We start from the raw sequence: 56,864 nt of genomic DNA, 5'->3' as shown, positions 1-56,864 counted from the left end.
CCTACGCGCACGACACCGCCTCGTACGACCTGCACCTGGCCTACCACCCGGTGAACGCCAGCCTGAACGGGCGGGCCCGGATCAAGGCGGTGGCCAACCGGTCCCTGGACCGGGTCGAACTCGACCTGTCGCGGCTGTCCGTGCACACCGCCCGGATCGACGGGAACCGGGTCCGCACCCGGCAGAGGGACGGGAAGCTGTACCTGGACACCCCGCGCCCGCTCGCCAAGGGGGCGCACTTCATGGTGGACATCGGCTACAGCGGCCGGCCCAAGCCGGTCCGCTCCCCGTTCGGCCCGATCGGCTGGGACCGCACCGGCGACCCGCACGACGGGACCATGGTCGCCTCCCAGCCGCTCGGCGCCCCGTCCTGGTTCCCGTGCAACGACCGCCCGGACGACAAGGCCGCGTTCACCTTCCGGATCAGCGTCCCGCACGGCCACCACGCGCTCGCCAACGGCACCCTGCTCGAACGCCGCCGCACCGGGCACCAGGAGTGCTGGACCTACCACCACCCCGGCCCCATGGCCCCGTACCTCGCCGCGCTCTACACGGGCCGCTTCCGCCACGACAGCGGCACCGTCCACGTCGGCACGGCGGACAAGCCGATCGCGCTGCACAACGCATACCCGGCGTGGATGGCCGACGACGCGGAGCACGATCTGGCACGCCAGCCGGAGATGCTCCGCGCCTTCAGCGGCTACTTCGGGCAGTACCCCTTCGAGGCGTACGGCGCGGTGGTGGTGGACGCCGAACTCGGTGCCCCGGTCGAGAACCAGACGCTGTCCGTCTTCGGCAGCAACCACATCGACGGCCACCGCGGATCGGAAACCCTGGTCGCGCACGAGATCGCCCACCAGTGGTACGGCAACAGCGTCAGCCTCCGCGACTGGCGCGACATCTGGCTCAACGAGGGCTTCGCCACGTACGCGGAGTGGCTGTGGTCCGAGCACATCGGCGAGGACGACGCCGGCGAGATCGCCCAGCAGGCATGGCGCTCGCTCCAGGCCCGCAACCAGGATTTCCGGCTCGCCGACCCCGGCCAGCGACGGATCTTCGACGACCGGGTCTACGTCCGCGGCGCCTGCACCCTGCACGCGCTGCGGACCGCCATGGGCGACGGCCGGTTCTTCGCGATGCTCCGCAGCTGGCACGACAGCCACCGCGGTGCCAGCGCCGACACCCCCGCGTTCGTCGCGCACGCCGAACGCTCCGCGGCGCACTCGGTCCGCCCGCTGCTGCACTCCTGGCTGTACGAGAAGCCGCTGCCGCGCCTCGCGGCCTGACGACACCGCCGACACACAGCCGCGCGTCGGCGGGCGCGCCGCCCGCCGCCGCGCCGGCCGCGGTCAGCCCCGCCGCCGCACCTTCAGCGCATTGTCGGTACGGGTGGTCGGCTGCCCGTCGGGGCCGTTCTGGATGCGCTCGTGCTCCTCGCTGAGCTGCACCTCCCACTCGCCCTCCGCGAGCGCGAGGGCCGCCAGGACCTCGTCGGGCGTGGGGAAGTGCGCCTCCTCGTGGCCGTGCTCCTCCCAGGCGGGGAATCCGGCATGCCCGACGATCAGCAGCACCCCGCCCGGCGCCACCGCACCGGACGCCCGCCGCAGGATCTTCTCCCGGAAGATCTCGCTCGGGTGGTGCAGGAACTGCGCCGAGACCAGGTCGAAGCTGCCCTCGGGGAACGACTCCGCCAGGTCGTGCCACTGCCAGTCGACCCGGTCCGCGACCCCCGCCGCTGCCGCCTGCCCGGCCGCCCGCCCGAGCGCCACCCGGGAGACGTCGACGGCGGTGACCCGCCACCCCTGCCCGGCCAGCCAGACCGTGTCCGCGCCCTCCCCGCAGCCCAGGTCGAGCGCGGTCCCCGGCGTCAGGCCGCGGGTCTCGCGGACCAGCACGACGTTGGGATTCCCGCTCCAGATCTGGTCGTGCTCCGCGTAGAACGTGTCCCAGAACTCGTGGTCCGGGATGGTGGTGCCGTCACTCGTGCCGTTGCCGTGAGCCATGGATGTGTTCCCCTCTTCCTCCGTGTACGGGAGAGGGTCCGGTGCGGACCCGGCATCGCGCCAACTTCGTTGCCGAAACAGCAACAGGCACCTCGGCCCCCGCACCTTCCGGATCAGCTCGCGTCGCGCGCCGTCGCGACCCGGCGTGAAGTGGCGTGAAGTGGTAACCGCGGGCGGGGCCCGGCCCACCGCCCCCCGCCGTTCACCGCAGAGTCCGGAGAGGAGAGCGTCATGCCGGCAGGTTCCAGCGCCAAGCGGGAGCGCCGGTACGAGCACATCGAGGAGAGCGCCAGGCAGCGGGGTGTGCCGGCCAGGCGCGCCGAAGAGATCGCCGCCCGGACGGTGAACACGGAGCGCGCCCGCGCGGGCGAGGCCCGCAAGCCCGGAAAGGTCTCCACCCGCGACCCCGAGTCCGCCGCGCAGCGCGGCGGCGAGCGCTCGCACAAGGGGGCGCAGGGCCCGACCAGGGACCAGCTCTACGGCAGCACATCGAGGGTCGCTCGTCGATGACCAAGGAGCAGCTCCGCGACGCGCTGGGCCGCTGACCAGGGGCCGGCCGGTCAGATCTCGCCCTCGACCACACCGCCGACATCGTGGGCGATGTGCACCGCCGCCTCCTCGGCGGACGCGGCGCCGCCGTCGATCCCGACGTCGCGGGCGACGATGTCGTTGCTGCTGCCGCGCCAGAAGCCGTCGTCGTAGCTGACGATCCGCCCGGCGCGCTCGGCGCCCACCTGGTCGTCGTACGGTTCGCCGGCTCCGTCGCACAGGTCGCCGATGCCGTCGCCCTCCGGTGCGCAGACGTCCGGGAGCTCCACGGACAGCCGGTGGGCGAGGGTTTCCCGGTCGTGCTGCTCCTGCGCCGTGGTGCCCTCGTGGTTCACCACAAACGGGCGCTCGGGCGGCGAATAGCCGCTGTCCAGCGCCTCGTCGAGCCCCGGCTCGTCCAGGGCGTCCTCCATGTCGAGGTCGTTGGGGTTGTCTTGGGGATCGGATCTGGGCGGCTGATAGACCTCGTCGCCCATGGCGTCGTCGGACATTGCCGCCCTCCTCCTCCGCGTCTCCGCGTCCGGTGCGTCTGTGCGCCGGGAGTGTGCCTCGTAGTAATTGTCCGCCACCGGACGCGCCCCGGCCTCAGGAGCGGCGGTCCTCCGTGCCCAGCCCCAGGGACTCGGCGATGCCCTGCACATTGCCGTAGCGGTGGTGCGCGGGCAGCTGCTCGGCCATCGTGACCAGGCGGTCCGGGGCGTGGTTGCGCCGCAGGGTGCGGATGACGTCGTTGCGCTCGGCCGGGTAGAGGCTGCGGCCGAGGTACTGCGCGAGCTCGGAGCGCAGACCGACGTCCTGTTCGGTCATGCCGTGCGGGGTGCCGCCCCGGAAGACGCTCTCCGGCGACGGTGCGGCCACCGGCTGGTCCTCGCCCGCCGGCTCCAGCTCCCGGTTCTCGTCCGCACGCAGCGAACGGTCCAGCGTCATCTGGCCTCGCAGCTGCTTCTTCATCATGTCGTCCCGGGCGGGGCCGGTCTTGTCCATACCGTGTTCCATGACCATTGCTGCCTCCGTTGCCTCCGATTCCAGTCTCCCTGTTCCCCCCGCGGTGACAACACGGAGACCGGCAGGGCCGCGGCGCACCGGGGCCGGATACGCGAGCGCCCGCCGACCGGGGCATCCGGGGCGGCGGGCGGTGCGCACGGGCGTCCGTGTCAGCTCTCGGCTTCGGCGGCCACCGGCTTCGGGATCAGGAACGAGGTCGCCAGCGCGATGGCCAGGATCACCACACCGGCGATCATGCCCGCGGTGTAGCCGCCGGCCGAGGCCGGGTCGGCGGGGGCGACCGCGGTCTTCACCGCGTACAGGACGGCGAAGCTCAGGCCCGCGCCCAGGTTGAACGCGCCGGCGTTCAGCCCCGGCAGGAAGCCCGGGTTGTCGCCGGGGGAGAGGACGATGCCGAGTCCGTTGAGCACGATGTTCGCCACGCCCGCGTAGGTGATGCCGACGAGGATCGACGTCACCAGCAGCAGGACGTGGGACTGGCTGTGCATGGTCAGCAGCATCAGCACGACCGACCCCGCGGAGCCGATGAGGCCGAGCCGCAGGATCCGGCCGTAGCCGAAGGTGGCGGCGAGCCGCCCGGCCACCGGGCCCATGGCCAGTCCGGCGAGGGCGTACGGCGACAGCGTCCACCACGCGGACTGCTCGGCGGACATCCCGAGCCCGGCCTGGGCGTCCTGGGCGAACGCCGGGATCAGGCCGTTCATCACCGCGAACACACCGGTCATGGTGAGCACGGTGGTCAGCAGGGTGGCCCAGGTGCCGCGCTGCTTGAGGTGGTGGGTGGCGACCAGCGGGTGCCCGCTGCGGTTCTCGGTCCGCCAGAACAGCGCGAAGGCAGCCGCGGCCAGGACGACCAGGACGCCGATCAGCGGCCAGTCCGCGGCGGCCAGCTTGCCCGCTTCGTTCAGCGCGATCAGCAGCGCACCGACCGAGACGACCAGCAGTGCCACTCCGGGCCAGTCCATGCGGGACGCGGTGGGCGCCTTGGACTCCGGGGTCAGGGTGGCGACCAGGGCCGTGGCCAGCGCCGCGACGACCGCCATCGCCCAGAACACGGACTGGAAGCCGTGGTGGTCGGCGAGGTAGCCGCCGGCCAGGGAGTCGACACCGGCGATCCCGCCGTTGACGGCGGTGATCACGCCGAGCAGGGTGCCGTACCGCTTGGGCTCCTTGACCTCGACCCGCAGCATGATCAGGCACAGCGGGACGACCGGGCCGCTGACGCCCTGGATGATCCGGCCGGCGAACAGCATCGGGATGCTCGTCGCCAGCGCGGCCACGACACAGCCGATGACCATCAGGCCCAGCATTCCGGCGAGTACCCGGCGGCGGCCGAGGACGTCGCCCAGCCGCGGCAGGAACAGCGAGAACAGTGCCGCCGACGTGAAGAACGCGGTCTGGGTCAGGCCGACCTCGGCGGAGCTGGCACCGAGGGTGTCCTCGATGCTCTTCAGCGCCGGGCTGAGCATGCTGGCGTTCAGCTGGAAGGCGAAGCAGGCCGCGAGCAGCGCGGTGACCAGCACGCCTATGCGTACGCCGGACCCGCCGCCCGCCGTCTCGGCGGGGCGCGGTGTGGTGGAGACGCTCATGCTGCCCGGCCCTCGCCGATCCGCTCCAGGGCGTCCACCACGAGGTTCCAGAAGCGCTCGTGGTCGAGCTCGACCGCGACCTGGGTGTGGCAGTCGGCGGGTGCCGGCGCCCGGAAGTCCGTCACGGTCATGCCCAGGGTCAGCGCGCCGCGCAGCTCGATGTCGACCGGCGCCTTGCGGACGGTCATCACGTCCGGGTCGATGACGTACGCCACCGCGCACGGGTCGTGCACCGGTGGGAACTCGAAGCCCTGGTTCTCCCGGTACGCCGCACGGAAGAAGTCCAGCAGCTCCAGCACGAACCGGGCCGGCCGGGTGCCGACCGCGGCGATCCTCGCCTCGACCTCGGGGGTGGCCAGCGCCTGGTGGGTGAGGTCCAGGCCGACCATGGTGACCGGCCACTTCTCGTTGAAGACGATGTGTGCGGCCTCGGGGTCGATGATGATGTTGAACTCGGCGACCGCGCTCCAGTTGCCCTCGTGGTAGCCGCCGCCCATCAGGACGACCTCGCGCACCCGCTCGGCGATCCGCGGCTCCTTGCGCACGGCCATCGCGATGTTGGTCAGCCCGGCCGTCGGAACGATGGTGATCTCGCCCGGTTCGTGGGACATCACGGTGTCGATGATCAGGTCGACCGCGTGCCGGCGGTCCAGCTCGAAGGCGGGCTCGGGGAGTTCGGGCCCGTCCAGGCCGGTCTCGCCGTGGATGTCCGGGGCGGTCTCGACGGACCGGACCAGCGGACGCGGGTTGCCCGCGGCGAACGGCACCCCGGTGATCCCGGCGACGGCCGCCACCGACAGCGCGTTGCGGGTCACCTTCTCCAGCGTCTGGTTCCCGACCACCGTGGTCACCGCGACCAGCTCGATGTCGGGATTGCCGTGCGCCAGGAGCATGGCGATCGCGTCGTCATGCCCCGGGTCGCAGTCGAGGATGATCTTTCTGGCCAACGGGAGAGCCCCTTTGCTCTGCGGAACGGGGTGGTGCGGGTGAACTCGATCTCCGGTCGCGCCGCAGCAGGCTGCTACCTCGGGAAAACGTTCTCCGGAAATTTCGCTCATTGCGCGCGGCGATGTCAATGAAGTGTCAACGAAGTGTGAGGCAGGTGACCCGGCCACCCCCTGGTATGCGGAGGTGCGCAGCTGATACGGATGTGCACACGCGGTGATAACGATTGCCGTCAAATCCGGGACGGTGCTGCCCGCGCGGCCCGAGCCCCGTAGTGGAAGGCGCGGCGCCGTGGCCGATGTGACCCTGCGAGACGTCGCGCGCGCCTCGGGCTGCTCGGTCGCCACCGTCTCCCGCGTCCTGGCCGGCACCCGCCCGGTCGGTGCCGAGACCGCGCGCACCGTACGGGAGGCCGCCGAGCGCCTGGGCTACCGGCCCAATCACGTCGCCCGCGCGCTGCGCAGCCGCTCCACCGGCATCGTCGGACTCGTCGTGCCGCAGATCGCCAACCCCTTCTTCCCGTCCCTCGTACGGGAGTTGGAGCGTGCCCTGCACGCCGGGGGCCGGGCCGTGCTGCTCGCCGACTGCGACGACGACCCGGAGACCGAGGCGGCCCGGATCGGCGAGCTCCTGGGGCGCCGGGTCGACGCCCTGCTGCTGATACCGGCCGACGAGCGGCGCAGCCGGGAGGTGGTGGTGGACGCCGCCGCGCAGGTGCCGCTGGTGCTGCTGGACCGCGGCTGCGGGCCCGGCGTCGCCGACTCCGTCGCCGTCGACAACGCGGCCGGCATGGCCCTCGTGCTGGACCATCTCGCCGCCACCGGCCGCCGCCGCCCCTGCTTCCTGGGTGCCGCCGGGACCGCGTCCGCGGCGGTCGAACGCCGCACGGCGTACGAGGCGGGGGCCGCCGCGCTGGACCCGACTGCCCCTGAACGCACGGTGCTCGGCGACTTCTCCGTCGAGTGGGGCCGGGCCGCCGTCGACCGGATCTGGCCGTCCCGTCCGGACGCCGTCGTCTGCGCCAACGACCTCATCGCGGTCGGCGCGCTGCAACGGCTGCGCCAACTCGGCGCCGACGTACCGGGCGACGTCGCGGTCACCGGCTTCGACGACATCCCGCTCGCCGGCCTCGCCGATCCGGCGCTGACCACCGTCTGCCAGCCGGTCGCCGAACTCGCCGCGGAGGCGGCCCGGTTGCTCGTCCGCGGCCCGGCCGGTGCGGCCGTTCCCGGACCGCGGCGGCCGGTCCGTGCGGTCCGCCTCGCCCCGGAGCTGATCGTCCGGGCATCGAGCGCGCGGTCCTCGTGAGCGAACTCTTGACCGTACGCGGTCACTGAGTAAAGTCTAGACCAATGGGCACACCCTCGCGTCAACCACCCCCCTACGCGAAAGGGTTGACATGGACAAGAAAAGAAGGCTGGCTCTCGCCATAGGCGCCGGTCTCGCCCCCCTCCTCGTCGTCACCCTGCCGGTCGGCCCGGCCGGCGCCCACGGCTATGTCTCCTCGCCGCCCAGCCGGCAGGCCCAGTGCGCCGCCGGCACCGTCGAATGCGGACCCATCAAGTGGGAGCCGCAGAGCGTGGAAGGGCCCAAGGGGCTGACGAGTTGCAGCGGCGGCAACAGCCGGTTCGCCGACCTCGACGACGACTCCAAGCCCTGGCAGGTCACCCCGATCGGCAGCACCCAGACCTTCACCTGGCGGTTCACGGCACGCCACGCCACCAGCAACTGGCAGTACTTCGCCAACGGGCAGAAGGTCGCCGAGATCGACGGCGGCGGCGCCCAGCCCCCGGAAGAGGTCTCACACACCGTCAACTTCGGTGGTATCACGGGCAAGCAGAAGATCCTCGCGGTCTGGAACATCGCCGACACCGCGAACGCCTTCTACGCCTGCATCGACGTGAACATCGGCGGCTAGGGCCACTCGCCCCGCCCGACCCCGGACGATCCCCTTCCTTCTCCCTTCAACTTTCCTTCTCCCCGCCCGCCGCGCCGCCCTGCGCCGTCCCCGGCAGCAGGGCGGCGCCGGCGTCCTGGGCACCCGTTACGATCGGCCCATTCAAGGGCCGACGCTCATGGCCGCTGCCGGGAGGAAGAGATGGGTCTGTTCCGCCGAGGACCGAAGCGGGATTCCCGCGACCTCGCACGCGATGAGGAGTTCGGCTTCTTCTCGGAGCGGGAAGGCCGTGTCTTCAGATCACAGGTCCGCCAGGCATTCGCCGAGCAGGGCCTGGAGGTCACCGCCTACGCCGCGGTGGTCACCGACTCCGCGGGCCGCCAGTTCGGCCTGGGCAACCTCGCCGCCGTCTGCCACCGCGACCGCCGCGGTGAGCGCAGCTGGCCCGCGCTGATCCGCGACCACGTCGGCAAGGTACTGCGCACGATGGACGGCCCCCAGCCGCTGGAGATCCTCTCCGAGGACGAGATCCGGGCCTGCCTCTACCCCCGTGTCGTCGCCCAGGAGACGCTCCCCGCCTCCGACTCCTTCCGCTACGGGTGCGAGCCCGCGCCGGGCCTGCGGGAAGTGCTCGCCCTGGACCTGCCCGAGGCGGTGCAGATGCTGAGCGAGGACTCGCTGACCGATTTGGGGGACGTGGCCGAGCTGCGGATCCGGGCGATGAACAATCTGCGCGCCCTGCCGGTCGAGGGCCATGAGACGGTCCGGCGCGGTGACGGCTCGGCGTTCGAGGTGCTGCTCGGGGACTCCTTCTTCACCGCCAGCCGGGTGCTCGTCCTGGACGATCTGGTCCGGCGCATCATGGGCACCGAGCTCACCCCGGACGGTGCGCTGGTCGCCATGCCGTTCCGCCACCAGCTGGCCTTCCACCGGATCCACGACGCCCAGGTCATCCCGGCACTCCAGGCCATGGCTCAGTTCGCCGCCGCCGGCCACGAGGACGCGGCGGGCGCGATCAGTCCCAGGGTGTTCTGGTGGCGCCGCGGGGTGATGACACCACTGAGCGAGCCGGACGGCGAGGGCCTGCGCGTGGTGGTCGACACCGAATTCCAGGACATGCTGGAGCGGCTGGTCCAGGACGAGGCATGATCGCCGGCTGCCCGTCGGCAGCCTCGGCACGCGCCGTACGGGGCGCGGCCCGGAGCCCCGGAAAAAAATTCCGCAGAATCCTCACGGCCGGGGAACCCGGGCCGACGTACGCCCGTTCTCCAAGGTGAGGCCCCGCGCCTTCCCCCGTGCGCGGGGCCTCACCAGTGCGCTCCGTCGTGCTCACCCCTCGGGCTCACCGAGCAGCGCCCGCTCCTCCTCGGTGAAGAGCCGCGAGCGGATCAGGAAGCGGACGCCCTCGGGCGCCTCCAGCGAGAAGCCGCTGCCCCGCCCCGGGACGACGTCCACCGTCAGATGCGTATGCCGCCAGCGGGCGAACTGCTCGGCCGACATCCAGAAGCCCACCGGCTCCGGCACCCCCACCACCGCAAGCCGGGCCAGCAGCACGTCCGACGCCCCCGTACGGAACTCCCCGGCCGGATAGCACATCGGCGCGCTCCCGTCGCAGCAGCCGCCGGACTGGTGGAACATCAGCGGCCCGTGCTGCTCGCGCAGCGACCGCAGCAGTTCCGAGGCGGCGGCGGTGAGCCCGATCCGCGCGGGTTGCCGGTCCATGGTCGTTCCTCTCGTCGCCGAATCCGTTGCCCGAGGCGTCGCCGATGCCGTCACGGAAGCCGTCTCCGGAGGCGCCGAGCGATCCCCGGGGCCGTTGCCGCGGCAGGCGGCGGCCCAGTCAACCCGCTGCGACGTTGCACGGTGGTTGCATGCCCGCAGCGCGTGCCATTCGGGGGACGACGGGCGTGGCGGCGGCCCCCGCCCGGAGATCCGCGGCTACGAAGGGAGCCTTCTCGCACCGGGGCGACCCGCCGGTGCACCGCAGGAGACACGTGAAAGGAGCCCCCATGTCCGCGCCGTCCGCGATCGACCACCACGCGACCACCGGGTACAGCCTCCCTCTGGCCTACTGGCTGGCCCAGGCGTCCGATCTCGCCTACAAGGACCAGGCCACCATCGAGTCCCGGGCAGGCGCCTGGGGCTTCGACCGGGTGCGCCACCACCGGACGCGGTTCACCCCGCCGTTCCCGCTGGAGGACACCCAGGCGTACACCGCGGCCAGCGACCACATGATCATCACCGCGTTCCGCGGCACGGAACCGGCGGAGATCCGCGACTGGCTCTCGGACGCCGCCACACCCCCCTGGCCGGGTCCGGCCGAAACGGGCTACACCCACTACGGATTCGCCGAGGCGCTCCAGTCCATCTTCCCGGACGTCAAGGACACCCTGGCCGAACTGCGCACCGGCAACCAGACGGTGTGGTTCACCGGCCACAGCCTCGGCGGCGCGCTCGCCATGCTCGCCGGGGCGCGGATGTACCTGGAGGAGCCGCGGCTCCAGGCGGACGGCGTCTACACCTACGGACAGCCCCGTACCTGCGACCGCGTCCTGGCGGCGGCATACAACAAGGGCTTCAAGAACCGCATGTTCCGCTTCGTCAACAACAACGACATCGTGCCGCAGCTCCCGCCCGAGCCCGTCTACACCCATGTCGAGGCGCTGAAGTACATCGACTCCGGCGGCAGGCTCCACGACTCGATGGGCCTGCTGGGCAACCTGGCGGACCGCGCCAAGGGCCTGACCGCCGACGCCTTCGCGCCCGCCACCGACGGCGTCCGGGACCACTTCATCAAGTGCTACATCGAGGCCATCGAGAAGAACCTGCCCTGATGTAGCGTCAGTTACCGGCGGCATCGGAACCTCACTCGATGCACCCGGGGTCCGGGTCGCGTGGTGCCGCGGCCCGGACCGGGGCCGGGCGACAGCAGTGGCTCGGACGCATGGCCGATCCGGTCCGTACACCCTGCTGACCTGCATCCTTGTGCGGTGCGCCGTAAGACCGTGTCCTATGTGGCGGAGGCTCGTCGGGCTGAACATGGGGCGGGGCACGTGGAGTTGGATTGTTCCAGACGGGTTGTGGGAGATCGCGAAGCCGCTGATTCCTCCGTCGAAGGTGCGGCCGCAGGGTGGCGGCACGCAGGACACACCTGATGAGACGCTGTTCGCGGCGATCGTCTACGTGTTGGTCAGTGGCTGCGCCTGGCGTGCGTTGCCGCCGTGCTTCGGAGTTTCCAAGTCCACGGCTCATCGCCGGTTTCTGATCTGGTCCAGAGCGGGTCTGTGGGGCCGCCTGCACGAGGGGTCCTCCATCGACTGGACGACGCCGGCCTGATCGACGTGACCCGCGTGGTGCTGGATTCCGCCCACGTCAGGGCTGAAAAGGGGGCGAACACACAGGTCCGAGCCCCGTGGACCGAGGTAAGCCGGATTCCACAATGCACGTCCTGTCGGACGCGAACGGACTGCCCATGGTCGTCGGCAACTCCGCCGCCAACGTCCACGACAGCGAAGGGCTGAAGCCGATGGTCGCCGGTCACCAAACGAGACACGATCCCCACCGCGGCCGGTACTTCAAACCCCGACGCCTGCACGTGGACAAGGCAAACGACGTACCTCACCTGCGGAAATGACTCCGTGGCAAGCGGATCGGCGTACGCATCGCACGCAAAGGCATCGAGTCCAGCAAACGATGGGGACGCCGTCGTTGGGTGATCGAGCGCACCGTCTCCTGGCTGACCGGATACCGCAGGCTCAGCCCCCGCTACGCACGCGATCCCCGCAACTACCTGGCCTTTCTCGGACTCGCCGCAGCTCTCTGCCGCTACAAGCGCCTGATCCGCCCCACCACATAGGACACGGTCTTAGATCCGATCGAGCCCAGCCCAACGGGGGCGATCACTATCGCCGGACTGGCCAAGAGCCACGAGCCGGCACCATGGGAGTGGGGCCCTTACCCGGTTCACGAACCCGGCTGCACCACCCGGCTGTTCACGGTGGTGAAGCACCGGGTCAACCGGAACGGGGTGTTCGCCATCCCGCAGCAAGTCCAAGCCGACGACGCAGAAACCGGCCGGCTGCTCGCCCACTGGGCGCAGCGCATGAACTCGCCCTTCGTGGGGCGGACGTCGCTGCATCACACGATCAACATTCTGGAGCGCTCCGAACAGCGGGAGGTCACAACTCCGTGGCCGGAGATGGACGACGTCCTCAACCTGTCCCCTGGCCGTCTGTCCTGTCTCGGAACACGCTCGCGCAGCCGAGAGGCACGAGCTGGATACGACATCGCGGTCCACAACGTGGCATGCGGACTACGGGCAGTCCTGTTCGCCCCCGATCTCACCGCACGCAACCCCGTACGGGGCCTGACGATCGACCGGACCCGACTGCTGACCACCGACCACATGCACGACGTGCTCACGGCGAAGGTTGGCCGGGGCGAGCCGGCGGACCTTGTCGTGATTGACCGGCCGCAGATGATGCACACCGAGCAGGCGGAGCGAGTACGCACGCCTGAGGATGCCGAAATGGTCAGCATGGACCTCAAGCGGATGGCGCTGGGAGACCCGGTGCCTAGGAGAAGCTGTGCAGACGCCGCCCCATCGAAGGTCAGGAACGCGTGAGTCGAGCCGTGCCACCAGCAGTCCGCGAACGGGCCCGCAACCGTACGTGCCGAAATGCTTTGCTGCGCCGAGGGAGAAGTGTGCGCCCGACCGGGCTGGACGCTATCCCGAGGGGTACTTGCTCGGGCAGCAGTGGGGTGCTCCTGCTGAAAGGGCCCTGGCCGATGCTGAGGTAGACGTGATGGTGTGCGCCCTCGGCGGGCTGCGGTACCGAATCCGACGGCCCCGGCGGCACGTATCAGGCGGTCGAGGTAATTGCTCGGGTGACGGCCGTGATCGCCGGGGTGGGGCGGCCGGGGAGTCGCGCCACGAGAACCCGGCGGATCTCGGGAGGTGCGCCTTCGACGTGCAGCAGGCTCACCCCGGGCGGCAGCACCGGCGAGAGCCGGGAGGGCACCGTTGTCACCCCGAAGCCGCCGGCGACCAGCTGGAGCTTCGTCAGCCAGTCGCGCGCGCAGTGGATGATGTGCGGCCGTCCGGGCAGGCCGGGCCAGACGCCGAGCAGTGGCTCGGCGTTCGACGCCGGGGCGGCGATCCACGGGGCGTCGACCAGTTCGTCGACGTGCACCGCGGTGCGGCCGGCGAACTCGCCGGTCGTAGGCGCCGCCACGACCAGTTCGGTGTCCGCGACGGTCTCGACGTGCAGGCGCGGCGACTCGCCGTCCAAAGGCCGGTGCGGCGGGCGGGACGTCAGCACGGCGAGGTCGATCGAGCCCGCGCGCAGTGCCCGGATCAGGGTGGGTGTGGTGCCCTCGGTAGTCGTGACCGTGATCTGCGGGTCGGTCGCCGCGACGCGGGTGAGTGAGAGAGGCAGGATGGCCGCGCCCGCGCTCAGGAACAGCCCGAGCCGCACCAGTTCGGTCCGCGGAGCGGTGCCGGTGAGGTCGCGCTCGGCCGCCGTCAGGCAGTCCAGGATCGTGCGAGCGTGGCGTAGCAGGGTCAGACCCGCGGGGGTGAGCCGCACTCCGTCGGGGCGGCGTTCGAACAGGGCGGTGCCCGCGCTTCGTTCGAGGGAGGCGGCCTGGCGTGAGACCGCCGACTGGGTGTAGCCGAGCCGGGTGGCTGCTGCGGTGAAGCTGCCGGACTCGGCGATCTGCCGCAGTACCCGCAGGCCTGTGCTGGAGATGTCCATGCGGATTACGCATACCACAGATGCGTGATCGTCGCTTCCCGCATGCCCGCCGGGCTCCTAGTGTCGATCGCGACGAACACGGACGAACATGGAGGTCATCACGTGCGAGCAGCCGTTCTGACGCAGTTCGGTGACCCGCTCACGGTGCGGGAGGTCCCCGACCCCGAGGCCGGCGGCGGCGAGGTGGTGGTCGAGGTGCTCGCCACCAGCGTGGCTCCGTACGCGGCCGAGGTCTTCAGCGGCGAGCGAAACTACCCCCTGGTCCCTCCCGTCGTGCCCGGGATCGGCGGCGTGGGACGGGTCGTCCACGTGGGACCGGACGCCACCCGGCTGCGCCCCGGCGACCTGGTGTGGTGCGACTCCACGGTGCGCTCGCGGGACGACGCCCTGACGCCCGACATCACGCTCCAGGGCTGGAGCTCCCGCGGCGAGGGCGGCGCCCGGCTCGCCCGGTACCTGCACGACGGATCGTTCGCCGAGCTCATGCGGGTCCCGACGGAGAACGTCTTCCCGCTGCCGGCAGCGGCGGGGGACGACCCGGCCCGCTGGGCCGCGCTCGGCGTGCACGTCATCCCTTACGGCGGGCTGCTGGCCGGCGGGCTCGCAGCCGGAGAGACGCTGCTCGTCAGCGGGGCCACCGGCAACCTCGGCAGCAGTGCGGTCGCGGTCGCGCTCGCCATGGGGGCGGGCCGCGTGGTCGCCCCAGGCCGCAACCGGGCCGCGCTCGATCTCCTCGCCGACCGGTTCGGTCCGCGGGTGTGCCCGGTCCCGCTCACCGGGGACGAGGCCGGCGACCGCGCGGCGATGTCCGCGGCGGGCGACGGCCCGATCGACATGGTGATCGACCTGCTACCGCCGAGCGCACCCAGCTCGGCGGCGCGCACGGCAGCCATGACCGTGCGCGAGTACGGCCGCGTCGTTCTCATGGGCGGCGTCGGCATGCTCGGTGGCGACGACCTCGCACTCCCGTACCCATGGACCATGCGCAACTCGATCACCGTGCGCGGCCAGTGGATGTACCCGCGTACAGCGAACGTCGGCATCATCCGGCTCCTCGCCTCGGGCACCCTGGACCTCGCCCCCGAACGGGTCCGGTCGTTCGGCCTCAACGCCGTCAACGACGCCGTCACGTACGCCGCCTCACATGGTGGCCCGTTCGACCGCACCGCCCTCACCCCACCGGCTCGCTGACAAGACCGACCGATCCCCACATGTCAGCGCCACGGCCCACCGCCCTCACAAGCGCAGGCCGCCGTACTGCTGCTGTTATTTCTCGTGAACAACCATGAGCCTCCAGATCACCAACTGCTGCCCGAACGGACGAACAAACGCTGCCATTTGAAGTGAACGAAGCCACCCGTGTGACACCAGCCGCGAAAACGCAAAAGAGCGCCCTCCCCGGCCTGAAGGTCGAGGAGGGCGCCATTCCGTCTGAAACTGGTCCCACTTGTGCTCTTGCCGTGCCCAGGAGCAAGCAGGAGAGTGTACGGGGTCGTTGCCCTGCCAGATTTTCCAGCCGCAGTGAGGTATTTCGCTTGCTCAAATGGGAGCGGGCGATGCTGCAACGACCTGACCTGTGCCGGGGGGAGGTGCAGGTTATTCGAAGGGGGAATTCAGTGAAGGTAAGGCGATGGGTTGTGTGCGCGGCGGCAACGGCCGCGCTGATGGGCGGAACCGTTGCGCTGGCCGGGCCGGCGGGAGCGACCGAACACAACAGTCCCGCGATCCGCAGTGCCGCGGTCGCAAACACGGCGGCCCGAACGACTAGCTCCATCACGGAACACGCCCAACTGCTGGATGGCCATTGGGCCGTGTACAAACACTTCTCCGACAAGTCGTGGTGCCTGATAGCCGGAGAGGTGGGGTACAGGCAGGGCAAGTGGGGCGCCTGGTACTGCGACGGCGGAGCCTTCGGCTCGGATCTCAACATCTGGGTGGTTAACTGATTTACCGCGCCTCTCGCTCGGGCTTTCCGGCTTTGTGTGTACGGTGCCCGTGGCCTTGGCTTCTTGTAACGGTCCGTCGGAACAACCGACGGACCGTTACAACTGTTTTGGGGCTGCGGGTCAAGCCAATAATTCATTCACTCACTGGCAAGCCCTCTGCTGTGGTGCCGCGGTGCATAGCCACGGAGATGCACCGATCATCCTCGACCTGGCCGTCGCCAACACCTCCGGCTGCTGCGGAGGGTGGGCCTTCCGGATGATCTTCGTCTGCGGGTCGCCCTGACGCCCGTCTCCGGGCTGTGGGAGCGGCTGAACGGCTGGCAGCAGGACCAGGTCGAGGTGGCGACGAAAATGGAACTGGCCCGACTGGCGGGCCTGCTGGTGCAGCCGGAGACCGCTCCGCGGCTGCCGGCCGACCGGCTCACCGACCGGCGCTGGAGGAGACCGGCGGCGAGGCCCTGGTCAACAGCCCGTACAGCTGGCTGATTCGCCGCGGCGCGGTGCAGCGGCCGGCCTGCTGGGACCGGCGCTGCGACGACGGGATCCGCCTGGACACCGGCGGTGAGCGCGACAGCTGCGGCAACGTGATCCACCTCCGCCGTACCCGGCGGGCCCGGATCGCGGCGGAGGCCGACGCGCAGCTGCCCAGCCTCGGTGAGCGCGAGCGGCGCCAACCCGGCCTCCCGCGGCAGCGTCCTCGCCCGCTACGGCGATGTTCTCGCCGCGGCCGTGCCCGAACTCGCCGGGCACGCCCGCGCGGTGGCGTTCGACGCGGACACCGGCCGCCTGGACGTCGTCCCCGACGCCCCGGCGTACGGCACGAAGCTGCGCTGGAGTGCGCCGAAGCTGATCGCGGCGGAGCCCCCGCTGTCCGCGCCCACCGGACCGGTGAAGACGCGCGAAACGGCGTCGGCCGGCTACCAGCGCGCCCTCGAAGCCCACTGGTCCGCCGCACCCGAGCGACACCTCGACCCGGCCATCGCCGAGGCGTACGAGCGGCAGACCAAGGCCCTGCGCGAACGCCGTGAGCACGCGGTCTTCGGCGACCAGCCGCACGCCGGCCCTCCGGCGCTCGCCGACGTCCGAGCCCAACGTCCGGAAGCCATGCGCCGGCCGGCGAACCGCCGTGCACAGGCCGAACGCGCCCAGCCTGCCCCGGCCGGCGTGACCCGGCGGGCGAGCTGAGATGGGATCGCTCGAAGCCGGCCGGCTGCCGAGCAGCCGTGATCGGGCGCCACCGGCCGCCGACCACCGTGCGCTGCACCTGCCAGGTCATCTCTCCGGAGGGCGAGGTCCTGCGGTGAGGCGCGGGGTCGGCAGGGTGCTGTCCGCCGACCCCTTCTGTCTTCGAGCCCGGGCGGTCCTGTCCCGCCGTCAGAACACGAATGGTCCCGGGGACTGCGGTGACGTGGCGTTGCAGGTCGCGGTGGTACCCAGCACCTCCACCTGAAGTGACGAGCCTTCGAGCTGGTCGCCCGGGGCGACGGTGCCGGTGAGCGGCCCGGTGGATACCGCGCCACCGGCCGGGATCTCAGGGTTGGAGCTGCCGCTGAACACCGTGGTATCCGAGCCGTTCTTGGTGAGCGTGAGCTGCGACGTGACGGAGTTCGCCCCGATGTCTATGGGCGAGGTGATGGCCGACGTGGAAACGCTGATGGTCGCGTCCGTACCGTTCTGGGTGGCGGTGAGCGTGGCCGTACCGGAGCCGTAGCTGCCGCAGTCGAACGAGAGTGTTGCGGTGTCCGGCGTCACCGCTGCCGAGGCCGGTGCCATCGCCAGGGTGCCCGCGAGGGCGATGCTGACGCCGAGTAACGAGCCGATCCCGAGCTTGCCGTGTCTCATGGGAGACCGCCTTCGTGAGGGGGTGCCCATTGAGGCACGCACCACTGAAGAGAGCAAGAAAGACACCTCATGATTTTTGGCGTGTCTACGCCAAACGCCCCACCTTATGCCACATAACCGACCTTCGCAGCGCCGGCCCCGGCCTTCTCACGGTCACCGCCACCTCGCTGCGCCGTACCACCGCCTCGCCCGTCTCCGTGGTGATCCGGAAGTCGCGGCGGCCCGCCGGCCGAACATCGGCGCGCCGCTCCAACCGCACGAAGCAATCCTCCACGCCAACTACGCCTTACATCAGGTGACTTGGCGCGACACTGCCGCGCACGTCATGTGCTGATCTTCTGCTCCTTGTCGGCGAGAGGGGAAGGCATCGAGGCCGGGACGTACCTGGGGACGGTGAGCGAAGAGCCGGACGATGGCCATGGTTGGCCGTGTCCGAACCGAGGTGGCGAAGCCCCAGTCCGGACACAGCACCTTCTGCAGTCACTCGGTGAGGTCGGTTACCTCTGCGGCGGCTGCAGGTTGACGAGGGTGTCCTGGTACCGCTGTGCGGCCTGGGCGTTGAGGATCCAGTGCGCTGCGGCGTCGGTGAGTTGGCCGCCCAGGGTGACGGACATGTCCCGTGCCCGGGCGTCCCAGAGATCCAGACGCTGCTTCTCCCGGTGCCACTCCTTCGCCATCACGTCCAGGGCGGCCAGTGCGTCGTCGGTGCGCAGTGCCAGGCGTTCGATCTGGCCCTGGAGCGTGACGAACACCCCGACCTGGAGCTTGTCGTCGGTCAGTTGCTTCAGTTCCCGGCCGTACTCCGCGATGTCCGCCGTTGCGGTGTCCATGGCGGCCTGGGCCTCGCGCAGGGAGGTGTCGATGCTCTCGAAGAAGGCGGGCTGGCCGACGGCTGTCTTGACGGTCTTGTAGAGGTCCGGGATCTGCTGGGCCCCGTCGAACAGCTTCACGGCATCGTTGGCCATCGCCTTGGGGTCCCAGACGGCGGTGGATTTGGCCAGTGACAGGCCGGCCTGGATGACGGTCTTGGCGGTGCCGAAGACGTCCTCGGCGGTGAGGGCCAGCTGGATGCCGGTGACCAGTGCTCCGGCGATCCCCTTGGCCGCACCCTGCGCGATCGTGGCGTTGGTCTCCTGGAGCCTGCGGTCCAGCGCGGCGAGGTTGTTGCGGATCGCGGCCATCTCGCCGTCGGGGCCGGTGTACTTCTCCTCCAGGGTCCGGGCGTGGGCGCCGAAGCGGGCGTGGTCGTCCTCGACCTGGTTCCTGAAGTCCGAGAGCCGGCCCTTCGAGGCGTCCGTGTGGCTCTGGAGCGAGGAGAGCACCTGCCGCAGTTCGCTCAGCCCCTCGCGGAACTCCGCCGCCGCTTCCTTGTCCCCCGCGGCGATGTTCCCGGCGAGTGTGACCAGGTCGGGCAGGTAGCTGGTGACGGCGTTGGCGTAGCCCGTGATGTCGGCCAGCGGCTGGAGGAGTGCCTCCTGGTACCGGCTGCTCCACAAGCCGGCATGGCTGCGGGCGAGCGCCTGGCTGGCCGCCAGGTCGGGGACGAGGCCGAGGTCGAGATCGGGCTGGGCGGTGATGCCGGTGGCCGCTGCGACGAGTACCTGGCAGGAGGCGAAGACCGCCTCGGTGGCGGAGGTGTCCACGACCTTGGCGGCATCGTCGAGACCATGCCCGGACGCTGAAGTGGTCGTCGTCATGAGTGAGCCCCTTCGGCGGTGGTCCCCAGCAGGTGGTCGAGCTGACTGCCGAGGTCGCGGAAGTTGTTTTTGATGACGTTGAGGCGCGCGGTGAGGAACGAGGACGTGGCCGTCGCGCGGGTGACGGAGTCCAGGACGTTGTCCAGGATTCCCTGGGTCTCGCTCAGTGCGTTGCCGATCGCGACCAGGGCGTCCTCGGCGGCGGCGACGGAACCCACGAGCACGCCCAGGCGCTTGACCAGGCCCTTCAGATAGCACTGCTCGGCGGCTATCTGCCAGCTCTGGTTCATCAACGAGCCGAAATCAACTCCCGAGGCCAGCACATTGAGGTGCATCAGAGCCTCCCGCAGCGCCTTGAGCTTGGCCAGCTGCTCCCCCATGTCGTGCCCGAGCTGCTTCTGCAGCTCCTCATCACTGGCGATCTTCGTGGAGATCGCGGTCATGTCCCCCTTGAAGGCCGCGACATCGGCGGCCAGGTCCCGGTCGAGGGTGTTGACCGCGTCATGTCCCCGGGACAGGCGGCTGCGCAGGTCCGCGAGAGCCGCCTTGGCGTCCTGCAGCAGTTGGACGAGCTCTGCCTTTGCAGACTGGGCGCCCGTGCCGTCGGTCTTCACCGAGGCGGCGAGTTCCGCCAGGTGCGCAGCGGTGGTGTCCATGTAGGCGGCGGTGAAGGACCGGATCGCGTGCAGAGGCTCCTCGACGCTGTGCGAGGTCGAGTCCAGCCAGGTGCGTGCGTGCCCTTGGGCGTTCTTCACGTGGCCGGCGAGCTCCGGAGCGGCTGACGCCTCTTCCGGGGAGTTGGCGAGGATGTCCGTCGCCGCCTGTCCGACGGACGAGAGCAGTGATGTCGTCGCGGTCATCGGATCAGGCCGCCTTGGCCAGGCCGTCACGCTGGACGGGCAGGGTCGTCATCTGGGTTTCGATCAGGTTCGCGGTCTTGTGGACCTCTTCCCAGTCCGCCTTGGCGGTCTTGAGCTTGGCCTTCAGGAAGTGCTTGTCGGGAGTGACGTTGTCGTTGATGTAGTCGATGACGGTCTTGAACTTCGTCTGCAGAACGGCCCACGTGGTCGCCATGGCCGTGAGGGCCTGTGCCGCCAACTCGTTGGCGTCCTTGAGCTTCTTGAACTGGTCTTCCACGGAATGCAGGACCGCGATCTCCGCAGTCAGGTCGGCAATCTGCCGGAGCGTGGCCGTCAGCTCGCGCTTTTTGTTCTCGTAGTCGACCGCGCCGTAGATGTCCCCGGCCGCAGCACCGGCCACCACGAGGCCGCCCGCGGTGATGACCGCGGTCGATCCGCCGGCGGTGGGGATCTCCAGCAGCGCGCCCACGACGATCATGAGGCCGCCGAGCACCGCGCCCGCCGTGCAGCCGGCGATGATCGAGAGGTCCTTCGTCATGCCCTCGCTGAGCGCCTCCACCTTCTTCTTGAGCTCGGCGATCTCCCCCTTGTCGCCCTCAAAGGTCGAATGGGCAGCGTTGGACAGATCGACGAAGTGTCCGTGGTCGGTGTCCACATCTCCGCGGAACGTGTTGAGGGCCTTCAGCGCGTCCTGCGCGTTCTGCTGGCGCTTCTCGATTTCGGACAGCAGGTCCTGGACGCCTTCGACGAACTCCGCACGCATGCCCTCAGCGTGGATGTTCTCGGCGATGTCCACCAGGTCGTCGTAGTAGCTGTCGAAGTTGTTGGCGAAGGCCAGCAGATCGGTATTGGTCTGGATGAGCTTCTGCGACACGGTGTTCCGCCACGCCGTAGCGTGATCCTTGGCGGCGGTCTGGTACTGCTCAAGGTGCTCGATCTCGTCAAGCTTCACGACCGGCTGCTCCAGCACCATGGTGACGTAAGCCTCGACCACGGCGCGGGCGGAAGCTGCGTCCTTGGCCTGCTGGTTGAGAACGTCGCCGGCGCTGAACGCGCCCTCGTTTTCGCTGGCAATGAGCTGAGGCACTGCTGGGTCTCCCTCTCTCAGGGAAGGGTGAACGGAAAGTGATCCGAAAGACGGCGGGCACCATCGACACCGCCGCACGGCAAGGGCATGACAAAGGGAAGGGAACGCTGAACGGCATCCCGGAACTGCACCCGGCCTCGCATACCCATCGGTAGTTAAGCCTCCGGTTGACCCAGCCCTAGAGCAGGCGGATTGGTATCGGACGCCAAATCGGGCCAGAACCGGCCATCCGATCGGCCTCCCCGACCCGCTTGCCCCTCAACCGCCGGCCACTCGCCCCTGGGGCGCCTCGCACCGCTGCGACCACTGGCGGGCTTGTGACCGAAAAACACCAGGCGCCGACATGACTCAAGATCACCTACCGGTCGAGGCGACGCGTAGGATCTCTACGCACGCCCACGCGCCGAGAGCGGGCGTCGAGGCGGCCGGCGGCCGGAGTGCTCAGCAGAGCGCGCAGCTCGTCGGAGTCGTGGTGGACGGGGTCGAGCCAGGCGCTCCAGGGCCGCCGGCCGTGCCTCGTTGCTGCGGCGTGTCCTGCGTGCCGCCACCCTGCGGCCGCACCTTCGACGGAGGGATCAGCGGCTTCGCGATCTTCCACAACCCGTCTGGAACAATCCAACTCCACGTGCCCCGCCCCATGTTCAGCCCGACGAGCCTCCGCCACATGGGACACGGGCTTAAGGGAATTCTCACCGGTTCCTCATGCGGTGAATATGGTGACCTCTCGTCGATCACCGGCAAGCTGGCTGCTTGTGTATCTTTCTGCTCCCTCGCACGGAAACGCGCCCGCACCGTCCTGGCATGCCGGCGTCTCACTGTTGGACGGCTGGCTGCCGCTGACGATCCAGATCGCCGCCGGGGTACTGCTCGTCGTGGTCGTCGGCTGGCGCACCCCGCGCTGGAGACTGCTGTGGCTGCCCGCTGCCGCCGCCGTCGGACTGCTCGTCGCACTGCTGGCGAAGTGGTACGTGGACGCCAATGCCCTCGCCACCGACCCGGCGCCGATATCGCTGTGGGTGTGGATCGGGATCACGGCGGCGGCGCTCGCCGTCGCCGTGCTGGGCTGGCGCGGTGCCCGCTGGTGGCGGCGCGTGCTGTCGGTGCCGGTGATCCCGCTGGGCCTGCTGTGCACGGGGCTGGTGCTGAACCAGTGGGTGGGCTACTTCCCGACCGTGCAGGAGGCATGGGCGCAGATCACCGCCGGTCCGCTGCCCGACCAGGTCGACGCGGCGCAGCTCAGCGCGTTGCAGGGCAAGGCGAGCACGATGACCACCGGTCGCGTGGTGGCCGTGAACACCCCTGACACGGCAAGCCACTTCACGCACCGCGAGGAGTACGTGTACCTGCCGCCGGCCTGGTTCGCCGGGGCTCGTCACCCGCAGCTGCCCGTACTGATGATGATCGGGGGCGAGTTCAACACGCCCGCCGACTGGATCCGCACCGGCGGTGCGATCACCACCATCGACTCCTACGCCAAGGCCCACCACGGACAGGCCCCGATCCTGGTGTTCGCGGACTCGGGAGGCAGTTTCAACAACGACACCGAGTGCGTCAACGGCCCGCGGGGCAACGCCGCCGACCACCTCACCAAAGACATCCGGCCCTACGTCGTCTCCCACTTCGGCGCCTCGTCCGCCGCGGCTGACTGGGGGGTCGTCGGGTTCTCCATGGGCGGTACATGTGCGGTCGATCTCGCCGTCATGCACCCGGAGCTGTTCGGCAGCTTCGAGGACATCGCAGGGGACGAGGGCCCGATCGTCGGCACCAAGCAACTGACCATCAAGGACCTCTACGGGGGCAGCGCGGCAGCGTGGGCGAAGTTCGACCCGCTGACCGTGATGGCGGCGCACGCACGCTACACCGACACCGCGGGCTGGTTCGACAACAGCAGCACCGGCAGCGGACCGGGCAGGCGCGGCGGCCCGAACAACGGCCGTGGCGGAAACGGCGGTTGGCAGGGCGCGCACCGGGGGCAGCACCGGCACGGCGGCACCATGACCCGGCCGGGCCCGATGGGCTTCGGCGGACGCGACATCCCCGGCGACGGCATGGGCGGTCAGGCGGCCGACGCGCAGCGGCTCTGCGCCGCCGGCGGCAAGAAGGGAATCTCCTGCACCCTGCACTACCAGCCCGGCGGCCACACCTGGCAACTGGCGTCCGGCGCCTTCTCCGACGCGCTTCCCTGGCTGGCCGAACGCGTCCACACACCGACCGCACCGGCCGGTACCTAGCCCCTCGGTGATCCGGAATCCCTGTACGGAACTGCATACGACACCACGTACAGCACCACATACAGCACCACACATGGCACCGCCCCCGACCGTGACGGCGCGGTCGGGGGCGGTGCCTGTGACGGGGGCTCGCTAACGGGCGGGGCCGCACCGGTAGAGGGTCTGGGCGGTGCCGCCCTCACCGGCAGGCGCGGTCGTCGGGGACCGCGTACCGCCGTAGGCCGAGGCCGGGACGCGGGTGCAGTGGGACCGCACCCAGTCGGTGATCCGGGTGGCGGACGTCGTGCCGCCGCCACCGCCACCGAACATGGCGCCCATGCCGCGGCCTTCGCCCAGCAGGACGTAGCGGACCTTGCCCGAGTTCACCAGCTGCCGGAACTGGTCCTGGGTGGGGGACGGGACCTGGCCGCTGAAGCCGCCCAGGGGGAGGACCTGAGTGCCCTTGGCGAGAATGTACGGGGACGCGTTGTTCCAGCCGTTGGTGGCGAAGACGTACTCGGCCGAGCCGCGGTGGGCGGTGGTGTAGGCGAGCAACTTGCGCTGGACGGACGTGAGTTGGCCGCTGGACTCGCCGAAGCCGCCCTTGCCGTGCGCACCGCCCGGCCACTTCGCGGAGCCGTGGCCGCCGTGGCCGCCGCGCATACCGGACGGGCCGACCGCGCCCATTCCCGAGCTGCCGTACGCCGGGTTGAAGACCTGCACCGCCCATGCGCTCGGCGCGAGCAGCACGGCGGCGAGCGACGCGGCGAGACCGGCCAGGGCGAGCCGTCCGCCGTGCCGGGTGTGGCCCGGGCGGGCGAGGACCAGCAGGACGACGGCGGCGAGCCCCAGCACGCCGACCGCCGGTGCCAGCCACGGCAGGAAGGACGGGAACTCTCGCGCGAGGAACGCGCCCCACGCCGCCGTCGCGGCGACCGCGCCGGGCAGCACCCAGGCGCGGCGCCCACCGGCCCGGTAGGCGCGCCACAGCAGGGTGACGCCGGCGCCGGTCAGCGCGGCGAGCGGCACCGCGATCACGCCCATGTAGTACGTGTGGCCGCCGACGCTGCCCGCGCTGAAGACCAGGAAGTACGTGGTCAACCAGGTGCCCCAGAGGGCGAAGCCGGCGCGGATCCGGTCCGTACGGGGTCGGCCCCGGCGCCACAGCAGGCCGCAGACGAGGGCGATGGCGGCGAACGGGTAGAGCCAGCCGGTCTGCGACGCGAGCGCCGGGCCGAACATTTTCGACCAGCCGTCCTGGCCGCTGCCGCCGAAACCGCCGGGTCCGCCGCCATGGGTCCGGCCGGGCGGCTGGGCGGCGCCCGTCTGCTGTCCGGCGTGCGGGGGCGTGCCGGCCGTGCCGCTGCCGCTGGCGTGTCCCAGGTGCGGTGCGCCGCCGTGCGACGGCGACGCGCCCGCGCCTGCGCTCGTCCCGGCACCGTTCGCCGCACCGCTGCCATCGGCCCCGCCATGGCTCCCGCCGTGACCCCCGCCGCCCCTCGTCGCACTGATGCTGCCGGTGGAGGCGGCGCTGATGCCCACGGACGAGAAGCGGTTGAGGAAGTTGTAGCCGACCACCATGCTGAACGCGGAGTTGTTCGTGGTGCCGTCGACGTACGGCCGGTCCTTGGCCGGGGTGAGGGCGACGGCCACCATCCACGAGGCGGAGACGGCGGTCATCACCACCGCGGAGAGCCCGAGATGCACCAGCCGCTTCCGCAGGGGGACCGGTGCCGAGATCAGGTACACCACGGCGAGCGCGGGAAGGACCGCCCAAGCCTCCAGCATCTTCGACTGGAAGCCGATGCCGACCCAGACGCCGGCCATCACCAGCGGGCGCAACCGGCCCGCCTCCGCCGCGCGTTGGGTGGCCTCCGCGGCGAGCAGCACGCACAGGGTGAACAACGGGTCCTCGACGGCGGTACGGAACAGCCCCACCGACACCGGCGTCAGCAGGAACGTGCCGCTTGCGATCAGCGCCGCATTGTCGCCCGCCCACCGGCGCACCACCCGGTACAGGACCAGTAGGCTCGCCACTCCCTCCATTACCTGAGGTAGCGTCAGAGCCCAGGGGTGGAAACCGAAAATCCGGGCAGAAACCGCCTGCGGCCACAGGAATCCCGGCAATTTATCGAGCGTGATGGAATTGCCGGGGTCGAAGGATCCGTAGAAGAAGGCCTTCCAGCTCTCCGTCATACTGCGGACGGCATTCGCGTAGAAGGTGTGGTAATGGCTGTGATTGATCCCCCACGCGTAGAGCACGGCGGCAAGCACGGTGATCACCAGCAGCGCCGGTCGCGCGTATGCAGGTTGCCCCACCGGCGATCGCCAGGGCGCGCGCCGGACGGCGGCGCCGGAGGGGGTGGTTCTGTCGAGGACTGTCGTAGCCATGCGCAGCAGTCTTGGGCATGCTCGGGGCCCCTTACGCCGCAGCCCGCCGTTTCAAGGAATTTCTCACCGGATGCGGGGGAACCTTTTACCGACCTGATTCCGCCTTTAATCCGCGCGGCGCAAGTCGTTACCTGTGCCAGGGCGGCGTAAGGGAACGGTACCGGTGCGGGAGAAACCGGGAGGTGCGGCGGCCCCCGGCTGCCGACCGGCGAGCCGGTCGGAGGGCGCCGGACGACCAAAAGGCGCCTGACGGACGAAAGTCCCCATCAGGCGCCCTTTCCGGGCCGCTGGAAGAAGCCCTGTTTCTTCGGCGAGTACGAGACGAGCAGGTTCTTCGTCTGCTGGTGGTACAGCGCTCATACTGGTGTTGACCTGCCGAAACGGTGGTGGTGACCGGAGTCGGCGGAGTGTTGGTCCGCGCCTGGTCCGGATGTTGGGGTGAGCAACTCCAACCTCTGGGGGTATGTCTTTGGCACCGGGCAGACGGCGACCCTCCACCGGCCGCCGCAGTGACGCCGGGAGCGGCCGGTGCTCCCGGCCGCTCCCCCTGGCTGCCGGTGCTCAGCACGCCGGCACCCCGCACTCCCCGTCCTGGGCCCGCCTGCCGTCTCCTTGAGCGCGATCACCTCGCATCGGCCGGGGCGCCGGCATCCGAGTCGCCCGTCCGGAGCTGGAGCCTTCCTCGGCGCTGTTTCCCCGCCGGTCACCCTGGTTCGGGGCAGGCCGGTTGGGGGCGGCGTCATGGCCGGCACCGTGGCGTTCATGGAGGTGGCGTCGACGGTCCGCCGTTTGACGGTCACCTCGAAGGCGGCCCCGCTGACCACGGAATGGAAGAGCTGGACGTCGGGCCGCCGTGGATCCGGGCCGTCGTAGAACGACTTGGGGAAGTAGGAGACCCGGCCGGTCGGCAGAAGTGTCCTGCGCATCACCTGGTCGAAGCAGGTCAGGATCTCGCCGGCCGAGGCGAGCTCGTGCCGTCCGGCGTTCCAGCCGTCCCGGTCCGCCGTGCCGCTGCCCAGCTCGCGGGAGTTGACGCCGTAGAAGGCCGACGGCTGGTGCGGGTGTATGAAGGGGTGGGCAACCGTCCGGTGACCGCCGGGCTGGTCATAGCGGTCGACGATGGCCACCGTCGCGTCGGTTTCGGCGATGAGGGTGTCGGCGAAAGCCCATGGCCCCGGCCCCGACGATCAGGTAGTCGACCTCACGAGCTGTCGGTTTCCCTGCATGCCGTCCTTCCGTGGTTGCTTTTCGAAGATGGGGAGCCGGCCGTACTCGGCGCGGCTCGCGGTGACCGGCGGAACACCGCGGCAGAGCCACGGCGTGTGAGGAGCTTTTGTTCGGGCGATGTCCAGCGGTCCGGCTCAGCGCGCAGGACCGCAGCGGAAAGGCATGACAGCAGGGGCTCTTGACACGACGCGGTGGCTCACACCGAGGGCTCTCCGCACCCGGGATCAGGTCCGGGGTGCGGCGGACCTGGCACGGGTGCGGGGTCAGACGGCGGCGTGCTCGGTGAGGCGACTGCGGTGCTGGAGCAGGGCGCGCGGGCTGTTCCAGCCGAGCGCACCGACGACCTTGCCGTCTGCGTGGTAGAGCGCGACGAACCTGCGTGACCCGGGATCGCCGTCGACGACTTCGATGTGCGCGTCGGGCGAGCACCAGCCGTGGATTTGGATCTTGGTGTCGTACTGATCGGTCCAGCCGAACGGTATGGGGGCGTAGGGCAGGGCGCGGTTCGGGCCGGCCAGGAGGTTTCTGGCGGCGATGACGGCTTGTTGGGTGGCGTTGGTGCGTTGTTCCAGCCGGATCCGTCCACCGGCGAGGGGGTGTGCCCAGTTGGCGACGTCTCCGGCCGCGTACACGCCGGATACGGCTCGGCAGGTGGGGTCGCACAGCACCCCGTCGCCCAGCGGGATCCCGGAGTCGGCCAGCCAGTCGGTTGCCGGTGTCGAGCCGATGGCGACCACGACCACGTCGGCGGGAAGACGAGTGCCGTCATCAAGGACCACGGCGGTGACCCGGCCGTTCTCGCCGGTCATGCTGGTGACGTGGCGGCGCATGCGCAGAGACACCCCGTGATCGCGGTGCGTCTCGGCCACCAGCTGACCGATCTCCGAGCCGACTTGCCGGGCCAGCGGGGTGGGCTCGACGTCGACGAGGGTGACGTCCAGGCCGAGGCCGCGTGCGGTGGCGGCGATCTCGCTGCCCAGGAATCCGGCGCCGATCACCACCACACGGGGCCTGGCCAGCAGCTGGGCGCGTAGCGTCAGCGCGTCGTCGAGGGAGCGCAGCACATGCACCCCGGCCAGATCGTGGCCGAAGGGCAGACGGCGGGGGCGTAGCCCGGTGGCGATGATCAGGCCGTCGTAGTCCAGGTGTTCCCCGTTGTCCAGGGTGACGGTACGTGCCACCGGGTCTGCCCCCGTTGCCCGGCACCCCAACTTCAGGTGCAGCGCCAGGGATTGGACGTCCCGCTCCGGGCGCAGGGTGGCTTTGTGGGGCTCCCAGTCGCCGGCCAGGATCTGCTTGGACAGTGGTGGCCGGTCGTAGGGGAGCCGCAGTTCGTCACCGACCATGGTGAGCGTGCCGGTGAAACCCCCGCGGCGCAGGGTGTCGGCCGCGGTCAGGCCCGCGGCCGACGCGCCCACCACGACGATGCGGTCCATGCTGGGCACTACTTCTCCACCTCGATTGCCAGTGCGGGGCAGCGGGTGGCGGCGTCCTGGACCTGAGCCAGCAGCTCCTGCGGCGGGGTGGGGTCGAGCAGGACGACGATGCCGTCCTCATCGCGCTGGTCGAAGACCTCGGCGGCGGCCAGCACACACTGCCCGGCCCCCACACACCTGTCCTCGTCAATAGTGATCTTCATCAGTCTCCTCCTTCTCGAAATGGTGCGATGACGCACCGTGGGACAGCGGTCGCCTACCAAGCCACGGGCAGCTCGTGGACGCCGTAGACGAGCACGTTGTCGCGCATCGGCACGTCCTCCACCGGCACCGCCAGCCGCAAGGTGGGGAACCGGTCGAGCAGAGCGGAGAAGGCGGCCTTCATCTCCACCCGGGCCAGCTGCTGTCCCAGGCACTGGTGGATCCCGTGACCGAACGCCAGGTGCGGGCCGTAGGGCCGGCTCACGTCCAACTGGTCGGGGTCGCCGGAGAAGTGCCCCGCGTCGCGGTTCCCCGAAGAGAGGGAAGCCACTACCGTGGAGCCGGCCGGGATCCGGTGGCCGCCCAACTCCACGTCCTCAACAGCCGTGCGGCGCAGGCCGTACTGGATGATGCTCAGGTACCGCAGCAGTTCCTCGACGGCGGTGTCCAACAGCGAAGGATCGGCGCGCAGCGCTTCCCACTGGCCGGGGTTCCGGAGCAGGCACAGGGTGCCCAAGGCGATCATGTTGGCCGTCGTCTCGTGCCCGGCCAGCAGCAGCAACATCCCGACACCGGCGAGTTCCGCATCGGTCAGTTCCCCGGAGCGCACCAGACCACTGAGGATGTCGTCGCCGGGCTCGGACCGCTTGGCGAGGGCGAGTTGGCCGATGAAGTGGTTCAGCCCCTGTTGGGCCTGCTGGACGTCCTCGGGGCTTGCGTCGAGCCTGATGAACGTGGCGGAGTTGCGCTGGAACTCCTCACGGTCGGCATAAGGCACCCCGAGCAGTTCGCAGATCACCAGGGAGGGGACCGGCAGAGCGAAGGCTTGGACGAGATCGACCGGGCCCTCGGCGGCGGCCATCGCATCCAGTTGCTCGGCGACGAGCTTCTCCACCGCCGGGGTCAATTGCCGCATCCGGCGCACGGTGAACTGGCCGGTGAGCAGCCGGCGGAACCGCGTGTGCTCCGGCGGATCCATCATGATGAACATCCCCGGCGGGGGCGGGGGCGGCGGGGCATCGCCCGTGGTGGCGTCGCCGGTCCGTAGTGTGTGGCGCTGGGCGCTGAACCGTGGATCGGCCAGCATCGCCCGCACCTCCTCGTACCCGGTGACCAGCCAGCCGGTCAGGCCGTCAGGCAAGGTCACCTCCGCAACCGGGTCCTGCTCCCGCAGCGTGCGGTACTCCGGCGGGGGATCGAACGGACAGGTCCGCACCATCGGCTGCGTCCTGGTGACAGGGTGTGTGTCGGTCATGACCGGGGAGTCCTTTCCAAACAGTGGGAAGGGCGGGATATCTCGATGCCCAAGTGGTCGGGGGCCTCGCAGCGGTGCGTTCCGACACAGCTCCGGTAGACGCGCCACCCCAGCAGTGCGGTGAGTGCGAGAACGATCGGGCCGAAGACGTCGACCGCACCAAGGGCGACCGCCTGACCGGAGAAGAACAGCGGAAGCTGGACCGCCGGCATCACCACGTGCCCGGCAAGGATCACCAGGTTGCCCTTGGAAAACGCCCGCCGACGCACCGCACACCGCCGCCATCGGGTCCGCTCACCCGTGATCAGCCCGACCGCCAAGCCCATCGGCGGCCGTCCGAGCAGCAACAGCACCGGCGTCACCAACGACTGCTCCAACCCCTCGACATGCGGCACTCGTTCGACCGCTTGGGCACCCTCCACAGTGCCGTGCGACCGCACGGCTGTCGTCGCACCTCCGCAGACTCTCGACCTGCTGCGAACGCAGTAGACCGCCGGCAGCATCTGCTACGAGGACAGACACCCGCCGAAGCCGAAGGCAGCCGGGACGGTCCCTCCAGGGCCCCTTCTCGCCGCACGCCACCGGCCAGATCGATCGTTTCTGTGCCGGGAGGCCGTGGCCGGGCGGAGCGGGCTCGAAGCCGCGGCCGTCGGATGATGGGCGCCGGGGAGATCGTCCAACGAGGAGTCCTGACCCCGGACGCGGCCTTCCCCGCAGGACCAGGTCCGCTCCGCGCGAGACCACGTTCGCCGCAGCCGGCGCTCGCCGCGCGGGCCGGAGTATCGGGGTCCTCTTCCGCCACTGTGCCAAGTTCCTGGACGGCATCCGAGAGCAGGCCAACTGCCTCATCGAGCAGTCCATGCGCGAGTGGGACCACGTCAGCCAGAGGGGCGCCCGCGGGGTGAGTCGGTTCTTGGTCCGCCAGTGGTCCGGAAGTGAGGGTCAGGAGCGGGATGGCTGCGCGAGGAGGTGGGAGTGGTGACGTGAATCGACCCTTGCTCCGAACGGGCTGAGCGAATGGCGCCTGACCGGCGAAGTGCAGGTCAGGCGCCTTTTCTCGGGCTTCTAGAAGAACCCGAGCTTCTTCGGCGAGTACGAGACGAGCAGGTTCTTCGTCTGCTGGTAGTGGTCCAGCATCATCTTGTGGTTCTCGCGGCCGATGCCGGACTGCTTGTAGCCGCCGAAGGCCGCGTGGGCGGGGTAGGCGTGGTAGCAGTTGGTCCACACCCGGCCGGCCTGGATCGCGCGTCCGGCGCGGTAGGCGGTGGAGCCGTCCCGCGTCCAGACGCCCGCGCCCAGTCCGTACAGCGTGTCGTTGGCGATGCCGATCGCGTCGTCGAAGTCGCTGAACGGCGCCACCGCCACCACCGGGCCGAAGATCTCCTCCTGGAAGATCCGCATGTCGTTGTTGCCCTCGAAGATCGTCGGGCGGACGTAGTAGCCGCCCTCCAGCTCGCCGCCCAACTCGGCGCGGGCACCGCCGGTCAGGACCCGGGCACCCTCCTTCTGGCCGATGTCGAAGTAGGAGAGGATCTTCTCCAGCTGGTCGTTGGAGGCCTGCGCGCCGATCATGGTGTCGGTGTCGAGGGGGTGGCCCTGGACGATCTTCTCCGTGCGGGCCACGCCCGCCGCCAGGAAGTCCGCGTAGTGGCCGCGCTGGATCAGTGCGCGGGACGGACAGGTGCACACCTCGCCCTGGTTGAGGGCGAACATGGTGAAGCCTTCGAGGGCCTTGTCGTGGAAGTCGTCCGCCGCGGCGGAGACGTCGTCGAAGAAGATGTTGGGGCTCTTGCCGCCCAACTCCAACGTCACCGGGCGCAGATGCTCCGACGCGTACTGCATGATCAGCCGGCCGGTGGTGGTCTCACCGGTGAAGGCGACCTTCGCCACCCGCGGGCTGGAGGCCAGCGGTTTGCCCGCCTCCACGCCGAAGCCGTTGACGATGTTGACCACGCCGGGCGGCAGCAGATCCGCGATCAGGCCCATGAGGAAGTGCACCGAGGCGGGGGTCTGCTCGGCCGGCTTGAGGACCACCGCGTTGCCCGCCGCCAGCGCCGGGGCCAGCTTCCAAGTCGCCATCAGAAGAGGGAAGTTCCAGGGGATGATCTGGCCGACGACGCCCAGCGGTTCGTGGAAGTGGTAGGCGACGGTGTCCGCGTCGATCTCGGAGAGGGTGCCTTCCTGGGCGCGCACGGCGCCCGCGAAGTAGCGGAAGTGGTCGATGGCGAGCGGGATGTCGGCCGCCAGCGCCTCCCGTACGGGCTTGCCGTTCTCCCAGCTTTCGGCGACCGCCAGCTCCTCGAGGTGCTGCTCCATCCGGTCGGCGATCCTGTTGAGGACGGCGGCGCGCTCGGCGGCCGGGGTGCGGGCCCAGCCGGGCGCCGCCGCGTGGGCGGCGTCCAGCGCGCGCTCGACGTCCTCGGCGGTGCCGCGGGCGATCTCGGTGAACGGCTGCCCGTTGACCGGGGTCGGGTTCTCGAAGTACCGGCCCTGGGCGGGTGCCACGAACTCGCCGCCGATCCAGTGGTCGTAGCGGCTCTGGTAGCTCATGACGGCATCGGCGGAACCCGGGCTGGCGTAGCGTGCCATGGGGCGGCCTCCCAAATCGTGCGCTCGGCGCGGTGCCCGCCGCCCGGTGCGGCGGGTGCTGGGGGAGGAGGCTAGGGCGGGGGAGGTTGCGCGAAGGTTGCGCGGGGGAGCGGCCCCCGGGGCGCGGTGCGTGCGCCCTACGATCCGCCCGGCAGGCCGTATGCGATGCGCAGCCGTCCCGCCGCGGCACGGGACGCGGTACGTGCCGGGGAGCGCTCCGGCAGCGCGTCCACCAGGGCCTCCCAGACCTCCAGATCGTGCTCGCCCCAAGGGGTACGCGACCAGGCGCGCAGCTGGTCGGGGTCGCGGGCGGCGAGGAGCGCCCGCCGGATCCGGTCCTCCAGGGCGGCGCGCAGCCGGCGGATGCCGGGCGCCTCCGACGAGGGCAGCAGCGGGCCGGGGTACGCGTCGAGCGCGGCGGCCGGATCCCCGGCCGCCAACTCCCGTTCCACGACGTCCAGATCGGTCTCCACCGGCCGGTCGAGCCGGTACGGACGGGAGTGCAGCAGCGGGCCGACCAGCTGACGCAGCCGGGACAGCTCGGCGCGCAGCGTCACCGGGCGCATCTCGCGCTCGCCGTAGAGGAGGACCGATAGCTGATCACCCGTCAGGCCGTCCGGGTGCCGGGCCAGCAGCAGCACGATCTCGCTGTGCCGCCGCCCGAGCCGCAGCCGTTCGCCGTCCCGGACCAGCAGCGCCTCGTCCCGGCCGAGCGCCGTCAGGCGGACCCCCAACGCCCGGGCGCAGCTGGCGAGATGGGCTTCGGCGGCGCGGGCGGTGGCCTGGACGAGGGCCAGGCTGTGCGGGCTGGCGAGATGGTCGCCGCCGGAGATGTCCACCGCGCCCAGCAGCCGCCCGGTCCGCAGGTCGTGCAGCGGTGCGGCGGCGCATGTCCACGGCTGCACCCACCGGTTGTAGTGCTCGGCGGCGAAGATCTGCACGGCGTGGTCGGCGGCCAGCGCGGTGCCCGGTGCGTTGGTCCCCGCATGCCGCTCGTCCCAGCGCGCGCCCGCCACGAAGTTCATCCGCTCGGCGCACCGCACCACACCGGGGTGCCCCTCGACCCACAGCAGCCGCCCCTGCGGATCGCACACCGCCAGCAGATGGGCCCCGTCGTGCGCGATGGCGCCGAGCAGCTCCCGGAAGACCGGCATCGCGCGGGCCAGCGGATGGGCGTCCCGGTAGCTGCGGAGCGCGGGCTCGTCGAGCTCGATGGGAGCCGGGCCGTCCGAGGCGGCGTGCGCGCGGGCCGAACGGCGCCAGGAGTCGGCGACGACCTGCCGGACCGGCGGCAACACGCTCCCGTCGGCCAGAAACGCCTCGTGCGCCCGCCGTACCGTACGGATGCGTTCGGCCGGGTCGGCGCCCGCCTCGATCGCCAGCCACGGGTTGACCACGCGTCACCTCTTCGTCACAGCTCCTGCCCCGGTACGCCGATGGTGCTCGTACGGGGCGGAGCCGTAAACCCCGCCCGGCGTCCGAGGTCAGCCGGTGGTGCCGCTTCCGCCGCCGTCCGCCCGGAGCCGCAGCCCGTCCGCCACGATCAGATCCGAGCTGACCAGCGCCTGTTCGGCGGTCACCCGTGTCATGTAGACGAACGGCGGGACGACCGGCGGGACCGGGAGCGTGTCGGGGGTGAAGGTGAGGCAGAGCGCGCCCTCCAGGCAGCCGCTGAACTTCGTGAGATAGAGGGTCACCCGGCCACTCAGGTGCAACGCCTTCGAATCGAGCCGGAGTTGCGGCCCCCGGCCGTCGCGGGTGGTGAGGCGGTAGTCGGTCAGCGACGCCGCCTGCATCGTCAGCACCATCACCTTGAGCGGACCGCCGGCCGTCTCCACCGTGGTGATCCCGGCGAGGGTGAAGCCCTGCGGGGCGAACATGGTGGTGGTCACGGTCGGCGGGACCGGGGGCGCCGGGGGCCCGGCCGCACCGGCCCGCTGCGCCGGGCCGCCGACGGCGGTGAGCAGCGCGATCGGCAGGCCGACGGCGAGCGCCTTGCTGCCGGTGCCGCGGCGGGCGGGCGGACGGCCCCCGGGCGCGGTACCGTCCGTCTCCGCCGCCCGGCCCGCGGGCGCGGTGTTTGCCACCCGCCCGGACCCCGCGTCGTCGCCGGTGTCCCGTACCGGCGTCCACCCGAACCCCATCGCGCTGCCCGCGATGCCCAGCCCCATGCCGACCAGGAACCCGCCGAGATTGGTCGCGGCGAACGACAGCACCGACAGGATCAGTGCATTGATGCTCACGTAGTGGTGTGCGGCCGGGGTGCACCACAGGAACAGTCCGGCGACCATCAGCGCCGCCCCGATGCCCAGCGCGGCCAGCCCGCCCAGCCCCAGGCTCACCAGCACGGTCAGCGGTGACAGCGGGACCAGCAGCAGCTCCGCCCCGCCGAGCAGGAGCAGCAGCCCGGCCCAGAACGGCCGGGTGCGCCGCCAGCGCCGCAGTACCGCCCGTCGCTCCGGCCACGGCAGGGCCGCGTCCAGCCGGCCGCCCCACCGTGCGCGCCGCGCGCTCAGAAACACTTCTCGCCGTCCAGGCTGACGCTCACCCGCAGCCCCTTGAGGCGGAAGTTGCCGCCGGTGGCCGACCAGGCATGCGACCTGACGCCGGCCACCTCGATGTTCCCGGCCTGGAGCCCGAACTTGCCTTTCGGGCCCCGCACCCCCGGTACGGCGTCCAGCGAGCCCGCGTCCCGGCCGATCTGCGCGGTGCCGAACCGGGCATCGCCGACCAGGTCCTCACCGTCGATGACCAGGCTGTCGGCGCTGACTGGGCCGGCCCTGCCGCCGGCGGTCAGCTTGAACACCACCGTGCCCACCGGCGTCGCGACCTGCGCCGACTGGCAGATGTCGGCGAGGTGTGCCCGGCCGATGCCGAGGAGCGCGACCGGATGGCCGTGGTCGTCCGCATCGCGGTCGGTGTGGACGTACGAGGAGAGCCCGGTGCTGGTCAACTTACCCGAAGCCACCTGGAAGTTGGTGCCCGACACGGCGAAGGACGCGGCCAGCGCGCCCTGCGCCATCACCGCCGCCAGCGCGCCCACGGCGAGCACGGCGGGCAGCGCCACCACTGCGGTCTTCTTCCAGGAGGTCCGTCCTTCGGGCGCCCTGCCGGTCGATGTGCTCACTGCGTCCTCCCCGGGGCAGCGGTCGAATGCGCGAGGGAAGTGCTTCATGGAGCCCCTGCGGACGACTGGTCCGCAGGTCGGAAAGGCAGCGTGACGTTCTGTCATACTGCGCAAAACTCTTGGCAGTTGGAGACTAGGGCGAATTTTGAATAATAGTCAACAGCGCGGACTGGCAGCCTCGTCGGGCGCCCGCCCCACCGAGCGGTCCCAGGCACGCCGCGCCGAACTGATAGCCACCGGACGGAAGTTGTTCGCCGACACCTCGTACGACGCACTGTCCATGGACGACATCGCACGCCAGGCCGGGGTCGCCAAGGGGCTGATCTACTACTACTTCACCAACAAGCGCGGCTACTACCTCGCGATCATCGAGGACGCGGTCGCCGAGCTGGTCGAACGCGCCGGGAGCACCCACGATCTGCCACCCGTCGAACGCGTCCAGCGCACCGTCGACGGCTATCTGCGCTACGCCCAGCACCACCAGGCCGCCTACCGCGCGATCGTCACCGGCGGTGTCGGCTTCGACGCCGAGGTGCTGGCCATCCGCGCCTCCGTACGCGCCCGGCTGCTGAGCACCATCGCCCTCGGCGCCTGGGGCACGGAGGACCTCCCGCCGATCGCGCGCACGGCGCTCACCGGCTGGCTCTCCAGTGTGGAGGGCGTCACCCTCGACTGGATCGAGGAGCAGGAAGTGCCGCGGGAGACCGTGGTGGCGCTGCTGGTCCGCGGCCTGGGCGACACCCTCCGGCTGATCGAGGAGTACGAGCCGGCCTGCCCGGCGCCAGCCCGGCCGGCCCACTGACTCCCTGTTTCCTCGTCAAAAAGCCTTGTGGAAACGGAAGCGGGCGGGAGGCCGCCGCCTCCCGCCCGCGCCGGCACGCGAACCGCCAGGGCTACTCGATCGCCTTGATCAGATCGCCGTTCGCGGTGTCGCCGCTCAACTCCCAGAAGAAGGTGCCGCCCAGCCCCTGGGCGTCCTTGAAGGCCATCTTGGTGCCGATGGTCTCCGGGGTGTCGTAACTCCACCACTGATCCCCGCACTTGGCGTAGGCGGTGCCGCCCACCTTGCCGGTGGCCGGGCAGCGGTCCTTGAGCACCTTGTAGTCGTCGATGCCCGCCTCGTACGTGCCCGGGGCCGCACCGGTCGCCGTACCGCCCGGCGCGTCCTGGGTGACGCCCGACCAGCCGCGGCCGTAGAAGCCGACGCCCAGCAGCAGCTTGTCCGACGGGACGCCGAGCTTCTTGAGCTTGGTGAGGGTGTCGGTGGTGTTGAACCCGGCCTTCGGGATGCCGTCGTACGCCGTGAGCGGGGAGTGCGGGGCCGTCGGGCCCTTGGCGTCCCAGGCGCCGAAGTAGTCGTAGGTCATCGGGTCGTACCAGTCGACGTACTGGGCCGCGCCCGCGTAGTCGGCGGCGTCCATCTTGCCGCCGTCCGAGGCGTCCGCGGTGATCGCCGCGGTGAGCAGGTTGTTCTGCCCGAACTTCGCCCGCAGCGCCTTGAGGACGTCGGCCAGGGCGTCCTTCCCGCTGGTGTCGCAGCTCAGGCCGCAGGCGTTGGGGTACTCCCAGTCGATGTCGATCCCGTCGAAGACATCCGCCCAGCGCGGGTCCTTGACCAGGTCGTAGCAGGACTGCGCGAACGCCTCCGGGTTCTTGGCGGCCTCGCCGAAGCCGCCCGACCAGGTCCAGCCGCCGAACGACCAGAGCACCTTGAGATCGGGGTGCAGCTTCTTGAGCTTGCGCAACTGGTTGAAGTTGCCGCGCAGGCCGTTCGGGTCGTCCCAGGTATCGGCCTTGCCGTCGACGCTCTGGTCGGCGGTGAACGCCTTGTCGTAGTCGGCGTACGAGTCGCCGATGGCGCACTTGCCGCCCTGCACGTTGCCGAAGGCGTAGTTGATGTGCGTCAGCTTGGCCGCGGAGCCCGAGGTCTCGATGTTCTTGACCTGGTAATTGCGTGCGTAGGTACCCCAGTCGATGAAGTACCCGACGACCTTGTTGCCGGCCGTCGCGGGCTGCGCCGTCGTCGTGACCGGGTGCCCGGCGGTGGGGGTGCCGGCCGGCGACATGAAGGGGTACCGCGAAGCGGTTCCTGCCGGGGTGGTGGCGGGTGACGGGCGGGCAGAGGCGGGTCCGGCGAACAGGGTGCCGGCCAGGGCCGCCGTACACAGCGCGGTCGCGGCGGCGATCAGCCTGCGCGGTGATCGCTTTCGGTGCGGTCTGAGCATGTCGTCTCCTCGGAGGGGGGCGAGGGTGGAGCCTGACCTGCGTTCCGAATTGGCATGAACGCGTGGAACTTTGGAGGAGAAGGTAGAAGGACTAGACCACTGAGTCAATGGTTCGGACCAATTCGGTGCTGCCGGGTGCCGCGCACCAAGTGGGCCGGCTCCGCACCGAGATTGATGATCAACCCGTGACGCGGAGCCTCCGATCGGGCATACTCCTAGCGCCACAGCCGCAGGTCATCGCCGTTCCGTGACCCGGAGCGCGATCATCGGCCAGGCACTACGGAAAATCGGCGCCGCCGCCCACCCCGCGCGCGCGTCGCCGCAGCGCCCGACAGGGAGGAGAGCGCCGCCATGACCGACTACGGCCCCCCGCCGGTGGACCGCAGGCTGCCCACCGAGGAAGCCCGCGATCTGATGACCCTGGTCCGTGAACTCGCCGAGCGCGAGATCCGGCCCACGGCCGCCGAGGAGGAGGAAGCCGGCCGCTTCCCGCGCGACCTCTTCCGCCTGCTCTCGGAATCGGGACTGCTCTCCCTGCCGTACGCCGAGGAATTCGGCGGCGGCAACCAGCCCTACGAGGTCTACCTCCAGGTCCTGGAAGAGCTCGCGGCGGCCCGGCTCACCGTCGGCCTCGGCGTCAGCGTCCACACCCTCGCCTGCCACGCCCTCGCCGGATACGGCACCAAGGAGCAGCGGGCGGAACATCTCCCGGCCATGCTCGGCGGTGGACTCCTCGGCGCGTACTGCCTCTCCGAGCCCGCCTCCGGCTCCGACGCCGCCTCCCTGACCACCCGCGCCACCCGGCACGGTGGGGGCACCTCCCGCTCGACCGGAGCCGAGAGCGGGGGAAGCTGGACGATCGACGGCACCAAGGCGTGGACCACCCATGGCGGGGTGGCCGATTTCTATACGGTGCTCGCCCGCACCGGTGGCGGCGGCGCCCACGGCATCACCGCCTTCCTGGTGCCCGGGGACGCCGCGGGCCTCACCGCCGCCCCGCCCGAGCGCAAGATGGGCATGAAGGGCTCCCCGACCGCCCAGCTGCACTTCGACGGCGTCCGCGTCCCGGACTCCCGCCGCATCGGCGAGGAGGGCCAGGGCTTCGCCATCGCGCTCTCCGCCCTGGACTCCGGCCGCCTCGGCATCGCGGCCTGCGCCATCGGCGTCGCCCAGGCGGCCCTGGACGAGGCGCTCGGCTACGTCGCCGAGCGCCGGCAATTCGGCCGTCCCATCGCCGACTTCCAGGGCCTGCGCTTCATGCTGGCCGACATGGCCACCCAGGTGGAGGCGGGCCGCGCGCTGTACCTCACCGCCGCCCGGCTGCGCGACGAGGGCCGGCCGTTCTCCAAGGAGGCGGCGATGGCCAAGCTCTTCTGCACGGACACCGCGATGCGGGTCACCACGGACGCCGTGCAGCTCCTGGGCGGCTACGGCTACACCCTCGACTTCCCCGCCGAGCGCTATATGCGCGAGGCCAAGGTCCTCCAGATCGTCGAGGGCACCAACCAGATCCAGCGGATGGTCATCGCCCGCCATCTCGCGGGGCCCGAGACGCACTGACCGGCAGGGGAGGCGGGCCGGGCGGGCACCCCGGCCCGGCCCGCCTCACAGCCGCAGCACACCTACCGGCTCGCCGCATCGAGCCGGAAGGTGTGCTGCGGCCCCCGTTCCCGCGGATTCCAGCCGTGCTCGCGCGCTCTGCGGATCAGTGCCGCGACCTCACCCGGTGCGATGACCGTGCCGTGCTCCCGCCAGGTCGCCATCCGGGCGCCGTCCCCGTCCGCCCAGCCGGCGACCACCGCCGGCCCGGCCGCGTCCGGCGAGACCGCCCATCGGTACCGCACCCCGTCGACGGTGATCAGCCGTGAACCGCGTACCGCCAGTGCCATCCGACACCCCGCCCCTCCCGGGGCCCGGTGCCCCCGCCCCATGATCCTCGCGGCCACCCCGTCGTCCGCCGCACCCGACGCGGCCGTCCGACCATGCGGCACCGCCTCCGCGCACAAAGGCCCGGTGCTCGGCCCTGCCCGGCCGGCGGCCAAGGGTGTCGAACCACCCGCCTCCTCCAGGGGTGTGGCCGCCCGCGGATATCTGACGTACCGTCAATTCCCGTTTCCGCAAACGGTGATCCGCCGCCCACCGCGCTCAGGAGGGGACCGTGTCCGACCGCCCGATCCCGCTCGACGAATACCCGATCCACCAGGCTCCGCTGTCCATGCGGCATGTCGCCACCGGCGACCGCAACGCCTACGACCGCTGCATCTTCCACGTCATGGACCACGCCGGCCGCGCACTGCTCATCGCCGGCCTCGGCGTCTACCCCAACACCGGTGTCATCGACGCCTATGCGACCCTCCGCCTCGGCGACCGGCTGCACGCCGTACGGGCCTCCGACGCGCTCACCGACGACCGTATGGCGCTCACCGTCGGGCCGCTCACCATCACCGTGGAAGAGCCGCTGCACCGGCTGCGGCTCACCTGCGCCGCCGACCCCGGCGACCCCAACGGCCTGTCGTACGACCTGACTTGGACCGCGGCGTTCCCCGCCACCTGGGAGCCGCACCACACCCAGTACCGCGGCGACCGGCTGACGCTGGAAGGCCGCCGGTTCGTCCAGGCCGGCACGTGCACCGGCACGCTGCGCGCTGCGGGGCAGCAGCTCACCGTCACCGCGGGGGAGTGGACCGGTACCCGCGACCGCAGCTGGGGCGTCCGCCCGATCCCGGGCGAGGACGGCGGCCGGGCCGCCGCGGAACAGCGGACCGAGGGCTTCCACTGGATCTGGTGCCCGGTGCGCTTCGACGACCGGTTCGTGATGGTGATCGTCCAGGAAGACGCCGACGGCCACCGCACCCTGAACGAGGCGCTGCTGGTCCGCGACGGCGCCCGCGACGTCCAACTCGGCTGGCCGCACACGGACATCGCCTACCGCCCCGGCACCCGCCACCCCGAACGCGCCGTCGTCCACCTCGCCGACCCGGCCCGCAGGCCCCTCGAACTCACCGCCGAGATCCTCACCTCGTCCCCCCTCGCCCTCGGCGCCGGTTATCCTCCCCCAAGCTCTCAACTCCGTTCGAGCAGGGGGGACCCCCGTGCCGACGACTGGCAGCACGGCACCTGGCAGGGCCGCGGCTGGACCGACCGCCGCAGCTACGACCTCTCCGACCCGGCCGCCCACCCCCATACCGCCTACGGCGTCACCGATCACGCCGCCCGCTTCACCCTCGAAGGCCGCACCGGCTACGGCATCTTCGAGCACGGCAGCTTCGGCCGGCACGATCCCAGCGGCTTCACCGGATACGACTCCGTGGCCCCCGGCCGGGCCCGCGCGCCGCGTGTCGGGGAGGCCGGACGATGACCTCCCGCCCGTCACCCGCCGCCACCCCGGGCGGCAGCGGCTCCGCCGGCCCTGCCGCGCGCCGCCCCCGCACCACCACCCGCGACCCGGAGGACCTCACCCGCCGTCTCACCGCCTGGCTCGGCACCCGGCTCCCCGGCGCCCGCGCCACCCGCGCGACGGTGCCCGACTCCAACGGCATGTCCAGCGAGACCCTGCTCTTCGACATCGACCACCCCGGACCGAGCGAGGCCCCGGACTCCTGCGCCCTGCGGCTCGCCGCCGACCCCGCCGCGTACACGATCTTCCCGCGCTACGACATGGCCCGGCAGTACCGCACCATGCGCCTGGTCGCCGACCACACCGACCTGCCGGTGCCCCGAACCCTCTGGTACGAACCCGACCCCGCCCACCTCGGGGCGCCGTTCTTCGTCATGGCCCGCGCCGCCGGCCGGGTACCGCCCGACGTCATGCCCTATACGTACGAGGGGAATTGGCTGCACTCGGCGACCGACGCCGAACGCGAACACCTGGAGGCCGCCAGCGTCGCGATCCTCGCCCGGCTGCACGATCAACTCCCGGCCACGACAGTCGACTTCCTCGCCTCGCCGGGCAGCGGCAGCGCCCTGAAACGCCATGTCGAGGCCCAACGCGCCTACTACTCATGGGTGGTTGACGGCCTGCCGCGCTCCCCGCTCATCGAGCGCGGCTTCGCCTGGCTCACCGACCACTGGCCGCCGGACCCGGGGGAGACGGTGGTGAGCTGGGGCGACGCCCGGATCGGCAACATCGTCTACGACGGCTTCGAGCCGGCCGCGGTACTCGACTGGGAGATGGCCGCCCTCGGCCCCCGCGAACTCGACCTCGGCTGGATGGTGTACCTGCACCGCTTCTTCCAGGACCTCACGGAGAGCAGCGGCCGGCGGGGACTGCCCGGCTTCCTGCGCCGCGACCGCGTGGAGAGCCGCTACGCCCGGCTGACCGGGCACCGGCCCCGCAACATGGAGTTCCACACCCTCTACGCGGCCCTGCGGCATGCCGTCGTCATGCTGCGGGTCGCCTACCGCCAGGTGTACTTCGGAGAGGCGGCGGCCCCGGCCGACGCCGACGGGCTGATCCTGCACCGGGACACCCTGGAGGCGATGCTCGCCGGCCGCTACTGGTGAGCCCGCCGAGGCCGGCGTACGGGCTCAGCCGCGGCGGCGCATCCGCGGCACCCGGGCCGGCCGCTCGCCGATGCCGCCGACGTGCGAGAACGGCTGACGCCGCCAGTCCAGGCCCGCGGGAAGCGTCAACAGCACGGCCGCGTCCTGCTCCTGAGCGCCCATCATGTCCTCGTTCTCCGGGGCGTCGGCCGCCGACCGGCCGGAACCCTGGCACACGGTCAGACCGAACGGGTTCCACGGGGACGGGCACAGCGCGTGCTCCGGGAGCGTGTCCTCGTCCGCCAGCAGCCCGATCGGCTGCCCGCAGTCCGGGCAGGTCACACGGTAGATCTCGTAGGTCTCGAAGGAATCGTACGCACCGTCGTCGGCCGGGAAGCCGAGACTGTCGCCCTCCTGAACGCCGGTGTTCGCGGCAGCGGAGTCCTGCTCAAGGCGTCGCATGATGTCCATCCCCCTCGGGTGGGCCACTCGGACCGCTGACTTCCGTCCTGTGACCGGCGGTCTCGGCCAACACCAGCAATGCCCTTCATGCCGGGCGCATAATCGCTGCGGCCCGGCGGACCCCGCGTCACCGGTGTGGCATTGCTCACACAGAGGGGCGTGCGGGTGTCCACGATCCGGCGCACGGTGCGCATATGCGCCCGCGCGCAGTAGGTTGAGCGGGTGGAGGAGTTGGACCGACAAATCGTGGATCTGCTCGTCAAGGACGGGCGGATGAGCTACACCGACCTGGGCAAGGCCACCGGCCTGTCCACCTCGGCGGTGCACCAGCGGGTGCGCCGCCTGGAGCAGCGCGGTGTCATCCGCGGCTATGCCGCCATCGTCGACCCCGAAGCCGTGGGCCTGCCGCTCACCGCCTTCATCTCGGTCAAACCCTTCGACCCCAGCGCCCCGGACGACATCTCCGACCGGCTCGCCGAGGTCCCGGAGCTGGAGGCGTGCCACAGCGTCGCCGGCGACGAGAACTACATCCTCAAGGTCCGGGTCGCCACCCCGCTGGAGCTGGAGCACCTGCTCACCCGCATCCGCACCCTGGCCGGTGTCTCGACCCGCACGACGGTGGTGCTCTCCACTCCGTACGAGGCCCGCCCGCCACGTATCTGACCCGCCCGGGAGTCGACCCCCGGGCGCCGGCCCGCCCCGCACAGGCGCCAGACTGTCCGTTATGAGCGAGCGCATCCCCGACCCCGCCGGGCAGCCCCGGCCCCGAACCGTCCTTCTCCGGGGCGGTGAGGTGCACAGCCCCGCGGACCCCTTCGCCACCGCGATGGTCGTCGAGGGCGACCGGATCGCCTGGGTCGGCGAGGAGGGTGCGGCGGACTCCTTCGCCGACGGCGTCGACGAGACCGTCCACCTCGACGGCGCGCTGGTCACCCCGGCGTTCACGGACGCACATGTGCACACCACGGCCACCGGGCTGGCGCTCACCGGCCTCGACCTCTCCGGCGCCGGCACCCTCTCCGACGCGCTCGCCCGGATCCGGGAGTACTCCGCCGCCCGCCCCGCGGACACCGTGCTGCTCGGCCACGGCTGGGACGCCAGCGCCTGGCCCGAAGGCCGCCCGCCGTCCCGCTCCGAACTGGACGCCGCCACCGGGGGCCGTCCCCTTTATCTCACCCGCGTCGACGTGCACTCCGCGGTCGTCACCACCGCCCTGCTCGACCTGGTCCCCGGCATCCGCGAGCGCTCCGGCTTCCACCCCGATGCCCCCCTGACGGGGGACGCCCACCACGCCGCGCGGGCCGCCGCGTACGCCACCGTCACCCCCGCCCAGCGCGCCGACGCGCAGGCCGCCGCGCTCGCCCGGGCCGCGTCCCTGGGCATCGGCAGCCTCCACGAGTGCGCCGGACCGGACATCTCGGGTGAAGACGACTTCACCGCACTGCTCGCCCTGGCCGCCGAAGGCCGCGGGCCCCGCGTCATCGGCTACTGGGCCGAGCTGATCGCATCCGCAAAGGACGCCGAGCGGATCCGCGAACTCGGCGCCACCGGCGCCGCCGGCGACCTCTTCGCCGACGGCTCGCTCGGTTCGCACACCGCCCATCTGCACGCCCCGTACGCCGATGCCGGCCACACCGGCACCGCGCACCTCGACGTCGAGGCCGTCGCCGCCCATGTCGCCGCCTGCACCGAGGCCGGACTCCAGGCCGGATTCCACGCCATCGGCGATGCGGCGCTGACCGCGGTCACCGACGGCGTCCGCGCCGCCGCCGGCACCGTCGGCCTTGAGCGCGTCCGGGCCGCCCGGCACCGCGTCGAGCACGCCGAGATGCTGACCGAGGCCACCATCGCCGCCTTCGCCGACCTGGCCCTGACCGCCTCCGTCCAGCCCGCCTTCGACGCGGCCTGGGGCGGCGCCGACGGGATGTACGCGACCCGCCTGGGCACCGACCGGGCCCGCACCCTCAACCCGTACGCCGCCCTCCTCAAGGCCGGAGTCCCGCTCGCCCTCGGATCCGACAGCCCGGTCACCCCGCTCGACCCCTGGGGCACCCTGCGCGCCGCCGTCTTCCACCGCACTCCCGCCCACGGCATCTCCGCCCGCGCCGCGTTCACCGCGCACACCCGCGGCGGCTGGCGCGCCATCGGCCGTGACGACGCGGGCGTCCTGGTTCCCGGCGCCCCCGCGGACTACGCGGTCTGGAGGACCGGCGAGCTGATCGTCCAGGCCCCCGACGAGCGCGTCGAGCGCTGGTCGACCGACCCGCGCTCCGGCACCCCGGGCCTGCCCGATCTCAGCCCCGGCAACGACCTCCCGGTGTGCCTGCGCACGGTCGTCGGCGGACGGCCGGTCTTCGACCGGCCGAACGAGTGACATCGCGCGGGCAGGTACCGCCGGAGGCCGTGCCCGAAGCTGCTTGCCCTGCCTGGGAAGGCTCGCCACTGACCTGGGACGACGCGAAAACGACGCATGCGGAGCGACTGTTGACAGCAGGCGGCCGTGGGCCGGTAGGTTCGGCCGAGTCCACCAAAGGACGTCCGACCGCATGACCTCCGCGCAGTCGTCGATCGCAGCTGGGCCATGGGGCGGCGAGCCATTCGGCACACCGCCACTGGGAGCCAGGTCCAGCTTCAGCGGCACGGGGCGATGGACAGGTCGGTCGGCAGGTGCGACCCGGATGGGGCCCGGCGCTCAGTAGACAACGGCTCTCGGTTGACCCGCAGCCAGCGGGTCCCAGGTCGGCCCGAAGGGTGCCGGGCCCCGATCCGCACCCTTCCGCGGCCCGCTCCGCCTGCGCACCCCGCCCCCGCGACTGCGGCCCTCCGATGTACGGTCAGCTGACTACCGCACGACCTGGAGGAAGGCCCGCGACCGTGCCATCGGGTTCCGATACCACCGCAGAAGCCACCGGCGGCACCGCGCCCGGCAGCTCGGTGCCGCCCACCGCGACCGGTGCCACCGGCGATGCCCGGCGCCCCGGCCGCGCCCGCCGGCTGGCCGCACTGTCCCGCCGCGAGGCGCTGCGCACCGGCCTCGCGGTCGTCGCCGGCCTCGCCCTAGGCCTTGCCTTCCCGCCGTACGGCGGGTGGCCGCTGTCCCTGGTGGCGGTGGCCGCGCTGTCGCTGCTGACCCGCGGCCGGACCGCGCGCCAGGGTGCCTGGACGGGTTTCGCGTTCGGGCTGCCGTTCTTCCTGCTGCTGCTCAAGTGGCTGCACGTGATCGGCTGGGACGCCGTGGCGGGGCTGTCCGTCGCCGAGTCCCTGTTCGTGGTGCTGATGGGGGCGGGGCTGGCGCTCACGTCCCGGTTGCCGGCCTGGCCGGTGTGGGCCGCATGCCTGTGGGTCGCCCAGGAATGGGCCCGCGACCGGCTCCCGTTCGGCGGCTTCCCCTGGGGCCGGCTGGCGTTCGCCAACACGGGCTCGCCGTTCACCCCGCTCGCGGCGCTCGGCGGTGCGCCGTTGGTGACCTTCGCCGTCGCGCTGGCCGGTGCGCTGCTGGCCGCCTGCGCGGCCACCCTCTGGGGGTTGCGCGGCAACGGCTCGGTGCGCCGGGCGGTCCCGGCGCTGGAGGCGTTCGGGCTCGCCGCCGCGGTCACCCTGGCCGGTCTGGCGGTGCCGGTCCCCACCAAGGCCGACGACAGCGTCAACATCGCCGTCGTCCAGGGCAACGTCCAGCAGCCGGGGATGGACTTCCTGGGCCGCCCGATGCAGATCCTCGACAACCACGCCACCGCCACCGAGAAGCTCGCCGACGACATCAAGCACCACCGCGCGAAGAAGCCGGACCTGGTCATCTGGCCGGAGAACTCCTCCGACCTGGACCCCTTCCAGTACCCGCAGGCGTACGACCGGATCGACGCGGCGGTGAAGGCCATCGGCGTCCCCGTACTCGTCGGTGCCCTCGTCGACCATCCGACCAAGCCGGGCTACGTCTTCAACGAGGGCATCGTGTGGGACCCGAAAACCGGGCCGGGCGCCTCGTACACCAAGCAGCATCCGGTGCCGTTCGGCGAGTACGTGCCGTTCCGCGCACAGCTCAGCAAGATCATCACCCGCTTCCAGCGGGTGCCCCGTGACTTCTACCCCGGCGACCACACCGGCCTGCTGAAGGTCGGCCCCGCCAAGCTCGGCGACGTCATCTGCTTCGAGGTCGCCTACGACGAGATCGTGCACGACACCGTCGGCGCCGGCGCCCGCGCCCTGGTCGTCCAGACCAACAACGCCACCTACGGGCGCACCGGCCAGCCCGAGCAGCAGCTGGCGATGTCCAGACTGCGGGCCGTCGAGCACGGCCGCGCGGTGGTCACCGCGGCAACGAGCGGGATCAGCGCGGTGGTCGCTCCGGACGGAACGATTACGCACCAGATTCCCGAATTCACCCAGGGTGTCGTGTCGGCGCGCATCCCCCTGCGCGACGAAACGACGCTTGCCGACCGCATCGGCGCGGCTCCCGAGTGGGTGCTCGCTATCGTGGGCCTCCTGTCCTGCGGGGCCGCTCTGGTCAGTGGTCGGCGTGGGCGTACGAAGGACGAGAAGGGACAGCAGTGACAGACGGTCAGCGGCAGTACGGTCCGCTCGGCAGCACGTTGGTGATCATTCCGACGTACAACGAGGCGGAGAACATCAAGCCGATCGTCTCGCGGGTGCGGTCCGCCGTCCCCGAGGCGCACATCCTCGTCGCGGACGACAACAGCCCGGACGGCACCGGCAAGCTCGCCGACGAGCTGGCCGCCGAGGACGAGCAGGTCCACGTCCTGCACCGCAAGGGCAAGGAAGGGCTGGGCGCCGCCTACCTCGCGGGCTTCCGGTGGGGCATCGACCACGGCCATGACGTCCTGGTGGAGATGGACGCGGACGGCTCCCACCAGCCCGAGGAGCTGCCGCGACTGCTCACCGCCCTCAAGGGCGCCGATCTGGTGCTGGGTTCGCGCTGGGTGCCGGGCGGCCGGGTGGTGAACTGGCCCAAGCACCGCGAATTCCTCTCCCGCGGCGGCAGCACGTACTCGCGCCTCATGCTGGACGTGCCGATCCGCGATGTGACCGGCGGCTTCCGGGCGTTCCGGGCCGAGACCCTCAAGGGCCTGGGCCTGGACGAGGTGGCCTCGCAGGGCTACTGCTTCCAGGTCGACCTCGCGCGGCGTGCCGTGCAGGCGGGTTTCCACGTCGTCGAGGTCCCGATCACCTTCATCGAGCGGGAGCTGGGCGACAGCAAGATGAGCCGCGACATCGTCGTGGAGGCGCTGTGGCGGATCACCGCCTGGGGCGTCGGCTCCAGGGTGGACAAGATCCGCAGGCGCTGACTCGGACGCCGGCCGGGCCAGGCACACTTGTGGCATGACGTTCGGAGCCACGCCACCGCCGAGTCCCCGCCCGCCCCAGTCGCGCGCCCGCCGATTCGTCCCGTTGGGCGTCGCCGCCTGGATGGTGCTGGAGATCTGGCTGCTGACCGTGGTCGCCGAGGCCACCAGCGGGCTGACGGTCTTTCTGCTGCTCGTCGCGGGCGTGATCGCGGGCGGCGCCGTGATCAAGCGGGCCGGCCGCCGGGCCTGGCGGAACCTCACCGGTGGCCTCCGGTCCGGCGGCGCCCCGGCAGCCCCGCCGGAGACCGGCTCGTCCGGCACCGGCAACACCCTCCCGATGATCGGCGGGCTGCTGCTGATGCTGCCCGGCCTGCTGTCGGACATGCTCGGGCTGCTCTGCCTCTTCCCGCCGACCGGGCGGCTGATCCTGCGCCGCGCCGACAAGCTGCTGAGCCGCCCCGGGGCCTACGCGCCGGGTTCCTTCGGCGACGCCTACCAGCAGGCGCGGATGCATCAGCCGGACGGCAAGGTCGTCCAGGGCGAGGTCATCCGCGACGACGAGCCGCCGGCCGCGCGGCGCCAGGACCCGCCGCTGACCGGCTGAGACCCGCCGCGGACAGCGCAGAAGAGCGCACGCAAAACAGCACAAGGGCCGGGGCCCACCCGCGATCGGTGGCCCCGGCCCTTGCGTGCCGCTCGGTGCAGTCCGCTTGTCAGGCGGACTTGCGGTTGCTGTCGCGCGGATGCACGGCAATGTTCATGGTGCCGGAGCGCAGGACGGCCAGCCGCTCGGCCAGCACCTCCTCGAGCTCCTCGCGGGTCCGCCGCTCCATGAGCATGTCCCAGTGCGTACGCGCGGGCTTGCCCTTCTTCTCCTCAGGGCCATCCCCATCCACCAGAAGAGAGGGTGCGCCGCATACCTTGCACTCCCACTCCGGCGGAATCTCGGCCTCAACCGAGAACGGCATCTCAAATCGATGTCCGTTCTGGCATGCGTACTCCACCGCCTGGCGCGGGGCCAGGTCGATGCCGCGGTCGGTCTCGTAGCTGGTCACCACGAGTCGCGTACCGCGGAGAGCTCGCTCACTCATGAATCGTGCCTCCCGGGCTTGTCGCCCACAGGACAGGTGTCGCTGTCGTCGTCATCCGGTCAACGTCCGGTCGGCGGTGAAGATTCCCGTCATCGGGACATGCGTCGCCTGCGTCGCCCGTCGTGCCGCCCCTTGTTGTACCCACCAACGCCCGGTTTGTCACATCTGGCAGCAGATGTCACCCAGCGCCTCACGGAGTTGAGCGCGCAGTAACGGTCCGCCTGGTGAGCCAAAGGCGTACACTACCGGCCCGCACGCCCAGGAGCTAAATCCGGTCAGGTACCGGATTCCCGGCCGCCGCGATCGCCCGCCGCACCGGTACCCGCGCCAGCAGCACGAAACCGATCGCGAAGAACGCCACCAGGGACACGATCGCGTCCCGGTAGCTCCCGGTCAGCTGGTAGGCCACCCCGAACACCAGCGGCCCCAGCCAGCTCACCCCGCGGTCGCTCATCTCGTACGCGGAGAAGTACTCCGCCTCCTTGCCGCGCGGGATCAGATGCGAGAACAGCGACCGCGACAGCGCCTGGCTGCCGCCCAGAACCAGCCCGATCCCGACGGCCAGCGCGAAGAACCACACCGGCGCCCGCGCGGGCAGGAAGTACCCCGCCGCGATGGTCAGCGTCCAGGCCACCAGCGAACCCAGCACCGTCCGCTGGGCGCCGTACGTCCGGGCCAGCCGGCCCATCAGCAGTGCGCCCGCCGCGGCCAGCACCTGCACCAGCAGGATCGACACGATCAGCGTCGTCTGGTCCAGCCGCAGCTCCTCGGAGCCGAAGATCGACGCCTGGGTGATCACGGTCTGGATGCCGTCGTTGTAGACGAGGAACGCCAGCAGGAAGGAGAGGGTGAGCGGATGGCGGCGCATATCGCGCAGCGTCGCCCGCAGCTGGCGCAACCCCTGGCCCAGCGCGGCACCGTCCGCCGTGCCCCGGGTGGCGCCGGCCGCCGGCCGGTCGCGCAGCCGGCGCAGCGGGATCAGGGCGAAGGCGCCCCACCACAGGCCGGCCGTCGCCAGGCAGATCCGTACCGCGGTCCCCTCGGAGACCCCGACCGCGTCGTGCCCGGCGTACAGCGCGAGATCGGCGATCAGGACCAGTGCGCTGGCCACGTAGCCGAATGCCCAGCCCCGCGAGGAGACCGCGTCGCGCTCGTCGGGTTCGGCGATCTGCGGCAGGAAGGAGTTGTAGAGCATCATCGCCACCACGAACGAGACATTCGCGATGATCAGCAGCGCCCCGCCCAGCAGATAGCGGTCGCCGCCGAGGAAGAACATCGCCGTGGTCGCCGCGGCCCCTGTGTACGCGCAGCCGCCCAGCAGCGGCTTCTTCCGGCCGGTGCGGTCCGCCAGCGCCCCGGCGGCCGGCATCGCCAGCACCGACAGCAGCAGGGACGCGGACACCGCGTACGCGAAGAAGGAGCCGGCGCGCACCGGGATGCCCAGGGGGTGGACGAATCCCTCCGCATCCGCCGCGGCCTTCGCCACCGCCGTCAGATACGGCCCGAGGAACACCGACAGCACGCTCGTCGAGTAGACGCTGACCGCCCAGTCGTAGAAGTACCAGCCGCGCTGCTCGCGGTGCCGGCCGGCCTTTCCGGCCGCCGTCTCCGGGCTCCCGGTCCCGATCTGCGTGCCCTGCACACGTACCCCCGTCTTACGTCCCCGTCCGGCGCTGCGGCCGGCCGGCGGCGCGGCGGCCGGCCCCCGCACCCCCGATCGGTCGCTGGCGTGCGCCGCGCCCCGATGCGATTGCTTGAGTGAGGGTCATCACTACACGCCCGTGCGCTGGAGTGACAACCCCCTGCAAGATCACGTGGTGGAATGCCGGGAGACCGGGCGCCCTCGGAGGGCCCTGCCGGCGTCCGTCGCGGCGGCCCGCTAGACCCAGCACCCCCGCTCGGTCAGCACCGTACGCAGGGTCTCGATCTCGTCGGTCATGATGCCGTCCACGCCGAGGTCCAGCAGCGCTGCCATCCGGTCGGCGTCGTTGACCGTCCAGACGTGGACCTGCATGCCCAGCGCGTGCGCGGCCCGCAGGAACAGCGGATCGACGACGCGGATGCCGGACTGCCGCTCGGGGACCTGGACGCAGACGGCGCTGCGCCGAACGGCCGCGCCCAGCAGCCGGTCCAGCGGCAGCGCCCCGCGGCCGTACGAGCGGATGCGCAGCCCGGCCACCCCGCGGGTGCCCAACGAGCTGGCCATCCGGCCGCCGGCCAGCCGCTGCGCCCGCGCCACCCGGGCCTCGGAGAACGAGCCGACGCACACCCGGTCCCAGGCGTTGGTCCGGCGCAGCAGGGCCAGCAGCGGCTCCAGCGCGGACTCCACCTTGAGATCGACGTTCCAGCGGGCCTCCGGGAATTCCTCCAGCAGCTCCTCGAAGAGCGGTAGCGGTTCCCGTCCGGCGACCCGGGCCCGGCGTACCGCGCGCCAGGGGAGTGCGGCGATGGCGCCCCGGGAGTCGGTGACGCGGTCCAGCGTCGCGTCGTGGAAGGCGACCAGCGCACCGTCCGACGTGGTGTGGACATCGGTCTCCAGGTAGCGGTAGCCGAGGTCCACTGCGCGCCGGAAGGCGGCGGCGGTGTTCTCCAGACCGTCCGCGGCCCCGCCCCGGTGGGCGAAGGGGAGCGGGCCGGGATGGTCGAGGTAGGCGTGGCGGAGGCGTATCGGGGAGGTCACTCCCGCAGTATCGCGTGCTCGGGTGAAGCCTGGCCGCGGGCCACCACCGTGGACGGCCGCTCGGGCAGGCCCTTGATCGCGAAGCGGCGGAGGAAGAACTGGGCCATCGGCCCGATGGCCAGGGCGTAGAGCACGGTGCCCACCCCGATGGACCCGCCGAGCGCGAAGCCCACGGCGAGCACGGTCACCTCGATGCAGGTCCGCACCAGCCGTACGGGGCGGCCGGTGCGCCGGTGCAGCCCGGTCATCAGCCCGTCGCGCGGTCCCGGTCCGAAGCGGGCCGAGATGTAGAGGCCGGTCGCGGTGCCGTTGAGGAGCACGGCGCACGCGAGCAGCGGGATGCGGGCGGCCGGCGCGTGGACCTCGGGCAGCAGCGCCAGTGTCCCGTCCATCACCAGGCCCAGGATCACCACGTTCGAGACCGTGCCCAGGCCGGGGCGCTGCCGAAGCGGGATCCACAGCAGCAGGATCAGCGCCCCGGAGACGATGGTGACGGTGCCGATCGACAGGCCCGTATGCCGGGATATGCCCTGGTTGAGCACGCTCCACGGATCCAGGCCGAGCCCGGCGCGGACCATGAGTCCCATGCTCACGCCGTACAGCGTCAGCCCCAGATAGAGCTGCACCAGCCGGCGCGGCAGCAAGGACCTCCCGGGACCGGACCCCTGGGTGATGGACACGACTCTTCCCCCTCATGGCAGGATTGGACTGATGCATGACACCATGTGGCGTGTCCGGGCTTCGGAAGTAGAGCCAATTCGAGGAAGGTGGACTGATCTTCATGGCTCAGTGGACTTCGGCGGTGGGTGCACCCCAACTCGCCAGGCTGCTCCGCTCGCAGGACCCGCGGGACGCCGAACTGACCGCGGCGGGGCGGAAGTTGCCCGCCTACCGCAGCCTCGCCGACGGCGTCCGCCTCCTCGTGCTCGAAGGCCGGGTACCGGTCGCCGCCCGGCTCCCCGCCGAGCGCGAACTGGCCGCCGCCTTCGGAGTCAGCCGCACCACCGTCGCCGCCGCCTACGAAGCGCTGCGCGCCGAAGGGTTCCTGGAGTCCCGGCGCGGTTCCGGCAGTTGGACCGCCGTCCCGGCCGGCAACCCGCTGCCCACCCGCGGCCTGGAGCCGCTCCCGCCGGAGGCCGCCGGTTCGATGATCGACCTCGGCTGCGCCGCCCTCCCGGCCCCCGAGCCCTGGCTCACCCGCGCCGTCCAGGGCGCCATGGCCGATCTGCCGCTCTACGCCCACACCCACGGCGACTACCCGGCCGGTCTGCCCGTCCTGCGCCAGGCCCTCGCCGACCGGTACACCGCCCGCGGCATCCCCACCATGCCCGAGCAGATCATGGTCACCACCGGCGCGATGGGCGCCGTCGCCGCGATCTGCCGGCTCTGTACCGGCCCCGGTGAGCGGGTGGCCGTCGACTCGCCCTCGTACGCCAACATCCTCCAGCTGATGCGCGACGCCGGCGCCCGGCTCGTCCCGGTCGCGCTCGGTGAGCGGCTGGCCGGCTGGGACATCCCGGCCTGGCGCCAGGTGATGCGCGACGCGGCGCCCCGGATGGCGTATGTCGTCGCCGACTTCCACAACCCCACCGGCACCCTCGCCACCGAGGACCAGCGCCGTCGCATGGTCGACGCCGCGCGCTCGGCCGGCACCCTGCTCGTCGTCGACGAGACCATGAGGGAGCTCCAGCTGGATCCGGACACCGAACTCCCGCGCCCGGTCTGCGCCTTCGACCCCGCGGGCAGTTCCGTGATCACCGTCGGCTCGGCCAGCAAGGCGTTCTGGGCCGGGATGCGCATCGGCTGGGTGCGGGCCGCGCCCGACATCATCCGCAGCCTGATCGCCGCCCGCGCCTACTCCGACCTCGGCTCGCCCGTCCTCGAACAGCTCGCCATCGCCTCGCTGTTGGAGAGCGGCGGCTGGGAGGAGGCCGTCCGTATCCGCCGCGACCAGGCCCGCGAGAACCGCGACGCGATCGTCGAGGCCCTCGGACGGCACCTGCCCGACTGGGAGTTCAGCATTCCGCGCGGCGGCCTCACCCTGTGGGTGCGGACGGGCGGGCTCTCCGGCTCCCGGATCGCCGAGGCGGGGGAGCGGCTCGGCGTACGGGTACCGTCCGGCCCGCGCTTCGGTGTCGACGGCGCCTTCGAGGGCTTCGTTCGGCTGCCGTTCACGGTCAACGGAGCGGTCGCCGACGAGGCCGCGGTCCGGCTGGCGCGGGCCGCGCGGCTGGTGGCCACCGGCGCCCCGACGGAGCCGGACCAGTCGCGGCACGCCTTCGTGGCCTGATGGCGTGTCACGAAGTGTCGGTGCGACGGCCCGACGAGGACTGGCGGGCCGTCATTCCTGGGCGTCGACCGGGACCACGTCGACGGCCACCGACCGCTTCGTGAAGGACACCGGCGCGTGTACGTCCGCCGCCTCGGCCGGGACCGTGCGCTCCGGCAGCAGCGCCACCACCGCCTGCCGGTGAGCCTCGCCGGTGGCCTCGTCGTACGGATCCGGTGTGGCCGGCACCTGGAGGCGCAGGACCGGGCCGCTGCCCAGCCTGGCGTAGCCGCGGCCCGGCGGCACCTGCGGTGTCGGTGTGGTGTGCGGCGGCTCACCGAGCACCGCCCGGACCTCCTCCACGGTCGCCGGACCGAGCACGATCCGGGCCTTGGTGTGGGCCCGTACCGGCTCGCTCAGCAACTCGGCGCTCTCGAACTGGTCGGCCACCACCACCGTCACCTGGGCCGCCCGGCCGTGCCGCAGCGGGACCTGGAGCAGCCGCTGCGGATCGTCCCGGCCCGCCACGGCCGCGAGATGGGTCAGCGCCGTCAGCCGGTCCGCGATGATCCACAGGGGCCGCCGGGTGTCCGCCGGCTCGGGCGCGCCGGCCTGCCGCGCGCGGTTGGCCGCGATCAGCCGCCGCTCGGTCTCGTGCGCCGCCCACTCCAGCGTCGCCAGCGTCCCCGACAGTCCGCTCTCCACCGCCAGTACGCCGCGCCGCCCCGTCAGGCAGCCGAACTCGCCGGTGCCGCTGCCGTCGACGACCAGCACATCGCCGTGCCGCAGCGCCTGGAGCGCGATCGAGCGGAGCAGCGTCGTGGCGCCGGTGCCCGGCTGCCCCAGGGCCAGCAGATGCGGCTCGGTGGACCGCCGGCCGGTGCGCCACACCACCGGCGGCGCATCCCCGGCCTCCGCCCCGCGGACCACCGGCAGCGTGCGCTGGACGGAGTCGGGGTCGGTGAACCCGAGCACCGTCTCGCCCGGGGCGGTCACGAAGTACTGTGCCGCGATATCGGTCGGCAGCGCGCCGAGCACCGTCATCAACAGCTCGTTGGCCGCCTCGTCCCACGCGAAGTGGTACTCCCGGCCGCGGCCGGACTTGGCGTGCAGCACCTGCTCGACGCGCAGCCGGGCCTCGTCCTCGCCGTCGGTGAAGTACGCCGGGTACGTCAGCCGCAGCTGCTCCAGCCGCCCGTCGTCGTCGAAGGCGTACTCGGTGAACGCCCCCTCCCAGTCGCCGTCATGGGCATAGAGGGGGCTGGGGTCCCCCTCGACGGAGAGGTACGGCACCAGGGCCTCGTACAGCGCCTGCAACCGGCCGGTCTCCGCCTCGCTCGGGCCGGTCTCCTCCTCCGGCGGCTGCTCCCGCCCCGCCCAGGCCGACACCGCCATCACCGCGATCAGCGCGAGCAGCGGACCGTACGGCACCAGCGCCACGATGAGCCCCCCGGCGGCGACCAGGAAGCACAGCGGCCCGCGCTGCTCCTTGGGCGTCGCAGCCCAGCGCTCGCGCCCGGCGACCGTCAGCCGGCGCAGGCCGCGGCTGATGGTGATCAGCGGATGCAGCACATCGAAGGCGCCGTCGGCGGCGCTGCGGGCCAGATCGCGACCGCGGGCGAGCGGTGCACGGCCGGAAAAGGCACTGCCGGTCAGGATGCGGGGCAGGGGGCGACGGGCCACAGCTGTCTCCTGTTGCTCGTACGGTCGGCGGGCCGGCTGCGCGTGGGCGGCGAGCCGGGGAGCGCCGCGCGCGAAGCCGCCCGGGCGGATGGGACGAGCCCGTGCGGGCGGTGCTCGCGGCGCCGCGCTGCTGGCGGTCGGGCTGCGCCCGCTAGAGCTTGATCCCGCCGAGGAGGCTGGCCAGGCTCGCCCCACCGGCCTTGATGCTGGGCGCGATGGCGGAGCCCGCCAGGTAGAACCCGAAGAGTGCACAGACCAGCGCGTGGGACAACTTGAGGCCGTCTTTGCGGAAGAAGAGGAAGACGATGACGCCGAGCAGGACGACGCCGGAGATGGACAGAATCATGGGGTTCTCTCCTGGGTGTGGGGACGGTCACCGTGAGTTCTTCCAGCCTCACAGCTAGTGCCAAGCCATTAAAAGCTGCAAATGGCTGATTTATCGTGGAAACCGCCCAAACGGGCCAGCTCGGCCGGACCCCGCCCTCGGGGGTACGGCGCCGGTCCCCGCCCGTCCGCGTCCACCCGGCACAATCATGGCGTGTCGAAGTCCCAGAAGCCGCGGAATCCGCGCAGGTCACCCAAGCCGCAGCAGGCACCGGCCCGTCCGGCCGCCGTCACCCCCGACGCGCCCTGCCCCTGCGGGCGCGCCGCGTCGTACGGCGACTGCTGCGCCCCCTTCCATCAGGGCCGCGCCGCCGCCCCGACCGCGGAGCGGCTGATGCGCTCCCGCTACAGCGCCTTCGCCGTCGGCGACACCGGATACCTGCTGCGCAGCTGGCACCCCGCGACCCGCCCCGGCAGCCTCGAACTGGACGCGGCGCAGCGCTGGACCGGCCTGGACATCCTCGGCACCTCCGGCGGCAGCGCCTTCCACGACGAGGGCACGGTGGAGTTCCGCGCGCACTACACACGGCGCGGGCGGTCCGGCAGCCAGTACGAACACAGCCGCTTCGTCCGCGAGAACGGCCGGTGGGTCTACGTGGACGCCCTGCCCGAGGCGCCCTAGTTGTGTTGTCCCGGCACGTTGGTGACAGGCGACATGCACCGTCCGGGTGCTTGA

At 71.4% G+C, this 56,864-nt stretch carries 52 protein-coding genes and 3 pseudogenes (1 of these 55 running past the window's edge); 24 read left to right on the top strand and 31 right to left on the bottom strand.

The features are described 5' to 3' along the window. Window positions 1-1,286, top strand: the 3' portion of a protein-coding gene (locus IEZ17_RS05815; RefSeq protein ID WP_189297124.1) for a M1 family metallopeptidase. 118 nt of this gene lie to the left of the window's left edge; 1,286 of the gene's 1,404 nt are visible here — the last part of the coding sequence; its start codon lies off the left edge, out of view; it ends in the stop codon at window positions 1,284-1,286. 63 nt (window positions 1,287-1,349) lie between these two features. Here the strand turns inward: IEZ17_RS05815 and IEZ17_RS05810 are convergent, their stop codons facing one another. Continuing rightward, a complete protein-coding gene (locus tag IEZ17_RS05810; protein ID WP_189297122.1) occupies window positions 1,350-2,003 on the bottom strand; it encodes a class I SAM-dependent methyltransferase in 654 nt (217 codons plus the stop codon). A gap of 231 nt (window positions 2,004-2,234) precedes the next feature. On the opposite strand from IEZ17_RS05810, the pseudogene IEZ17_RS05805 reads away from it, so the two are divergent. After that, window positions 2,235-2,548, top strand: a pseudogene (locus tag IEZ17_RS05805) (plasmid stabilization protein). A 15-nt stretch (window positions 2,549-2,563) separates the two neighbouring features. On the opposite strand, the gene IEZ17_RS05800 reads toward IEZ17_RS05805, so the two are convergent. The 4 genes from IEZ17_RS05800 to uriH form a co-directional block, all read right to left on the bottom strand. Then, a complete protein-coding gene (locus IEZ17_RS05800; protein ID WP_189297120.1) occupies window positions 2,564-3,043 on the bottom strand; it encodes a DUF5709 domain-containing protein in 480 nt (159 codons plus the stop codon). Between the two features lie 94 nt (window positions 3,044-3,137). After that, window positions 3,138-3,554 (bottom strand): DUF2795 domain-containing protein, encoded by a 417-nt coding sequence (locus IEZ17_RS05795; protein WP_189297118.1) that lies wholly within the window; start codon window positions 3,552-3,554, stop codon window positions 3,138-3,140. Window positions 3,555-3,706: 152 nt separating this feature from the next. Further along, window positions 3,707-5,146 carry a uridine transporter UriT gene (uriT, locus tag IEZ17_RS05790; protein WP_189297116.1) on the bottom strand — a complete coding sequence of 480 codons (1,440 nt, stop codon included), beginning with the start codon at window positions 5,144-5,146 and terminating at the stop codon, window positions 3,707-3,709. After that, complete coding sequence (uriH, locus tag IEZ17_RS05785) at window positions 5,143-6,093, bottom strand: uridine-preferring nucleoside hydrolase UriH (protein WP_189297114.1); 951 nt, start codon at window positions 6,091-6,093, stop codon at window positions 5,143-5,145. Before uriH ends, uriT begins: the two co-directional genes overlap by 4 nt. Before the next feature lie 289 nt (window positions 6,094-6,382). Between uriH and IEZ17_RS05780 the strand changes: the two genes are divergently transcribed. From IEZ17_RS05780 to IEZ17_RS05770, 3 genes are all read left to right on the top strand, one after another. Then, window positions 6,383-7,399, top strand: a complete 1,017-nt coding sequence (locus tag IEZ17_RS05780) for a LacI family DNA-binding transcriptional regulator (protein WP_189297112.1) — start codon at window positions 6,383-6,385, stop codon at window positions 7,397-7,399. A gap of 91 nt (window positions 7,400-7,490) precedes the next feature. Continuing rightward, on the top strand, window positions 7,491-8,009 hold the full coding sequence (locus tag IEZ17_RS05775; RefSeq protein WP_189297109.1) for a lytic polysaccharide monooxygenase auxiliary activity family 9 protein: 519 nt from the start codon (window positions 7,491-7,493) through the stop codon (window positions 8,007-8,009). 180 nt (window positions 8,010-8,189) lie between these two features. Further along, the gene (locus IEZ17_RS05770) at window positions 8,190-9,137 is read left to right on the top strand and encodes a hypothetical protein (RefSeq protein ID WP_189297107.1); all 948 of its coding nucleotides are present in this window, start codon (window positions 8,190-8,192) and stop codon (window positions 9,135-9,137) included. Window positions 9,138-9,317: 180 nt separating this feature from the next. On the opposite strand, the gene IEZ17_RS05765 is transcribed toward IEZ17_RS05770, so the two are convergent. After that, window positions 9,318-9,710: a DUF779 domain-containing protein gene (locus IEZ17_RS05765; RefSeq protein ID WP_189297105.1), complete on the bottom strand. Its 393-nt coding sequence runs from the start codon at window positions 9,708-9,710 to the stop codon at window positions 9,318-9,320. A 287-nt stretch (window positions 9,711-9,997) separates the two neighbouring features. Here IEZ17_RS05765 and IEZ17_RS05760 point away from each other — a divergent pair, with 287 nt between their 5' ends. The 3 genes and pseudogenes from IEZ17_RS05760 (at window position 9,998) to IEZ17_RS05750 (ending at window position 12,612) form a co-directional block, all read left to right on the top strand. Then, window positions 9,998-10,822: a lipase family protein gene (locus IEZ17_RS05760; protein ID WP_189297103.1), complete on the top strand. Its 825-nt coding sequence runs from the start codon at window positions 9,998-10,000 to the stop codon at window positions 10,820-10,822. A gap of 205 nt (window positions 10,823-11,027) precedes the next feature. Next, a pseudogene (locus tag IEZ17_RS05755) lies at window positions 11,028-11,844 on the top strand (IS5 family transposase). A 141-nt stretch (window positions 11,845-11,985) separates the two neighbouring features. Then, window positions 11,986-12,612, top strand: a complete 627-nt coding sequence (locus IEZ17_RS05750) for a hypothetical protein (protein WP_189297101.1) — start codon at window positions 11,986-11,988, stop codon at window positions 12,610-12,612. A 238-nt stretch (window positions 12,613-12,850) separates the two neighbouring features. Here IEZ17_RS05750 and IEZ17_RS05745 read toward each other — a convergent pair whose 3' ends face one another. Then, a complete protein-coding gene (locus tag IEZ17_RS05745) occupies window positions 12,851-13,744 on the bottom strand; it encodes a LysR family transcriptional regulator (protein ID WP_189297099.1) in 894 nt (297 codons plus the stop codon). A 102-nt stretch (window positions 13,745-13,846) separates the two neighbouring features. Between IEZ17_RS05745 and IEZ17_RS05740 the strand changes: the two genes are divergently transcribed. The 4 genes from IEZ17_RS05740 to IEZ17_RS05725 all read left to right on the top strand — a co-directional run bounded on the left by IEZ17_RS05740 (window position 13,847) and on the right by IEZ17_RS05725 (window position 16,875). Further along, entirely contained in the window at window positions 13,847-14,935 is a 1,089-nt protein-coding gene (locus IEZ17_RS05740) for a quinone oxidoreductase family protein (protein WP_189297097.1), read from the top strand. Between the two features lie 152 nt (window positions 14,936-15,087). After that, entirely contained in the window at window positions 15,088-15,690 is a 603-nt protein-coding gene (locus IEZ17_RS05735; RefSeq protein WP_189297095.1) for a hypothetical protein, read from the top strand. Window positions 15,691-15,933: 243 nt separating this feature from the next. Beyond that, the gene (locus tag IEZ17_RS05730; protein ID WP_189297093.1) at window positions 15,934-16,176 is read left to right on the top strand and encodes a hypothetical protein; all 243 of its coding nucleotides are present in this window, start codon (window positions 15,934-15,936) and stop codon (window positions 16,174-16,176) included. Window positions 16,177-16,344: 168 nt separating this feature from the next. Next, window positions 16,345-16,875 carry a DUF721 domain-containing protein gene (locus IEZ17_RS05725; protein ID WP_189297091.1) on the top strand — a complete coding sequence of 177 codons (531 nt, stop codon included), beginning with the start codon at window positions 16,345-16,347 and terminating at the stop codon, window positions 16,873-16,875. Window positions 16,876-17,064: 189 nt separating this feature from the next. Here IEZ17_RS05725 and IEZ17_RS05720 read toward each other — a convergent pair whose 3' ends face one another. The 5 genes and pseudogenes from IEZ17_RS05720 to IEZ17_RS05700 all read right to left on the bottom strand — a co-directional run. Next, window positions 17,065-17,532, bottom strand: coding sequence for a hypothetical protein (locus IEZ17_RS05720; RefSeq protein ID WP_189297089.1), 468 nt, complete (start codon window positions 17,530-17,532; stop codon window positions 17,065-17,067). A gap of 497 nt (window positions 17,533-18,029) precedes the next feature. Continuing rightward, window positions 18,030-19,229, bottom strand: a complete 1,200-nt coding sequence (locus IEZ17_RS05715; RefSeq protein ID WP_189297087.1) for an HBL/NHE enterotoxin family protein — start codon at window positions 19,227-19,229, stop codon at window positions 18,030-18,032. Further along, window positions 19,226-20,089: an HBL/NHE enterotoxin family protein gene (locus IEZ17_RS05710; protein ID WP_189297085.1), complete on the bottom strand. Its 864-nt coding sequence runs from the start codon at window positions 20,087-20,089 to the stop codon at window positions 19,226-19,228. The genes IEZ17_RS05715 and IEZ17_RS05710 overlap by 4 nt, the downstream gene beginning before the upstream one ends. A gap of 4 nt (window positions 20,090-20,093) precedes the next feature. Then, complete coding sequence (locus IEZ17_RS05705; RefSeq protein ID WP_189297083.1) at window positions 20,094-21,176, bottom strand: HBL/NHE enterotoxin family protein; 1,083 nt, start codon at window positions 21,174-21,176, stop codon at window positions 20,094-20,096. A 519-nt stretch (window positions 21,177-21,695) separates the two neighbouring features. After that, a pseudogene (locus IEZ17_RS05700) lies at window positions 21,696-21,815 on the bottom strand (IS5/IS1182 family transposase); the annotation flags it as partial. A 179-nt stretch (window positions 21,816-21,994) separates the two neighbouring features. On the opposite strand from IEZ17_RS05700, the gene IEZ17_RS05695 reads away from it, so the two are divergent. After that, entirely contained in the window at window positions 21,995-23,407 is a 1,413-nt protein-coding gene (locus IEZ17_RS05695; RefSeq protein ID WP_229851930.1) for an alpha/beta hydrolase, read from the top strand. A gap of 132 nt (window positions 23,408-23,539) precedes the next feature. On the opposite strand, the gene IEZ17_RS05690 is transcribed toward IEZ17_RS05695, so the two are convergent. From IEZ17_RS05690 to IEZ17_RS05645, 10 genes are all read right to left on the bottom strand, one after another. Next, a complete protein-coding gene (locus tag IEZ17_RS05690; protein ID WP_189297079.1) occupies window positions 23,540-25,777 on the bottom strand; it encodes an ArnT family glycosyltransferase in 2,238 nt (745 codons plus the stop codon). 356 nt (window positions 25,778-26,133) lie between these two features. Beyond that, window positions 26,134-26,904, bottom strand: a complete 771-nt coding sequence (locus IEZ17_RS05685; RefSeq protein ID WP_189297078.1) for a hypothetical protein — start codon at window positions 26,902-26,904, stop codon at window positions 26,134-26,136. Window positions 26,905-27,267: 363 nt separating this feature from the next. Then, a complete protein-coding gene (locus tag IEZ17_RS05680; protein WP_189297075.1) occupies window positions 27,268-28,440 on the bottom strand; it encodes an NAD(P)/FAD-dependent oxidoreductase in 1,173 nt (390 codons plus the stop codon). Between the two features lie 8 nt (window positions 28,441-28,448). Next, window positions 28,449-28,643: a ferredoxin gene (locus tag IEZ17_RS05675; protein WP_189297073.1), complete on the bottom strand. Its 195-nt coding sequence runs from the start codon at window positions 28,641-28,643 to the stop codon at window positions 28,449-28,451. 53 nt (window positions 28,644-28,696) lie between these two features. Further along, window positions 28,697-29,896, bottom strand: a complete 1,200-nt coding sequence (locus IEZ17_RS05670; RefSeq protein ID WP_189297071.1) for a cytochrome P450 — start codon at window positions 29,894-29,896, stop codon at window positions 28,697-28,699. Next, the gene (locus IEZ17_RS05665) at window positions 29,893-30,336 is read right to left on the bottom strand and encodes a DUF3159 domain-containing protein (protein ID WP_229851928.1); all 444 of its coding nucleotides are present in this window, start codon (window positions 30,334-30,336) and stop codon (window positions 29,893-29,895) included. The genes IEZ17_RS05670 and IEZ17_RS05665 overlap by 4 nt, the downstream gene beginning before the upstream one ends. A 625-nt stretch (window positions 30,337-30,961) precedes the next feature. Continuing rightward, window positions 30,962-32,485, bottom strand: a complete 1,524-nt coding sequence (gene exaC / locus IEZ17_RS05660) for an acetaldehyde dehydrogenase ExaC (RefSeq protein WP_189297067.1) — start codon at window positions 32,483-32,485, stop codon at window positions 30,962-30,964. A 137-nt stretch (window positions 32,486-32,622) separates the two neighbouring features. Then, window positions 32,623-33,882, bottom strand: a complete 1,260-nt coding sequence (locus IEZ17_RS05655) for a GAF domain-containing protein (RefSeq protein WP_189297065.1) — start codon at window positions 33,880-33,882, stop codon at window positions 32,623-32,625. Between the two features lie 87 nt (window positions 33,883-33,969). Further along, complete coding sequence (locus IEZ17_RS05650; RefSeq protein ID WP_189297063.1) at window positions 33,970-35,007, bottom strand: DUF6114 domain-containing protein; 1,038 nt, start codon at window positions 35,005-35,007, stop codon at window positions 33,970-33,972. After that, entirely contained in the window at window positions 34,998-35,612 is a 615-nt protein-coding gene (locus IEZ17_RS05645) for a DUF6230 family protein (protein ID WP_189297060.1), read from the bottom strand. The genes IEZ17_RS05650 and IEZ17_RS05645 overlap by 10 nt, the downstream gene beginning before the upstream one ends. Before the next feature lie 145 nt (window positions 35,613-35,757). On the opposite strand from IEZ17_RS05645, the gene IEZ17_RS05640 reads away from it, so the two are divergent. Continuing rightward, window positions 35,758-36,414 carry a TetR/AcrR family transcriptional regulator gene (locus IEZ17_RS05640; protein WP_189297058.1) on the top strand — a complete coding sequence of 219 codons (657 nt, stop codon included), beginning with the start codon at window positions 35,758-35,760 and terminating at the stop codon, window positions 36,412-36,414. Between the two features lie 91 nt (window positions 36,415-36,505). On the opposite strand, the gene IEZ17_RS05635 is transcribed toward IEZ17_RS05640, so the two are convergent. Next, the gene (locus IEZ17_RS05635; protein WP_189297056.1) at window positions 36,506-37,837 is read right to left on the bottom strand and encodes a glycoside hydrolase family 18 protein; all 1,332 of its coding nucleotides are present in this window, start codon (window positions 37,835-37,837) and stop codon (window positions 36,506-36,508) included. Between the two features lie 351 nt (window positions 37,838-38,188). Between IEZ17_RS05635 and IEZ17_RS05630 the strand changes: the two genes are divergently transcribed. Then, window positions 38,189-39,397, top strand: a complete 1,209-nt coding sequence (locus tag IEZ17_RS05630; protein ID WP_189297054.1) for an acyl-CoA dehydrogenase family protein — start codon at window positions 38,189-38,191, stop codon at window positions 39,395-39,397. A gap of 62 nt (window positions 39,398-39,459) precedes the next feature. On the opposite strand, the gene IEZ17_RS05625 is transcribed toward IEZ17_RS05630, so the two are convergent. After that, the gene (locus IEZ17_RS05625; protein ID WP_189297053.1) at window positions 39,460-39,726 is read right to left on the bottom strand and encodes a hypothetical protein; all 267 of its coding nucleotides are present in this window, start codon (window positions 39,724-39,726) and stop codon (window positions 39,460-39,462) included. A gap of 269 nt (window positions 39,727-39,995) precedes the next feature. Between IEZ17_RS05625 and IEZ17_RS05620 the strand changes: the two genes are divergently transcribed. Both IEZ17_RS05620 and IEZ17_RS05615 read left to right on the top strand, forming a co-directional pair. Next, window positions 39,996-41,195, top strand: coding sequence for an Rv3169 family protein (locus IEZ17_RS05620; protein WP_189297052.1), 1,200 nt, complete (start codon window positions 39,996-39,998; stop codon window positions 41,193-41,195). Further along, on the top strand, window positions 41,192-42,340 hold the full coding sequence (locus IEZ17_RS05615) for a phosphotransferase family protein (RefSeq protein ID WP_189297051.1): 1,149 nt from the start codon (window positions 41,192-41,194) through the stop codon (window positions 42,338-42,340). The genes IEZ17_RS05620 and IEZ17_RS05615 overlap by 4 nt, the downstream gene beginning before the upstream one ends. Before the next feature lie 24 nt (window positions 42,341-42,364). Here IEZ17_RS05615 and IEZ17_RS05610 read toward each other — a convergent pair whose 3' ends face one another. Beyond that, window positions 42,365-42,790, bottom strand: coding sequence for a hypothetical protein (locus tag IEZ17_RS05610; RefSeq protein ID WP_189297050.1), 426 nt, complete (start codon window positions 42,788-42,790; stop codon window positions 42,365-42,367). 213 nt (window positions 42,791-43,003) lie between these two features. Between IEZ17_RS05610 and IEZ17_RS05605 the strand changes: the two genes are divergently transcribed. The 5 genes from IEZ17_RS05605 (at window position 43,004) to fxsA (ending at window position 48,685) form a co-directional block, all read left to right on the top strand. Beyond that, a complete protein-coding gene (locus IEZ17_RS05605) occupies window positions 43,004-43,444 on the top strand; it encodes an Lrp/AsnC family transcriptional regulator (RefSeq protein WP_043268198.1) in 441 nt (146 codons plus the stop codon). Between the two features lie 61 nt (window positions 43,445-43,505). Continuing rightward, window positions 43,506-45,155 (top strand): amidohydrolase, encoded by a 1,650-nt coding sequence (locus IEZ17_RS05600; RefSeq protein WP_189297049.1) that lies wholly within the window; start codon window positions 43,506-43,508, stop codon window positions 45,153-45,155. Between the two features lie 500 nt (window positions 45,156-45,655). Further along, window positions 45,656-47,329: an apolipoprotein N-acyltransferase gene (gene lnt, locus IEZ17_RS05595; protein WP_229851926.1), complete on the top strand. Its 1,674-nt coding sequence runs from the start codon at window positions 45,656-45,658 to the stop codon at window positions 47,327-47,329. Further along, window positions 47,326-48,081: a polyprenol monophosphomannose synthase gene (locus IEZ17_RS05590; protein ID WP_189297047.1), complete on the top strand. Its 756-nt coding sequence runs from the start codon at window positions 47,326-47,328 to the stop codon at window positions 48,079-48,081. The genes lnt and IEZ17_RS05590 overlap by 4 nt, the downstream gene beginning before the upstream one ends. Window positions 48,082-48,115: 34 nt before the next feature. Beyond that, on the top strand, window positions 48,116-48,685 hold the full coding sequence (gene fxsA / locus IEZ17_RS05585; RefSeq protein ID WP_189297045.1) for an FxsA family membrane protein: 570 nt from the start codon (window positions 48,116-48,118) through the stop codon (window positions 48,683-48,685). Between the two features lie 109 nt (window positions 48,686-48,794). On the opposite strand, the gene IEZ17_RS05580 is transcribed toward fxsA, so the two are convergent. The 4 genes from IEZ17_RS05580 to yczE all read right to left on the bottom strand — a co-directional run bounded on the left by IEZ17_RS05580 (window position 48,795) and on the right by yczE (window position 52,526). After that, on the bottom strand, window positions 48,795-49,172 hold the full coding sequence (locus tag IEZ17_RS05580; protein WP_026170122.1) for an RNA polymerase-binding protein RbpA: 378 nt from the start codon (window positions 49,170-49,172) through the stop codon (window positions 48,795-48,797). A gap of 265 nt (window positions 49,173-49,437) precedes the next feature. Then, window positions 49,438-50,799 carry an MFS transporter gene (locus tag IEZ17_RS05575; protein WP_189297627.1) on the bottom strand — a complete coding sequence of 454 codons (1,362 nt, stop codon included), beginning with the start codon at window positions 50,797-50,799 and terminating at the stop codon, window positions 49,438-49,440. A gap of 252 nt (window positions 50,800-51,051) precedes the next feature. Beyond that, the gene (locus tag IEZ17_RS05570; protein ID WP_189297043.1) at window positions 51,052-51,852 is read right to left on the bottom strand and encodes a glycerophosphodiester phosphodiesterase family protein; all 801 of its coding nucleotides are present in this window, start codon (window positions 51,850-51,852) and stop codon (window positions 51,052-51,054) included. Beyond that, entirely contained in the window at window positions 51,849-52,526 is a 678-nt protein-coding gene (yczE, locus tag IEZ17_RS05565) for a membrane protein YczE (RefSeq protein WP_189297626.1), read from the bottom strand. The genes IEZ17_RS05570 and yczE overlap by 4 nt, the downstream gene beginning before the upstream one ends. 107 nt (window positions 52,527-52,633) lie before the next feature. Here yczE and IEZ17_RS05560 point away from each other — a divergent pair, with 107 nt between their 5' ends. Next, a complete protein-coding gene (locus tag IEZ17_RS05560; protein ID WP_189297041.1) occupies window positions 52,634-54,142 on the top strand; it encodes an SCO1417 family PLP biosynthesis transcription factor in 1,509 nt (502 codons plus the stop codon). 51 nt (window positions 54,143-54,193) lie between these two features. On the opposite strand, the gene IEZ17_RS05555 is transcribed toward IEZ17_RS05560, so the two are convergent. Both IEZ17_RS05555 and IEZ17_RS05550 read right to left on the bottom strand, forming a co-directional pair. Then, entirely contained in the window at window positions 54,194-55,804 is a 1,611-nt protein-coding gene (locus tag IEZ17_RS05555) for a hypothetical protein (RefSeq protein ID WP_229851924.1), read from the bottom strand. Between the two features lie 151 nt (window positions 55,805-55,955). Beyond that, entirely contained in the window at window positions 55,956-56,150 is a 195-nt protein-coding gene (locus IEZ17_RS05550) for a hypothetical protein (RefSeq protein WP_066980979.1), read from the bottom strand. 192 nt (window positions 56,151-56,342) lie between these two features. Here IEZ17_RS05550 and IEZ17_RS05545 point away from each other — a divergent pair, with 192 nt between their 5' ends. Beyond that, window positions 56,343-56,810, top strand: a complete 468-nt coding sequence (locus tag IEZ17_RS05545) for a YchJ family protein (RefSeq protein ID WP_229851922.1) — start codon at window positions 56,343-56,345, stop codon at window positions 56,808-56,810. Window positions 56,811-56,864 lie beyond the last annotated feature (54 nt).

It is taken from the genome of Streptomyces albospinus (genome assembly GCF_014648695.1).
Classification (GTDB): domain Bacteria; phylum Actinomycetota; class Actinomycetes; order Streptomycetales; family Streptomycetaceae; genus Streptomyces; species Streptomyces albospinus.
The sequence above is the reverse complement of the archived record's forward strand: the minus strand, read 5'-3'. Positions and strand labels throughout refer to the sequence as shown.

Coding starts and splice junctions, on each gene's coding strand:
- IEZ17_RS05810 (WP_189297122.1), bottom strand. CDS start 2,003: ATGGCTCACGGCAACGGCACGAGTGACGGCACCACCATCCCGGACCAC.
- IEZ17_RS05800 (WP_189297120.1), bottom strand. CDS start 3,043: ATGTCCGACGACGCCATGGGCGACGAGGTCTATCAGCCGCCCAGATCC.
- IEZ17_RS05795 (WP_189297118.1), bottom strand. CDS start 3,554: ATGGTCATGGAACACGGTATGGACAAGACCGGCCCCGCCCGGGACGAC.
- uriT (WP_189297116.1), bottom strand. CDS start 5,146: ATGAGCGTCTCCACCACACCGCGCCCCGCCGAGACGGCGGGCGGCGGG.
- IEZ17_RS05775 (WP_189297109.1), top strand. CDS start 7,491: ATGGACAAGAAAAGAAGGCTGGCTCTCGCCATAGGCGCCGGTCTCGCC.
- IEZ17_RS05770 (WP_189297107.1), top strand. CDS start 8,190: ATGGGTCTGTTCCGCCGAGGACCGAAGCGGGATTCCCGCGACCTCGCA.
- IEZ17_RS05765 (WP_189297105.1), bottom strand. CDS start 9,710: ATGGACCGGCAACCCGCGCGGATCGGGCTCACCGCCGCCGCCTCGGAA.
- IEZ17_RS05760 (WP_189297103.1), top strand. CDS start 9,998: ATGTCCGCGCCGTCCGCGATCGACCACCACGCGACCACCGGGTACAGC.
- IEZ17_RS05745 (WP_189297099.1), bottom strand. CDS start 13,744: ATGGACATCTCCAGCACAGGCCTGCGGGTACTGCGGCAGATCGCCGAG.
- IEZ17_RS05720 (WP_189297089.1), bottom strand. CDS start 17,532: ATGAGACACGGCAAGCTCGGGATCGGCTCGTTACTCGGCGTCAGCATC.
- IEZ17_RS05715 (WP_189297087.1), bottom strand. CDS start 19,229: ATGACGACGACCACTTCAGCGTCCGGGCATGGTCTCGACGATGCCGCC.
- IEZ17_RS05710 (WP_189297085.1), bottom strand. CDS start 20,089: ATGACCGCGACGACATCACTGCTCTCGTCCGTCGGACAGGCGGCGACG.
- IEZ17_RS05690 (WP_189297079.1), bottom strand. CDS start 25,777: ATGGCTACGACAGTCCTCGACAGAACCACCCCCTCCGGCGCCGCCGTC.
- IEZ17_RS05680 (WP_189297075.1), bottom strand. CDS start 28,440: ATGGACCGCATCGTCGTGGTGGGCGCGTCGGCCGCGGGCCTGACCGCG.
- IEZ17_RS05675 (WP_189297073.1), bottom strand. CDS start 28,643: ATGAAGATCACTATTGACGAGGACAGGTGTGTGGGGGCCGGGCAGTGT.
- IEZ17_RS05670 (WP_189297071.1), bottom strand. CDS start 29,896: ATGACCGACACACACCCTGTCACCAGGACGCAGCCGATGGTGCGGACC.
- exaC (WP_189297067.1), bottom strand. CDS start 32,485: ATGGCACGCTACGCCAGCCCGGGTTCCGCCGATGCCGTCATGAGCTAC.
- IEZ17_RS05635 (WP_189297056.1), bottom strand. CDS start 37,837: ATGCTCAGACCGCACCGAAAGCGATCACCGCGCAGGCTGATCGCCGCC.
- IEZ17_RS05630 (WP_189297054.1), top strand. CDS start 38,189: ATGACCGACTACGGCCCCCCGCCGGTGGACCGCAGGCTGCCCACCGAG.
- IEZ17_RS05625 (WP_189297053.1), bottom strand. CDS start 39,726: ATGGCACTGGCGGTACGCGGTTCACGGCTGATCACCGTCGACGGGGTG.
- IEZ17_RS05615 (WP_189297051.1), top strand. CDS start 41,192: ATGACCTCCCGCCCGTCACCCGCCGCCACCCCGGGCGGCAGCGGCTCC.
- IEZ17_RS05610 (WP_189297050.1), bottom strand. CDS start 42,790: ATGGACATCATGCGACGCCTTGAGCAGGACTCCGCTGCCGCGAACACC.
- IEZ17_RS05600 (WP_189297049.1), top strand. CDS start 43,506: ATGAGCGAGCGCATCCCCGACCCCGCCGGGCAGCCCCGGCCCCGAACC.
- fxsA (WP_189297045.1), top strand. CDS start 48,116: ATGACGTTCGGAGCCACGCCACCGCCGAGTCCCCGCCCGCCCCAGTCG.
- IEZ17_RS05580 (WP_026170122.1), bottom strand. CDS start 49,172: ATGAGTGAGCGAGCTCTCCGCGGTACGCGACTCGTGGTGACCAGCTAC.
- IEZ17_RS05560 (WP_189297041.1), top strand. CDS start 52,634: ATGGCTCAGTGGACTTCGGCGGTGGGTGCACCCCAACTCGCCAGGCTG.
- IEZ17_RS05550 (WP_066980979.1), bottom strand. CDS start 56,150: ATGATTCTGTCCATCTCCGGCGTCGTCCTGCTCGGCGTCATCGTCTTC.